Genomic DNA, 55,126 nt, shown 5'->3' with positions numbered 1-55,126 from the left:
TATTACATAATAAATTTAGATAGAGGAGGTACTTAAAATGGCTTTAAAACCATTGGGTGATAGGATAGTTATCAAACAGGTAGAAAAAGAAGAAACCACAAAGAGTGGCATCGTGTTACCCGGTACGGCACAGGAGAAACCTCAGATAGCTGAGGTAATAGCGGTCGGCCCCGGAGGGATAGTCGACGGCAAAGAGGTTAAAATGGAGGTAAAACCTGGCGACAAGGTTATATACTCCAAGTATGCCGGTACCGAAGTGAAGTATGATGGCGAGGAATATATCATAATCAAACAAAGCGATGTATTAGCGGTAATAGAATAATAATGAAAGCAGAGGAGGTATAGCATAATGGCAAAGCAAATTATATACGATGAAGAGGCCCGCAAGGCGTTAGAAAAAGGCGTCAATGCTCTGGCTGATACGGTTAAGATCACATTAGGTCCCAAGGGACGTAATGTTGTGTTGGACAAAAAATTCGGGGCGCCTACGGTAACCAACGATGGCGTGACCATAGCTAAAGAGATAGAATTAGAAGATCCCTTTGAGAACATGGGTGCTCAACTGGTTAAGGAAGTAGCTACCAAGACCAATGATGTGGCCGGCGATGGCACTACTACCGCTACTTTATTGGCGCAAGCCATAGTAAGAGAAGGTTTACGCAATGTGGCGGCCGGTGCAAATCCGATGTTGGTGAAACGCGGCATAGAAAGGGCTGTAGATGTAGCTGTAGAAGAGCTCAAAAAGATAAGCAAACCTGTAGAGAGCAAAGAGGCCATAGCCCAGGTGGCATCGATATCGGCTAATGACGCGACAATAGGCGAGATGGTAGCCGAGGCTATGGATAAGGTGGGCAGAGATGGCGTTATAACAGTCGAAGAGTCCAAGTCCATGCTCACCGAATTGGAAGTAGTAGAAGGCATGCAGTTCGACAGGGGCTACATATCGCCCTATATGGTAACCGATACAGAAAAAATGGAGGCTGTATTGGAAGATCCATATATACTTATTACAGATAAGAAACTGAGCAATGTTCAGGACCTGCTGCCGTTATTGGAGCAGGTAGTACAGCAGGGCAGAAGACTGCTGATAATAGCAGATGACGTCGAGGGCGAGGCCTTGGCGACATTGGTGGTCAATAAATTAAGAGGCACATTTACCTGCGTTGCTGTAAAAGCCCCCGGTTTTGGTGACAGAAGGAAAGAAATGCTGCGCGATATAGCCATTTTGACTGGCGGTGAGGTTATATCCGATGAGCTAGGATTTGATTTGAAAGAGGTTAAACTCAGTCAACTTGGCAGAGCCCGCTTAGTGCGCGTGGATAAAGAGAACACCACTATAGTCGATGGCGCCGGTCATCCGTCTGAGATAAAGGCCCGCGTAGCTTCTATAAAGGCCCAGATAGAGGAAACCACGTCTGACTTTGACAGAGAGAAGTTGCAGGAGAGACTGGCTAAACTGGCCGGTGGCGTGGCTGTAATAAAGGTTGGTGCCGCCACCGAGGTCGAGATGAAAGAGAAAAAGATGAGGATGGAAGACGCGTTGTCCGCCACCAGAGCAGCGGTTGAAGAAGGCATTGTTCCCGGCGGCGGGGTGGCCCTCATCAACGTATTGCCTGCATTGGATAAACTTACAGAAGAAACCTCCGGCGATGAAAGAACCGGTGTAGCTATAGTAAAGAGAGCTTTGGAGGAGCCGGTACGTCAGATAGCCACTAATGCCGGTCTGGAAGGCTCGGTTGTAGTGGAAAAAGTGAAAAACAGCGGTGTCGGCATAGGCTTTAACGTATTGACTGAAGAATATGTTGATATGATAAAGGCCGGCATAGTTGACCCCACCAAGGTTACACGCTCGGCTCTGCAGAATGCTGCCAGTATAGCGGCTATGATACTGACCACCGAAAGTCTGGTAACTGATATACCCGAGAAACAGCCACCGGTGCCTGCGGCTCCCAATCCGGATATGATGTATTAATAGATGATACACAAAAGCCTGTGATTAAACATCACAGGCTTTTGTCATAATATGCGCTTTTATGGAATCATATCTACCATTTGTTTATGTGGAATACTTCATCAAGCGGCAATCTGCTGCGCAATGGCGGCTGCTCGTCAGCATAGCCTATAGGAGTGAATGCTATAACGCGGTATTGATGCGGTATATGAAGAAGCTGCTTTATAGGTTGTTCGTCTATAGCCCCTATCCAGCATGTACCAAGCCCTTGGGCTGTAGCTGCCAGTATCAGGTGCTCCATGGCTATGCCGGCATCCAGCATATAATATTGTTTGCCGTTCATTTCTCCCGAAGCCGATGGATCAGCGCATAGCACTGCTATAGCGCCCGCTTTTTCATAGCAGCTTATGTCCGGGCGATAACTGCGTATTTGGCCCAGTTTCATCATGGTTTCCCGATCCTTTATAAGGATAAAACGCCAGCATTGGCGGTTGGCCCAGGATGGGGCCCGCCTGGTGGCTTCCATAATGCGCTTTAAGGCCTCATCGTTTATAATGCCTTCCTTATAGCGCCTTACGGCACGCCTGTTACTTATAACATCATAGAAGTCCATAAATACTATCTCCTATTATGATGCTGATTCGGTTTCTTGTTCTTTGGCACCTTTAAATGGCATTATATCATATTCGCGTCCTAATTTTTCCAATATATTTAATACTGTATCCAACTGCTCCCTCGTATGAGCAGCCGTCAGGCTTATGCGCACGCGCGAAAGATTGCGCGATACGGCGGGGTACTCCACCGGATTTACATAGACGCCGTATTCGTGAAGCCTTCTGGATATTTCCCTTACTTTCAGATCATCGCCTATTATGATCGGGAAAATAGCGGTTTGCGAGTTGCCTATATTAAAGCCCAGATCCAGAAGGTTCCTTCTAAAATACCTTATATTGTCCCACAGTTTTTCGCGCAACTGGGGCTCATCTACTATAACCTTAAGGGCTTCGCGCAACGAACCGGTCACCTGCGGCGTAGGAGCCGTGGAGAACATATAGGCTCTTGAATAAAAATGCAACATATCCACCAATTCACTGTTGGATGCTATGAAACCGCCTACGCAGCCAAGCGCCTTGCTGAAGGTGCCGGCTACTATATCTATTTGCCCTTCCATATGGTAATATTCGGGTGTGCCGCGGCCGTTGTCGCCTATTACTCCGGTGGCATGGGCCTCATCTATCATCACGTATGCCCCGTATTGCTTGGCCAGGTTTACTATATCGGGCAGCGGGGCTATATCGCCGTCCATGGAATAAACGCCGTCCACTATTATGAGTTTAGTGCGATATTTGTCCTTGACAGTGCTCAGCACCTTTTCAAGGTGCTCCATGTTGTTGTGACGGAAGTAACGGACGTTGGTGTTCTTACAGCCGTCTACGATGCTGGCATGCACATATTGGTCCAGTACGGCTATGTCGTCTTTTTGCAACAGCGCCAGAAGCGTTCCAGCATTAGAGCCGAAACCGGAGGTATAAAGTATAGCGTCCTCGCATCCCTTAAAAGCTGCTACTTCTTTTTCTAAAGCCACATGTATATCAAAGGTGCCGCCCAAAAGCGGGACAGAACCGGCGCCGGTTCCGTATTTTTGCAAGGCCTCCATACCGGCCTGTATGGTCCTCGGATGCCTGGTAAGGTTGAGATAATCGTTTGAGGCCATGTATATCATTTCGCGCAATTCGCCTGTATAAGGATCGATGACCGTCATAATAGGACCCGATCCGCTGACTGAAACGCGTCTGTATTGCATGTGGTGTTTTGCTCGAGCATCGCTTAAATATTCGCTTATGGTATGAGCGCGCTGCATCAAATCCTGATCAGGTATGTAAGCAAAATCCGCTAAACTATATTTTGTTGAATCCATATCACAAACTCCTCTATTCATTCATTGTGCACAAAATTGTGCTCATTAATTATAATGTAATTTTAGTACAATTGTTTGGAAAGTGCAAGTTATTTTTAGCATGGACGCGAATTGCCGGCGTTAGCTTGCTCAAGCGAAACGAATTGTAAGTACGCCAGCAATATTTCATGAGCGGGCGTAGGCTTTATATCATTGCAGGCGCTGAGTTTGCCATAGTACGACTCGCAGTTATTTTTATTTGATGCTTGACAAATGCACGGAGTATGAGTAAAATTCATATCTAGAAACAAATATATTGCCCGGGTTATGATGCAATGACCGGGCAACGGGTGGGAGAAGAGATATATGATAAAGCTTGAAAGACTTACTGACCAGCCCATACTTAGGCCGAGGCAAGAGTATGAATGGGAAAGATCCGCGGTATTTAACGCTGCTGTTATATACCATGAAGGTCTGTTCCACTTGCTTTACCGCACTACCGATAATCCGCCGCATGCCAAGTATGGCACATATATTTCACGTATAGGCTATGCCGTTTCTTCCGATGGCATAAACTTTTACAGAGGGGAGAGGCCTATATTTGAAGGAGAACATGTGCAGGAACAAAGAGGTGTAGAAGATCCTCGCGTGGTCAAGATAGACGATATATTTTATATGACATATACCGGTTTTGGTGGCAGATTTGAAGGCGATTACAGGATAATGATGGCTTATTCCAAAAACCTGGTACAGTGGGAGCGTATGGGCGTCGTTATGGACGAGCCCAACAAAGATGCCGCGTTATTTCCTGAAAAAATCGGTGGCCGTTATGTGATGTTTCATAGAAGGTATCCGAATATATGGGTGGCTTTCTCCGACGACCTTATACATTGGACAGACCATCATGAGGTCATAAAGATACGTCCGGGCACATGGGAAAGCGCCAGAGTAGGCATAGCGGGTCCGCCGGTTTTTAGCTGTGGACAGGCCGAAGTAGGCGATGATATATGGTTGTATTATGGAGGCGCCGATACTGTAATAGGCGTTACCAAAACAAGTAAACAAAAGCTTAAATTCGCTTGATGTCTATAACAAAGCGATCTTAGAGCATAAGGCATCTAAGGTCGCTTATTTTATAAAAATGGAGGTATTGCTGTTGAAATTAGGTATAGTGGGCTTACCAAACGTTGGTAAGAGCACGCTTTTTAACGCCATAACTAAAGCGGGAGCTGAAGTCGCAAACTATCCTTTTTGTACTATTGAGCCAAATATGGGTGTTGTGCCGGTGCCGGATGAACGCTTGGATAAACTGGCCGAAATATTTCATCCGGAAAAAGTTACGCCGGCGGTAGTGGAGTTTTTCGATATAGCCGGCTTGGTAAAAGGGGCCAGCAAAGGCGAAGGATTGGGCAATAAATTTCTATCCCATATACGGGAAGTGGATGCCATAGTACATGTGGTGCGCTGCTTTGAGGACCCCGACGTTGTGCATGTCGAAGGCACGGTAGACCCCATACGCGATATAGAAACTATAAATATAGAGCTGATACTGGCCGATATAGAAGTGCTGGAAAGGCGTATGGAACGGACTCAGAAATCAGCGCGCGGTGGCGATAAACAAGCGCGGTGGGAACTGGATATTCTGGAGAGTATAAAATACGTGCTGGATGAGGGCCAGCCGGCCAAGATGTGCCAATTGGACAGCGGCCAACAGGAATTTGTGCGCCAGCTCCAGCTATTGACATATAAGCCGGTATTATATGTGGCTAATATAGATGAGGATAGTATAATCCGGCCGGAGGCCAACCCTTACGTGAAAAAAGTTATGGATTATGCTAAGGATGAAGGCTCGGAGGTTATACCGTTATGCGCCAAGCTTGAGGAGGAAATCGTACAGTTAGATAATGAAGAAAAGAAACTTTTCATGGAAGAGATGGGTTTGGAGCAATCCGGATTAGAGCGACTGATAAAGGCCGGTTATGAATTACTCGGGCTCATGAGCTTTCTTACGGCGGGACCTAAAGAGGTGCGCGCGTGGACTATAAAGCGCGGTACCAAGGCTCCACAGGCGGCAGGCGTTATACATTCGGATTTTGAAAGAGGATTTATAAGGGCCGAGATAGTTTCGTACGAAGATATGCTGGCGTGCGGTTCGCTGGCAGCAGCCAGAGAAAAGGGGCTTATGCGCTCTGAGGGCAAGGATTATGTAATGCAGGATGGCGATGTGGTATTGTTCAGGTTCAACGTCTAGGCGAACACCTCGCGTATATCATCCCAGGTCAGCTTTTTGATAAGATCGTTATTTTCATCGACGACGTTATCGAAAAGCGCCTTTTTCTTTTCCTGCAGTTTCAGTATTTTTTCTTCTATGGTACCCCGCGTTATCAAGCGGTAAACGTTGACCGGATGAGTCTGTCCCATACGGTAAGCCCTATCCGTGGCTTGCATTTCTACCATGGGATTCCACCATGGGTCGAATATGATGACCGTATCGGCAGCCGTAAGGTTTAAACCAAAACCGCCGGCCTTTATGCTTATAAGGAATACCTTTATATTTTCGTCGTTGTTGAAACGGTCTATCACGGCCTGACGGTTGCGTGTCTGGCCATCCAGATAGCAATATGGTATGCCTTTTTTGTCCAGATGATTGGACAGTATCCCCAGCATTTGTACGAATTGGCTGAATACCAATACTTTATGGTCGCCTTCCAATGCTTCGTCCAATAACTCATCGAATTGATCGAGCTTACCAGATGACAGCTTTTTGGTTATGGCCGGTGTATTTATTGTCAACAAGGCCGGATGGTTGCATATCTGCCTTAAACGCGTTAGGGCCGCAAGTATCTCTATCTGCGAATGTTCAAACCCCTTTTGCTCAACAATAGCGAAGACGTTGCTTTTGACTTGTTCCAACACAGAAGTATACAGCGCCAACTGATCGGGTGTGAGGTGTGCATAGCTTACCTGCTCCATCTTTGGCGGCAGTTCTTTTAGCATCTCCTTCTTGGTCCGGCGCAATACGAATGGGCGTATACGAGCTAACAGCGAATTCAACGCCGATATATCGTTGTTTTTCATTATGGGCGTATCGTAGCGCGCTTTGAACTCGCTGTCACTGCCGAGAAACCCCGGCATAAGGAAATCAAATATGGACCATAGTTCCATAAGATTGTTTTCTATAGGTGTACCGGTAAGTGCCAGGCGATGATTGGCGCGTATAGCCTTTATGCTTTTGGCTGTTTTGGTCTTGTGGTTTTTTATATATTGCGCCTCGTCGATAATGCAGTATTCGAACGTTTTATCAGCAAGATACTCGATATCCTTTTGTATGACAGGGTATGAGGTTATAATAAGGTCATAATGCTTTATATCATTGATTAACTGAATGCGTTCTGTGCTCTGACCTTCTATTATCAGCGTTTTTAATTGCGGCGTAAATTTTTGAACCTCATTATACCAATTATATACAAGGGTTTTGGGGCATATCACAAGCGAAGGTCTGTCGCTGTGGTTTGCAGATATGAGCACCAACGCCTGAAGCGTCTTTCCAAGGCCCATATCATCGGCCAATATGCCGCCAAAGCCGTATTTCTTTAAGAAATACATCCAACTTATACCGTCTTTTTGGTATTGTCTTAAGATATTGTCAAAGGGTTGAGACAAAGGGATATCTTCTATGGGCTTTGCGTTTTTAATCTCATCCTTAAATTGCAAAAACTTGTTATCGCCCTTTGCGTTCCATGCCCTGTTTTTTTCTATCAACCTATCGAGTTCCGGAAAATTGAACAATTTACTGCGAAAACGCTGTTCGTCCTGAGCAGTGAAACGCGAAAGCGTGTCGAAAAGCTCTTTTAGTTCATTTTTATTGGATATCTCGACGAATTTCCCATTTACTTCTATAAAACGCTGGTCTTCCTTTATATATTGTTCCAACTGGTCGCGGGTTATATTAAGGTTTTTGCAATGGAAATCGACATCGAATTCCATAAGATCATAATCGTCATCCATGGAAAAGTCGAAATCCACAGCGACTTTAGCCTTTTCCAATTTAAGATTTTGCAGTCCATCCTCATAATGTATCTTCCATTCCGGGAGTATCGCACTGTCAAAATCTTTTATAAAACGGTAAATGCGTTCTTGATCGCTGAATTCCAGGTGACCGTGTTCAGGATCGATGCCATACCATAAATAGCGCATAAGCCTTTCGTTTACTGTGATCTCAAGCTCATATTGTCTGGGTATCACCAGTACTTTTTCTCCCTCTTTTACTCTATATGGCTCCTGGGCCGTACTTGCACTATAGTAGCTATAATTCAAAAGCCTTTGCGATACATAGCTTTCATACTCCAGAAAGGCTTCTAATATTATGCTGGACACTGCATCCCCACGGCGCAAATATATATGCACCTCGGGCTGTATGGGACGTTGTTCTATTTCCGGTAAAGCGGGGGCGGTGACCGGCAGTTGATGCTTCAAGCGAGGAAATATGTCCTCGACAAACGAAGGGACGTCGCGCTGCGATATGTTTATATACCCTTTGTTTTCATACAACGCTTTGTAAAATGACAGAGGTATATGCGGCCATAGGCGCATTATAGTATCATCCTGTATGGTATAGGCGCTCTTTCTGCCGAAAAATACTGGATTATCGGAACGCACGGTTATTGTCATATTTTCATTTTGCGCCTGCTTTATGTCCAGCATAGGCTTAAAATAATCATTGGAAAATTTTATAGCGGTCTGTCCATCAAAGGCAAATACATTGTCAAAGGATGATAGAAGATCCAATACTTTATCGAGGATGGTGCCGCTCAAACCGAAACTGCCATCGGAATACCTATAGGCTTTAGCCAAGTATGAGATCAGCGTAGCATAGCGCCATGGCAGTAAGGCCGAATCGATTTGCTCCAATTCTTTAGGTATATAAAGCAATAAATGGCTTTTTGCGCTATTTACTATGCGCAATTTTATAGCATATGATTGAGTATCCGAAGGTTGCGGATTATCAGATGATTGTTTAAAATCCTTTATCAGTTTATTGAAGCTTATGCTCGAATCCTGTTCGGCGGTTGTTTCATCTGCTTTAGCCATATGATCCATAAAAGCCAAACCGGTGGCCACTATATGTTTGCATATCCCTCCGTAGTTATAAGGGCAAGTGCATCCGGCGCTTGTTATGGCATCGTTCTTTATATCTATATTCATTGTGACATGATAAGGTTCGCTGCCTTCCACAATGCTCTTGACAGTGTAGACATAAGGCTTTATCTTATGCACTTCTATATCATGAACGGCTTTACCTCTATAGTATGCTATACCTCTTGAATAAGAAACTGAGGTAGAAGCATCTTTTAAAGCCTGTCTTGTAAACATGATTTTTGTATTTTCACTCCTATTATAAGTATTACTTTTCATTATACACTATAATCACCAATATTTAAACATAAAAAATTGTATTTACATGACTGATATCTACTTTTCTTATTTTTAGGCTATTTATTGAGGCCACGTGTCAAGCATTATGCAACCAAGGAAATTTGCTTTTGATAAAAAATCACCTTTGAGGGCAATATAAATATTGCTTAATATTGAAAAGAGGTGATTTTTTTATGACTTTTGGATTAGTAGCGTTGATAGTGGTAGCCATTTTAATAGTGTTCGGCGTGACGCAGAGGGTATTGGATAAACTGCGGTTGAGCGATACGGCGGCTTTGCTATTTGTAGGGGCTATGATAGTGGGCACGTTTTTGCCCGACATACCGTTGGGCTTCGGTATGTCGATAAACATAGGTGGTGGTATAGTACCTGTAATATTGGCAGTATATCTACTGGTAAAAGCTGAAACGTCAACCGAGCGCAATAGAGCTATAATAGCGTCATTTATAGCAGGTGCGGCCGTATTTCTCGTGGGGCGCTTATTTCCTTCCGAGCCGGAGACTATGCCCATAGATCCTATGTATATTTACGGTATAATGGCCGGTCTTATAGCATATCTCTTCGGCCGTTCGCGCCGTTCGGCCTTTATAGCCGGTATTATGGGAATGATTATAGCAGATGGAGCACAGGCATTAACTAATATGGCTTCGGGTATTACGGCGCCGGTCAGCATAGGCGGTGCCGGTATGTTTGATGCCACGGTCATATCGGGCTTATTGGCCGTTTTGTTAGCGGAATTGGTCGGTGAGAGCCGCGAGAAGTTACAGGGAGGTACGGCAAAAAAGGATATGGGCTACGATAAAGGCCACTTCACCAGTATGCTGGGACAAGATCAGGAAAACAGCGATGAATTATCCGCACCGGATATAGGACCTGATAGTTCGTGCAGTGTGGTAGAGGTCTATTCCGACGACGATAATGTCATCATTACGCCTGTTCAGGAGGAAAATGAAGATGAAAATAAATAAGTTGCTTGCATCGGTTCTGATATGTTTGCTGCTGGTAATCGGTAGTGCACGAATGCCTGTAAAAGCGGACGATTGGTATGGCGAAGAGGAAAAATACTTTACGGTATATGATCAAGATGGCAAAGAACTTTTTATGATCGCATGGGAAGTATCCAAAGATGACGAATATCTGAGCGGTGATAACAAGAAATATCGCATAGTATCGGTAGATCAACAAAATCATAGTGCTAAGGCGGAATATATAGAAGATGTGACGTTGCCGGATGTGGATGTATCCATGATAGAGGATGCGGAGGCTGTTATGGCACAACAGGATGGGGATAAGAGAATAGCCATGTACTGCACGCATAGCGACGAGTCCTATATACCAAGTGACGGGACTTCGAGCAAGCCGGAAAAAGGCGGCATATATGATGTGGCCGAGGCTTTTAAGGCCGGATTGGAAAAACGCGGTATTCAAGTGGATTTGGATGAAACGTCACATGTGCCGCATGATGCGGGAGCCTACAGGCGTTCGCGGCGTACGGCGCTTCGGCTTATGCGCGAAACCCAACCGGCCGCTACGTTTGACATACACCGGGATGCCGTACCACAAACACAGTACGTCGCAACTATAGCCGGCGAGAACGCCTCGAAGATCCGCATCGTTATAGGGCGGGGCAATCCCAATAAGGATGCCAACGAGGCGTTGGCCTACAAGATAAAGGCATTGGCCGATAAGGTTTATCCCGGCATGATCAAGGACATATACTACGGCAAAGGCGATTACAATCAGGATCTTTCGCCGCGGTCGCTGCTTTTGGAATTCGGCACATATGATCATACCAAAGAAAGGGCGCAAAATTCGGCAGAAATTTTTGCTAACGTAGTATCGGCCGCGGTATTCGGCGGCAATGTGAAATCGCCGTCGACCGGCGAGACCGCCAAGACTGAACCGGCTCAAAAAAGCGATGAAGGTACGGGGAGCGGTATTATATGGTGGATCGTAGGTATAGCTGTCGTGGGCGGCATATTCCTGTTCGTCAGCTCGGGCGGCAAAGAGATGTTCAGTAAAATAAAGAATAATTGGACCAGCTTTCTTGGGCGCAATAAAAAGTAGGTATGAAGATAGTATATCATAGTTATTCCCCATCGTATGCCGCCGCGGTGGCCGCCGCTATGCATGTCGGAATATTGCCCGGAGAATATATACCGAATAAGAGGCGGATGTTGAGTGTACCGTATTTCGGGGCAAAATACGCATCATATTTTGGTTTGTTTATATATATGGGCATAGATGAAATCTATAATGAGGTATATATATTAGGTACAAAGAATAATGTTTCTGTTATAACGAACGAACTGGCTTCCGTCGATGATATATTGCATATGAACGAAGGGGTATATTGTGTGAATGTAAGCGCTTTTGATACATGTATATCCCTTCCCGCGCAATTTCATTATATGCTGTTAAAAAAGCGATATAACGCGCTTGTTAAAGCAGTACGCCATATAAAGAATCAAATCTCAGTATAAGGATTTTTATGAAACTTATTTATACATGTTATGGCGGCTCTCATTCCTCCGTTACCGCCGCTGCCATACATCTAGGCTATTTGCCGCGGAGAGGGTTGCCGGCATACGAGCAATTTCGCGCCGTTCCGTTTTACGATGAAATGGACGAGGATCAATTGGGCAGATGGGTATTTATGGGGACAGATGAATTCAATAATGATATATACATATGCGGTGTAAAAGGCAATAAGGATTTGGCCATAAATGCTGTATACAGCTATCTTAACATATCGGGTATGGCCGTTGACCGCATAATAATGGTCGATGCACTGATAACGCTTCACCCGTTGACGTCCATAGGCGGATATGTATCGCGGCGCTTAAGATGGGTAAAGCTGGGCCGACCGCTCAGCATAATGGGTATCATGCGTACATATACCCGGTTCGTGGAGCTTGTGGATAAGGTAAAAGAATATGAGAAAAAATTTGGTTCAAACTGATTGTGGATATATTGACTAAAGAAATAATTTGATATATAATAAAAATACACCAGTCGAAACGTTTCGACTATATAAATAAGATTTCACAATATCTTCGCTTATAGGAGGAATATTGGTTTGAAAAATGAAATAACGGCTTATTATTCTGATTTACCTGAGGATATCAAAATGTTTTTTGATCATCAATATTATGATGCTTATGCGTTAATCGATGCTGTACGCAATCCTCATACAGGTTTATATTCAGATGCTTATATGACACTGGCTGATAAGCTAGATCGACGATGCTCTATTGCAGCTACCGGCGTTGGTCTCATTGCTTTATGCATTGCCGATATAGAGGGGTGGGACGATGAAGCTGTAGATAAAGCAATGCTTACGTTACATACAGTAACAGGGCGCACAGCGGAATGTCAGCCTGAGAGAGACAAACAAACAGGGTTTTTCTACCATTTTATAGATGCTATTACAGGTATTAATCTTCATTCTGAAGTTTCGACAATTGATACAGCTTTATTAGTTATCGGTGCGCTTTTTACGGCTAAACACTTTAGAGAACGAGTTCCTGAGCTTGTTGATCTAGCATTGGAATTATTAAAATCTATTGATTGGCGCGTGGTTGTTGCTGATAAAGAAAAAGGTGCCATCAATATGGTTATTGATAAAGGCAAAGGGGAAAAGCCTATATTACCTTATAGCGAATATGTACTAGTTGCATATCTTGCCAGGCTAGCACAGCCTAATGATAATGATATAAAATATTTATGGGAGCATGCGTTTGCAAAAGAAAAGATTGAGTGCTTACCACGAAATGACTTTCATGGATTTGCAGTGCTTAAGAATGCATTACATAATAAGGGTGAGTTTCTCTCTTCATTTGTTCACCAGTTTCCTTTTTATCTTGTTTATGACTATTCCACAAGTGAAGTTTATCGGCATTTTTATAAAAATGCATGTTTAGTCGATCGCTTAAGTTGGGAAATGATAAATTACGTACCTTCTTATGTATGGGGATATGGTGCTGGTTCTAACGATGGTTTATTTGAGGGCTATCATGCGGATGCGATCAATGATAATCCTAAGAATATTGCTTCTGCATATATAGTAGCTGGATTTCTACCGGTTTATCCAGCAGGTATTTATGATCTATATGCGCTGTATTGCCTTCATATTCCATATAACGATTATAAAAATATTAGTGATAAGAAGGAGCAGTGCGAGTTCCGCGCTGCTTATCGTTATGGATTGCACCGCTATTCTTGGCAATATTTGAATTTACCTCATCGTTGGTATCCTCAAAAAGTAACAGTTATCGATTGGAGTTCCATGCTATACGGTTTATGTGCGTTAAAACGCGGTATGGCTTTCTTTACCGAGCGCAATGATGGCCGCCTATAAAACTTAAATTTAAGGGGTGTACTTCATGGTAGAGATTAAACGTAAGCAAATTTTATTAAATGGTCAACCTATGTTGATTATGTCTGGAGAAATACACTATTTTAGGCTTAAAAGAGATGATTGGCAAGATCGTATAGATAAACTTAAAGCAGCCGGATGCAATGCTGTAGCTTCTTATGTCCCTTGGCTTTGTCATGAAACCTTAGAAGGCCGCATAGATCTAGAAGGCCGCATTTACACGCAGCTGGATTTAGGAGGATTTATAGATCTATGTAAGGCGAATGGGCTTTATTTTATCGTAAGGCCGGGACCGTTCATTATGGCCGAAATGAAGAACGAAGGGTTGCCTTATTGGATATATGATAAGCATCCGGAAATCTTACCGATATCATGGGACGGTAAAACCGTGCCCACAAAAACGGTAGATTATATGGCACCATCGTTTTTACGGGAGGTAAAGAAATGGTATTCTGCTGTAATGAGCATAGTAGCGCCGCGTTTATACACAAAAGGTGGGAATATAATAGCTGTCCAGTTAGATAATGAGGTAGGGATGCTGTCATGGGTCAGCAATTCACCGGATTTGACCGATAATGTCATCGTAAATTTTAGAGCGTGGTTGGAAAGACGTTACGATAGGTCAATTATAAGGCAGCGTTATCCTTTTGATATTGGTGACATAAATCTATTTATTAAATCTATTCGCTCGCCTTCTGAACGATATGTTTTAGAGCTTATGCATGATATGGGATACTATATGAGAGATCGCTTTGCACGTTATATAGCTATATTGCGTTCTTATGCTGAAGAATTTGGAGTTAAAGATATACCATTTATAATTAACATTCATGGTACCGGCAGGGGACGAGGTTTAACATTCCCCATAGGCATAAGCCAACTTTATAAAACCTATACGCAAAGCGCTGGATATTTGGCTGCATCAGATCACTATTTGGGTGAACTAACCATGAAAAACTTTCAGGATCTGTATCTTATGAATGCGTTTATGGATGCCATGAACAGGGAAGAACAACCGCTCACGTCCATGGAATTTGAGTGCGGCAATGGTGATTATGATTGCACATATAATGGAAGATATAGTCCGGCGGCGGCTGATTTAAAAACGCGCATATGTATAGCTCAGGGCAATAGGATGCTTAATTATTATCTTTTTGCGGGAGGAACAAATTACCGTTTAGAGCCGGAACCCGATGATGGTAATGGTCGGATAGCCTTTACAGGTGAACGCCATGGTTTTGCTGCACCTGTTGGTCCAGAGGGGCAAATTGATTATACATATTCGCGTTTAGCTAATATTGTAAAGATGATGACCGCCATGTCATATAAATTTTCTAGTATGATTGAAGAGCATGATAGGATTTCATTTGCTTTTATTCCAGATTATTATATGACGGAATATCATTATCCGTCTAGTACCAAAGCTCGGAAGATGGTTGAGAATCTAGAGGCGCATCGTGCGGGTAAAGCATGGGAAGTTATGGCTCGTGCTATGTTGCTTAGCGGTTATCGATTTGGCGCCATTGATATACAAAATAAGTTTATAGATCCACGGACAACACCTGCTTTGGCGTTACCGTCGGCTCTTTATATGGATGCTGCTGTTCAATATAAATTAGTTGAATATATGAGAAATGGAGGGAACATTTTGCTTTATGGTCAAGTACCATTATTTGATATGGAGGGGCAAAACTGCACACGACTTGCCGATGCACTTGGTATAATTTCAGAAGAAATACGGTCAGCTCATGGACATTATTATTTGTCGGTTTATGCAGATGGATGGGCTCGCTCTCGTCCGGAAGTAAGGGTATCATTTGCGCAAATATTCAAATCGAAAGCAGTAAAACCAATATTACGTGTGTATGGTACTGATGATATATGTGGCTTTGAAGCAACGGTGGGGCGTGGTAAAGCTATTGTCATAGCCACCGATTATGTTTGCGATATATCTTTCTTTAAAACAGCATTAAAAAGATTGGGAATTGCACCAGCATTGACACATGATTACCCATATGGTGGCATTTTTATGACAACTACTATTACTCCTGACAACGAGCGTTTTTTGCACATAATCAACCTAGATGAATTTGATAAGGAATTTTGTATATATGAGAATGGCTTACCTCTGTTTGGAGGTTCTAAAGTGAGTATTGCATCAAAAGATGGTTTAATATTGCCTATTGGTGTTATTGTGAAAGATACGGAGGTGGTATATTCTACTGCTGAGATTGAAGGTATTGGCGAAGGTTTTATGGATTTTAGATTAACCAATGATAAAGCTATTATAGCATTGCGTACCGATCGCTATATTATTCCACACGACAGCTATAAAATAGATTTTAACGATGAAATGGCCTTTGTAACGCCTTCTAATTTCAATATATATGGCAAGCGTTTAAGAATATATTTAAAGCAATAGGACTTTTATACAAAGCCTACAGAAATTTCAATATGACATTATCATAAAATCATAATAAAACAGTAATATACATCTTGACTAAGGATGAGAGGTGATATATAATATAAATAATAAGGGGGTTTTGGCATGATCATCGAAACGTTTCGAACAGCTTGCTTATTAGTTAAAAATTTTTAGCATGATGCCAATGCGAGAATATATAGAAACGTTTCGTATAAACCCTGAATGTTTGATAGTGTAGATTCTATGGACAATATAATTATTACGTATATAACAGCCTTAATTAAAGAAATCGGCTGTTATAAATAATAAATTTTTTGTAAGGAGGAGTTTAAAATGATGCGATTTAAAAGGTTATTAGTCTTGTTGCTGGTAGTTGTTATGGTCATTTCAGTTGTTGCATGTACGACTGAGCAGACTGAGATGGGTCAGGGTACTGAGGAAGGTGGAGCTGTTACAAATGAAGATACTAACAATGATGGCACAGTCTCCCAAAGCATAACGCTCAAATATGCTAATTGGAATTTAGGTACTGAGGAAGAGAACAATATAGAACGCCAAATGATAAAAGCTTTTATGGATAAAAATCCGAATATAAAGATAGAGATAGACAGTTCGATAGACCCCTCAAAATGGGATGAATCGTTAGCATCAGCCGCTGCTGCTGGTACGTTGCCAGATGTATTTATGATAAACAATGTTCCGTCATATTTAGCCAACGAATGGTTATATGATATTACGGAGTTTACTGAAAGTGATAGCAAGTGGGCTAATATACCCAAGACGATAAGTGATAGTATAGTATATAATGGTAAAACGGCTGCTGTGCCACTTCAAATGTTGTTTCTAGGCTATTTCATAAATGTAGATCTATTTAATCAGGAAAATGTTACGCCGTTGGAGTATGGCTGTAGCTTAGAAGATTTTAGAAATGCTGCACAAAAGCTAACCCAAATAAACAAAAATATTGTTGGTTTATCGTCTGTGGATGCAATACCAGATTGGTACCCTTCATCAGTATCTGAAAACTATGGTTACTATACATGGGACGGTAATAAATATAACCTCAATTCAAAAGAATTTATAGATGGTATTAATTTTGCTAACTCGTTATGGACCAACGGTTATGTATTTGGCGCTCTCAAAGATGATGTTAAGGCTAAGATTGGTAAAGATGATTTCGATGCATGGACACTTGGTCATACGGCTATAAAATGGGATGGAACATGGGCTGTTCCTGGTTTTACCAATGATATGAATTTTAAGGTTAGCTTTATTGGTGTACCTGGGGGTAGAATACCAATAGTTTTGGATTTTTTGGGTATTGCCAAATCTAGTGCTCATGCAAAAGAAGCATATGAATTTGCTAAATGGATGTCTTTTTCTAAAGAGGGTTATCTTAAACGTGTTGAATTGGCTCAGGCTTCAGGTCAAGCGTTAACTGGTTTACCAATACAAGATGATCCTGAGTTAGTGGATAAGTATTTTTCTATTGTTAGTATGGACGGCGTGAAGGAAGCTTATGATAATGTAAGCAAAGGTATAGTAGAAGGCTTTAAGGTAATCCCTGGTTATGTTGATTCTCGTTGGAATGCTGTTACTGGTATAGAAATTGCCGACAAAGATAATGCGACTATAGGTGATGTCATAAGCGCTGCGATACAAGGTAAAGTTAAAATAGAGGATTATGCTCAACAGCTAAATGATTTAGCCAATCAAAAATATCAAGAAGCAGCTTCAGCATTAAAATAATTACTTAATGGAGGTCGGGGCTACTCTTTCCTTGTAGGGAAAAGTAGTCCCGAGAAATGATGCAGAGGAGGGATAGCCTGATTATGTTGGCAAGGTCAGCTTTAAAAAATATTTTTTCTCTTGTTATAATATTAATGTTTATAATTATGACATTTAATAATAGTGATGCTTTAGCCGATCCACTTGTAAAAGATAACAGTGGTCAAAGCGCGATAAGCGATGTACAAAAACAGAGTATAACTGAAAAAAGTTATTCAGAAGCTTTGAGCGATTGGGTTAAAGAAGGCATTTTATATAATGGAAGCTTTGAGACAACTGTTCAGGCATATTCTTTTATATCTGGAAACGCTGCGCTTAAATCCGAACAAGAAAGCCAAGGGCATGATGGAAAAACACTATACTTTGACGATGGTAATAGTGCTACTTTCGAGATACTTGTGGATAAAGACGGTTTGTATGAATTGGGTTTCGAATATTATCCGATGGATGATTCCATATTGGATATAGAAAATGAAATAATGGTGAACGGGCAATACCAATATCAGGAGTGCAGAAAGATCGTTTTTCCAGTAGAATGGAAATATATAAAAGAATCATTTGAATTAGATAGACATGGTAATCAGATACTGCCCAGGCAAATTAAAATTAAAAAATGGTATTATACAAAAGCGAAGGATCTATCGGGTTTACGCGATGAACCATTAAAATTTTATTTAAAAGAGGGCTATAATACTATAACTTTGGTTAATACTAATGGCCAATTTCTACTGGGCAAACTCTATATTCGGCCTTCAGATGTAATACCGACTTATAGAGAATATAGAAGCATGCATAATGTTACAGAACTATTGATTAAAGAGCAAAATATTGTTTCCTATGAAGCTGAAAAGATAGCTTCTAAAAGCAGTCCATCAGTAAGAGCCTTAGCACTTAGGGATGTAAATGTTGTACCTTATAACTTGCAAAAAGATATGATAAATATAATAGATGGTCAATCATGGCTAACTCATGGTGATACCATTAATTGGACAGTAGATGTTGAAGAGTATGGCTATTATAAACTGGCATTTAAAGTAAGACAAAATTATAAAGCAAATGTGGCAGTATTTAGGAATCTATATATAGATGGAGAAATACCTTTTGCCGAAGTAAGACATTATAAATTTAAGTATGACGAAAATTGGTATAACGAGATCCTCTCGGCTCAAGAGGGTCAACCTTATGAGTTTTTCCTGACCGAAGGCAAACATATTATAAGCCTTGAAGTTGATGCTTCTCTATATTCTAATACCATGGAAAATATAAACCGAATAATGAATGAAATAAACGATCTGGCATTGGAAATAAAAAAGTTAACCGGTAATAAGTATGACCCCAATAGAGATTGGTCTATAACGGACTATATACCTGATCTGGTGGCGCGCATGGACAAGTGGCAATCTGAACTAGATGCCAATTATAAATACATTCAGCAATTTGAATTAGAAGGAAGATCTTCTGAGGCAGGTACAACTATAAAACTAGCTATCGACCAGTTAGAGAGATTGAAGGCGGAGCCGGATGAATTACCTAACAGATTAGAAGCCTTATCTGATGGTTCTGCCTCTGTAGCGCAGTATTTGGGCAATTTATTTACATTGCTTCAAGAGCAACCTCTTGACGTAGATAGATTTTATTTATTTCAAGGCAACGAATTGCTTCCATCTGCCAATGTGGGTTTGGGCAAACAAGTTGATAATTGGGCTAAGAGGTTTTTATCTTCATTTGGAGATGTAGCTTATTATAGTACTGAAACTGCTCCTGACGAATTAGAAGTATGGGTTAACCGTCCAGTAACATATGTAGAATTACTTCAAAAGATGACAGATAGTGAGTTTACCCCTGACTCAGGTATTAAGGTAAAGTTTTCGGTTATGCCTGATGAACAGAAGTTGGTACTAGCTAGCGCTGCTGGAGAGCAGCCAGATATAGCATTAGGTATAAATTATTGGCGAATTTATGATTTAGCAGTAAGAGGAGCAGCATTAGATCTCAACCAATTCACAGATTTTAATGACATTATAAAAGATTATGCCCCTGGCGCCATGCTGCCATTGATTATTGATGATAAGGCATATGGATTACCGGAAACACAAGATTTTTGGGTATTATTTTACAGAAAGGACATAATGAGTAAACTAACTCTCGAGATACCTGATACAATGGATGATGTCTTAAAGTTGTTGCCAGAGTTGCAGAGATATGGCATGAATTTTTATGTACCGTTGGCAGGTCAAGGAGGGCTTAAGCCATTTCCGGTTACTGTACCATTTATATATCAATTCGGAGGTGAATTATATGCTTCTGATGGAATGAGTGCGGCTATAGATCAAGAAAATGCATTAAAAGGAATAAAATTTATGTCAGATATATTTACTGTTTATAGTATGCCTATGCAAGTACCTAATTTTTACAATAGTTTTAGATATGGTATATTGCCAATCGGAATATCAAATTTTGGCACATATATACAATTGCTTACAGCAGCCCCAGAATTGCGCGGTTTGTGGGATATAGCACCTTATCCTGGCATTAAGAGTGATAATGGCACAGTTGAGCGATGGGCGCCTGGTTTAGATAGAGCTAGCATGATATTCGCTCGAACCGATGAAAGCGCGGATGCGTGGCGCTTTATTAAATGGTGGTCATCTGCAGACGTGCAAGTAGAATATGCTGTTAATTTGCAGGCCACGTATGGTAAAGAGTATATGTGGAATACGGCTAACTTAAAAGCTTTTAGTGAGTTGCCTTGGAATCCGGATCATAAAAATGTTATATTAGAGCAGTGGCAATGGCTCAAAGAAGCTCCAAGAATTCCCGGATTTTATATGATGGAGAGGGAATTGGGTAATATATGGAATAGGATAGTTTTTGAAGGCGAAAATTTCCGCAATGCGGTTGATGATTCAGTTATAGATATAAATAGGGAAATAAGAAAGCAAATGGAGAATTTAGGCTATCTAAGGAATGGGCAGATAGTTAAAGAGTATAAGATACCTTCTATAGATTTGGTAAAAAGTTGGATGGAGGAGGGAAAATGAAACATAGGAATCCGTATTTATTTTTATCCCCTTATTTTATGCTCTTTGGTATATTTATCGTGATACCTGTAGTGGCTGCTACAGTACTTTCATTTACTTATTTCGATGCTGTACGACCACCGCGCTTTGTAGGGTTCAAAAATTATGTAGATTTACTGACCGACGATGAAGTATTTATGCAATATGTGATACCTAATACCATAAAATATGCGATATTTGTTGGGCCGCTCGGATACATGCTTTCATTTTTACTTGCTTGGATGTTAGCGCAGATCCCGAAAGTGCCCAGAACGGTATTGGCATTAATAATATATTCGCCATCAATGACATCGGGTGTAGCTATGGCTGTAGTTTGGAGTATTATATTTAGCGGTGATCAAACAGGCTATTTAAATAGTTTGCTTATGAATTTGGGGATTATAAATTATCCTATACAATGGCTGCAATCTCCTGATTTCTTGATGCCAGTTATGATCATAGTTACTTTATGGGGTAGTATGGGAGTGGGTTTTTTAGCCATGTTAGCAGGTATATTGAATATAGATCCATCGCTATATGAAGCTGCCTATATTGATGGTATTGGTAATAGGCTTCAAGAAATAATGTATATAACTATACCATCCATGAAACCGCAAATGTTATTCGGAGCAGTTATGGCGGTAGTAAATACATTTCAATCAGGCGCAATCGGTGTACAATTGAGCGGAGCCAATCCAACTCCCCAATATGCAGGTCAACTGATTGTGAACCATATAGAGGATTATGGTTTTTTACGATATGACATGGGTTATGCTGCGGCAGTTTCGGTAGTGTTATTGCTTACAGTATATTTGTTATCGCGGTTAGCATGGGTATTATTTGGAGAAAATGACTAGGGAGGGATACAGGGATGTCATATAGAGGTACTAAGATAAATCCGTATGTTTTTGATAAAAGTCAAATAAAATTTTTTGCAATATTGATACCGTTGGCGATATTTATGGCTTTACCTATTGTTTTTATATTTTCTAATGCATTTAAGCCATTTGACGAATTATTTGCATTTCCACCGAGATTTTTCGTACAAAAACCGACATGGGAGAACTTTAGAGATCTTTTTAGCGTTACAGGGCAAGCTGGCATACCGGTATCGCGGTATCTTTTTAATAGTATTATTGTAACAGCAACAGTAGTCGCTTTAAGCGTTCTTCTAAGCGCTTTGGCTGCCTTTGCGTTGTCTAAAATGGATTTTAAATTGAAAAATGTAATATTTCAGATAAATACCCTGGCCTTAATGTTTGTAAGCGTTGCAGTTACGATACCACGGTATCTTGTGATGGAACAACTGCGAGTGATAGATACTATATTTGCTCATATATTACCGCTTGTAGCTATGCCGATAGGATTGTTTCTAATAAAACAGTTCTTAGATCAGATACCAGATGAACTGATAGAGGCTGCTCAGATAGATGGGGCATCGGATCTCTATATATTTAGGCGAGTAGTATTACCGTTAATAAAGCCGGCTATAGCCACAGTGGCTATATTAGCATTCCAGCTGGCCTGGAATAATATAGAAACATCTTCGCTTTATATAAACGATGAAAGATTAAAAACATTCGCTTTTTATATGAGCACTCTTTCATCTACTTCAAGCAACATTGTTGCAGGACAAGGTATGGCCGCTGCAGCTACGTTAATAATGTTTATACCTAATTTAATAATATTTATATTTCTTCAAAGTCAGGTTATGAACACAATGGCCCATTCAGGTATTAAATAGAAGGCGGGAATTGTATGAGAATGATAAGACGATGTGTACTATATCTTGTTATAATGTTGCTTATAACATTTTTTGCTATACCCCAAGTAGTTTTTGCGGATACTCCGTATAAGGCATGGACGCCAAATTATAAAAATAAATTGGTTCCAACAGTTGTGCCTTATGAACCTGTAGGGGTAATTGAAGGAGGATTTCAGAGCCCTGAGGATCTATATATAGCACAAAACGGAGATATTTATATAGCTGATAGCGGTAATGCAAGAATCGTTGCTTTTGATAAAGATGGTAATTTAATAAAGGAAATAGGGGAAGGAGTGCTTAATAGGCCTACGGGAGTATTTGTAGATGATAATAAATTTGTATATGTGGCTGATTATGGCAATGAAAAAGTATATATTTTCGATGATGTTGGCAGGCTTATCAATGCGTTTGGCAGACCTAATTCGCCGCTATACGGGAAACGATCGCAATTTAAGCCACGTAAGTTAGTTGTTGATAAAAGGTATAATATATATATTGTGAGTGAAGGCTCCACCGAGGGGTTAGTGCAGTTAAATGTTGCAGGGGAGTTTGTCGGTTTTTATGGTGTCAATGAAAGCGAGGCAAGTCTCAAACGAATATTACAAGGGCTGTTGTATACGGAAGCCCAACTTAATCAGCTTTTTAAAATCTTGCCGCCATCTCCCAATAATATAGATATAGATGACGATGCTATAATATATACGGTTACTAGAGGAGCGGATAAAGATAATTTAAAAAAATTAAATATAGCTGGGCAAAACATGCTAAAAACTGTCGAAATAGACTCAGATATGAGCCTTGCATCCAATGCTGTGGATGTGACTGTTAGCAAATATGGGAATATATATGTAGTTAATGAAGATGGCTATATTATGGAGTATGATAGTTATGGTAATTTAATGTTTGTATTTGGCGGTAAAAGTAATAATGAAGATAGCGCCCAACGCTTTGGCTTTTTGTCTGATCCGAAGGCCATAGAGATTGATAACAACGATATGTTATATCTTTTGGATGGCACGAATAATATTGTATTACTGTATCGTCCTACCGAATTTGCGCAAAATGTTCATCAAGCGCTCTATATGTATAGGCAGGGATTATATGTAGAAAGCCAACAATTATGGCACAATGTGCTTAAATGGAATAGCAATTTTACAATAGCTCATGACTCTATAGCCAAAGCTTATTATAAGGAGCAGAAGTATAAGGAAGCCATGGCTGAATTTCGTTTGGCTAATAATAAAAGCGGTTATTCAGAAGCATTTTGGGAGGTAAGACAAGATTTCTTGAGCAATTGGCTTTCGCTTATATTGGGAGTATTATTGTCGGTGACCGTGCTTATCGCTATTTTGAAGAGAATAAATATGGTTAACGATGCTGCTCGATCTTTTTCAAAACGCGTTATGGAACGAATAAATAAAAGCAAACTTTTAAGCGACCTATTATTTGCTTTTAATTTTGTTAGTCATCCAATAGATGCTTACTACTCTCTTAGATGGGAAAATAAGGGTTCGATTTTATCAGGCGCTATATTGTATATAGTATTTTTTGTCGAGTATGTATTGAGCATATTTCTAACAGGGTACTTGTTTAATAATAATGATTTGCTAAATATCTCGTTGACATCGGTGTTAGTGACGGTTTTTGTGCCAATAATACTATGGTTTAATTCTAATTATTTGGTTAGTGCCATAAATGAGGGAGAAGGAAGGTACAGGGATATCTATATAGGTACGGCATATGCTTTAGCGCCTTATATAATATTTACAATACCGCTTATATTGTTGTCTAATGTTTTGACATATAATGAGGCCTTTGTATATGATTTATGTTTTTATTTAATGATATTATGGTGCGCTATACTCTTCTTTATTATGGTAAGCGTAGTGCATGACTATTCGTTTGGTCAAACTATAGGCAATATATTACTTACTATATTTGCTATGCTGATTATTATATTTATTGTATTCGTATTATACCTTATATTTAATCAGCTTTATCAATTTATATATTCAATTATTCAGGAGGTGATGGTCCGTGTTTAGAAAGATTACGATGTTAGTACTTGTATTTGTATTTTTGGCTATAATAGCTACCTCAGCATCAGCTGACCCTTATATAAGCTTTAGTTTGAATAGGTATACACAGAAAGAAGATAATGGTCATACGAATTATCCATTTAATGCCAACATACCGGCAAGCTATACAAAGGTAGCTGAAAATACTAATGTAACTTTATATGTTGATTTCAAAACATTGGCGCTGAAGATACAGAACAATAAGACGGGTTATGTATGGAGCACTGTATTGGATAATGCTCAGAATAGTGATTTTAATGAAGAATGGTTAAAGAGAGTTCTATCGCCTGTGGGGGTTTATATGTTTGATGAAACTGGCAAAACAAAGATCCATACATTATTGGATGATGATGTTAAAATGGCTATTTCTAACATAAATAATGGGGTCAAAGCAAATATCGAGTTTAAGGATGAGGAAGTTGCTTTTTCTATATATGTGCGGTTAACACAAAGCGGTGTGAATGTAGAAATACCAGATAGTACTATAGTAGATAGGAAGAATATTTTAGCTTCTATACAGATGTTCCCGTTTATGGGTGCTGTTAGACAAAATGAGATCCTCGGTTATATTTTTATTCCTGATGGTCCTGGCGCTTTGATACGATTTGGTGGGAGTGATTTCCAAGCACAACAGCCATATTTAGCAAAAGTATATGGCAATGATCCAGCTATTAATTATGTATCTGTAGACACCGAATACTATAATCCGCCGAAATCTATATATTTGCCTGTGTATGGGATGGTGCATGGGACTAAACAAAACGCATATTTTGTCAACATACAAAATGGGGCAGAGTATGCTACGATTTTTGCTTATCCAGCAGGTTTAACTACAAATTATTATTGGGTTGGCGCTGAGTTCGACTACAGAGAGAATTATTTTCAACCTACTAGTAAAGAGGGCGATGTAGTCATGACCTATCCGAAAGAAAGAAACAAATTCGATATAAAGATGGATATATCGATATTAGGCGGACAAGATGCTGATTATGTGGGGATGGCTAAAGCATATAGATCTTATCTAGAGAGCAACGGAATTTTAGGAAAGAAGGACGACGGTAAATCGAATATTCCGTTGAGGATAGAACTCTTAGGAGCAGAGAGCAAAAGAGTGCTCTTTTGGAGGAGCACAGTTAATATGACTACTGTAAGTGAAGCGTCAGCTATTATAAATGATATGCTGAGGAATGGCTTGGATAATATGTTGATAATTTATAAAGGGATAACGGCTGGAGGTTATACTGGTACGCAACCTATGATCTTTCCTTTTAATAAAAGCCTAGGTGCGAAAAATGAATTTATTCAGTTTTTTGAAAAATATAGTAATGCAAATTTGAACGTAAGTATATATGCTGATTACCTTAAAGCTTATAAAGGAGCTGATGGTTATACTCCTAGGACAGATACTATAACCAGGATAACTGGTGAACTTTTGAAGTTCGATGATAAAAAAGAGAATAAGGAGTTTTATTATCTTTTACCATCTGTGACATTGAATAGATCAGAAGAGGATTTAACAGAATTAAAGGAGTATAATATCAAAGGATTGGCAGTAGATGGTATAGGCTATATTTTGTCATCCGCTTACGGGGAAGAGAAAATTTCCAGAATTGCCTCTGCTCAAGTATATGCCGATATGCTTAATAAAATGAGTGGTGAAATGGATAATATATCATTGTATACTCCCAATAGTTATTTATTGAAGTATGTGGATAATTATTTAGATATACCGCTTTATTCATCTGAATATGTATATGAAACCGATACAGTGCCATTTATGCAAATAGTACTTAAAGGATATGTAAACTATTTTTCACCGTTTCTAAATTTCTCTTCTAATTTAGAAGAGGACGTGCTGAGAAATATAGAATATGGCAGTTATCCGTCTTTTATATTAACGTATCAACCGTCTTATAAATTGATGGATACGGCATCTGAGGATATATTTACCTCAGAATATGGCAATTGGAGTGATACTATAAAAGAAATATATGATGAAATAAACGGCGCTCTAAAATATGTAAAGGGAGAGACTATTGAAGATAGAGAGGTATTAGAAAATCAGATTGTGAAAGTGACATATTCTAATGGCGTAGCTATTATTGTGAATTATAGTGATACAGCATATACTTATGGCGACCAAAGTGTTCCAGCTAAAGGATATTTGATAAGGGAGGTGGAATAACAGATGGGAAAGCTTAAATATTCTACTAAGAGGAAAATAAATGGATATTTATTCATAATGCCATGGCTAGTGGGTTTTGTTTTGCTTACAGCTTATCCCCTTTTTTATTCGCTATATTTAAGCTTTCACAAGGTAAAGATCACGGCTGATGCAGGTATTGTAGCAGATTATATAAAGTTTGCTAATTATAAAGATGCATTTTTTACCGATGTCCAGTTTGTTGATACGTTATTATCATATGCTTTGGAGATAACGATATCGGTGCCGATAATCCTTGTGTTTGCTTTAATAATAAGTATACTACTTAATTCTAATATAAAATTCAAAGGATTGTTTAGAGGGTTATTCTTCTTGCCGGTTATAATAACTAGCGGTCCAGTATTAAATGAACTTATGAACCAAGGTGCTACTACTATGCCTGGATTTAATGATATGTTTTCGACGTCTATAGAGGCAATGCTCAATAATTTACCATTATTTATTGCTAATCCGCTTAATTATGTCATAACGAATATAATTATGATCCTTTGGTTTTCGGGAATACAAATATTAATCTTTTTAGCGGCCTTGCAAAAAATAGATCCAAGTGTGTATGAAGCAGCTAAAGTGGAAGGCGCCACTATGTGGGAAATATTCTGGAAAATCATGTTGCCGGAACTTAGACCTATGATCGTTATAAATGCGATATATACTATAGTGGCTATGTCTACTTTTTCGGTAAATGAAGTTGCTGCTCTTATGGCCGAGTATATGTTTAAGGCGAATATGGGTTTCGGTTATACTTCGGCTTTGGCATGGATATATTTGATAGTTATAGCATTAGTACTAGGCCTCTATGTTTTGATACTTATGCCTAGAGAAAAAAAGTATGAGTGAGGTTGAGACCATGAATAATTATACAATACAAGGGCTTAAAAAGATATTTATAGGCTCTAATGAAGATCAGGGTTTGATATTTAAAATTATTGTATATTCCCTTCTTATAGGGATAGGGTTTATTTACTTGTATCCGATTTTATATATGATTTCTACAAGTTTTAAGGATCTAAGCGATTTACTTAATCCTTTGGTGAATTGGATACCTACAAAGTTATATATAGATAATTTTATTAAAGCCGTTAAAGTATTAGATTACGGTCGCGCGTTATTAGATAGCATATATGTAGTAACTGTTTCGGCTGTTATGCAAACTGTATCTTCAGCGCTTATTGGATATGGATTTTCCAGGTACGAGTTTCCTGGTAAAAAAATATTGTTTGCTGTTATGCTGTTGATATTCCTTATACCATCGCAAGTTTTGACTATACCGAGATTTATAATGTATCAGAGATTAAACCTACTAGGTAGTGCATTGGCTTTTGTCATACCAGCTTCATTGGGGCAAGGGTTATTTGCATCGTTGTTTATATTGATATTTTATCAATTTTTCAATATGATGCCTAAATCATTGGAGGAGGCCGCTGCCATAGATGGAGCAGATGATTGGAATATATTTATGAGAGTGGCAGTGCCTAGCGCTGGTCCTGCTTTTTTAGTATCAATTATATTCTCTTTTGTATGGTATTGGAATGATACTAACTCAGCCTCTATGTATTTTGGTAATGCAGTAGAAATGCTCCCGTTGCAATTACAAAGGTTCGAGGCAACATATACAAAAATATATCCATTGGCTGATAATTCAGCTAATTATATAAATGAAGCGATAAAAATGGCTGGGACAGTGCTCACTATACTGCCGTTGCTTATAATGTATCTTATACTCCAAAGATGGTTTATACAATCGGTAGACCGTACAGGGATAACCGGCGAATAAGTATAGCAAATAGTTAAGGGGGTGATAATATGGTTACTATAAAAGATGTGGCAAAAAAAGCGGGTGTTTCTATATCGACGGCATCATATGCATTGAATAACAGCGGTCCGGTAAGCGCCGAGACAAAAGAGAGGGTCATTAGAGCGGCGGAAGAGCTTAAATACCGCCCGAACGGTAATGCAAGGGATTTAAAATCGAGTAAAACCAACACAATAGGACTTATAGTTTCTGACCTTGCAGGTCCTTTCTTTTCAGAGCTTATAAGGGGCGTACAGGAGGCGACGCTGGCCGGTGGATACGACCTTATGGCGCTTAGCGCTATAGGGGGGTTTGACAGCACCGCAGCTAAATTCCTGAAAGAAAAACGAACCGATGCTATGGTCATATTTGCCCATAATCTGGATGATAGTCTTATAAAATCGGCCGCACGGCAAGATATGCCCATAGCTTTGCTGGATCGCCGATCAAGCGGCAAATATATTATAAATATCGAGGTGGATAACTTCAATGGTGCTTATAAGGCCGTTGAGTACCTTATATCTTTGGGATACAGCAAGATAGCATATATAAGCGGCAGCGACGATTCATACGATAATATAAAACGCTTTGACGGTTATAAAGCGGCTTTGAAGGCTTATGGGATAGAGTATACTCCTAAATTATACTATAATGGGAACTTCGTGGAATCAGGCGGTTATCAAGCCGCTAAGCTGATGCTATTTCAGAACGATTTGCCTCAGGCGATTTTTGCCGCTAACGACGAGATGGCTATAGGTGCAATGGAAGCATTTGATGAAGCCGGTTTAAAAGTGGGCAGGGATATAGCCATCATAGGGTTTGACGATATAAGACTGGCTCAATATGTCAACCCCCCATTGACGACGATAAAGCAACCGGTGTATGAAATGGGCTGTCTGGCAGTACGCCTTTTGATGCAGGCTTTGCAGGGCGATTTCCCGAATGAAGAGATTATACTCCCTGCCGAACTCATAATCCGCAAATCATGCGGTGAAGCATAAAATTAGAAGGAATGAAAATTATGGGACTATTTGAGAATAAATATGGATATTTTTCTGATGATGGCAGCGAATATATAATAAAAACGCCGTTCACACCAAGGCCTTGGGTGAATGCTGTAAGCAACGGTGAGTATTCATTCATCGTTTCTCAAACAGGAGGGGGTTATTCGTGGCGCTTCAGTGCAGGTGAAAATAGACTTACCAGAAGTTTTCAGGATATAATAGAGGATAGATGGGGAAAGTACATTTATATTAGGGATAACGATACGGGCCAATGTTGGTCGCTCAGTTATAAACCGATGCGTTGCGAAGCTGAACGCTACGAAGTCCATCACGGCATAGGTTATACTACTTTTATACAGGAATATCGTGGCGTAGAAAGCCGATGGACGCTTTTTGTCGTGCCAGGACAACCGCTGGAAATATGGCAAGTGGAACTAATCAATAAAAGCAACCAGAAGCGGTCGCTGGATTTATTCACATATATGGAATGGGCTCTCGGTGCCGCACCGGATGAGCATAGGGAATTTCATAAGCTGTTCATAGATACGCGGTATAGTGATGATATAAATGGTTTTCTAGTAAAAAAATACATGTCCGATCTGGCCAACGGTAAGGGACAACATAACAACCGAAACTGGGACTATGTGGCTTTTCACACATCGAGCTTGAAACCCATGTCATATGATGGCGACAAAGAGTCGTTTGTTGGTATGTATCGTGATGAGAATGATCCAAAAGCATTGCATGACAAAATCCTCGCCCGCAATGTAGGCCGGTTTGGTGACGCGATAGCCTCCCTTCAGGTCAGCATAAGCCTTGATCCGTATCAGCATGAGAGCCTTTGCTTTACTGTCGGTTGTGCTGATAATGATGACCAAGCCATGACATTGGCTAAAAGGTATAACGATACGCGCGAATGCGAGAAGGCTTTCGAGAGCGTGAAGGAGTTCTGGAAGCCTTTATTGCAGAATGAAATTATCCGAACGCCGGACAAAGCCATGGATTTTATGACAAATACATGGCTTAAATATCAGGCTATTTCCTGCCGTATATGGGGAAGAGCCGGTTATTATCAGGTCAGCGGGGGTTATGGATATAGGGATCAACTGCAGGATTCGCTTATATTCCTGGAAAGCGCACCTGAGTATACCAAAGAGAGGATACTTATACATGCGGGCAAACAGCGCAGCGATGGTACCGTGCTGCACTGGTGGATGCCGCTGAGCAATTGGGGTATTACAACCACTTGCTCCGACGATCTGCTTTGGTTGCCTTATATAACCGAAAATTATATCAGAGAAACCGATGATTATTCCATATTGGATGAGGTTATACCATATTATGATGGTGGGGAAGATACATTGTATCATCATTGCGTTAAAGCCATTGAAAGAAGCTTTATGCGTTTCAGCCCGCGAGGTATCCCGCTCATTGGTGAGAACGACTGGAACGACGGATTGAATGGCATAGGCCTTGATATGAAAGGTGAGAGTTTCTGGGTCGGCGAGTTTTTATATGCGATATTGACCGATTTTATACCTATTATGCGCTTGAAAGGCGATGATACCCTTGCTGATAAGTGCGCCGATGTACAGGCTGTATTAAAAGAGAATACAAATAAATTTGGTTGGGATGGGCAATGGTATCTTCAAGCCACCACTGATCAAGGCGACAAGATAGGTTCCAAGGATAATAAAGAAGGCAGTATTTACTTGAATCCGCAAACTTGGGCTGTAATAAGCGGTATAGCGGATGAGGAACGGCAAAAGCAGTGCATGGACGCGGTGACCGACTACCTGTTCAAAGATTACGGTACATTGCTTTTATATCCGGCATATGGCGAGCCGTCGGAAACCCTTGGATATATATCGCGGTATGCACCGGGCTTGAGAGAAAACGGCGGCGTATATACTCATGCGGCTGCATGGGCGGTAGTGGCATATATTATGGTAGGCCAGCCCGATAAAGCGTATGAGCTGTACCAAAGGATATGTCCTCCTAACCGCTCGCATGATATTGATTCATACAAGGTAGAACCTTATGTTACGCCTGGCAATACCGATGGCCCACAGTCGCCGAATTTCGGGAGAGGTGGTTGGACGTGGTACAGTGGTTCGGCCCAATGGTTGCACAGGGTAGCGGTTCAATGGATACTCGGCATACGGCCGGAGAAAGACGGTTTGCTTATAGCGCCGGCTATACCATCGGCATGGGATGGATTTGAATATACGCGCTTGTTCCGCGGAACGATCTATGATATATCAGTAAATAATAATGCGCATGTCAATAGCGGGATTAAAGAGATAAGGCTGGACGGCAAAAAGATTGACGGCCATAAACTGCCGGATTTGCGGGATGGCAAGCGCCATAAAGCCGAAGTTATCATGGGATAGGTTGTTTATTTATATAACTATGCTGCAGCACGAATTGTCTTTATGAAGGATTTGAAGGGGCGCTATTATGCGCCCCTGTTGTCTCTATCATTTTTGCACGGTATTATTGCGGGAATACGGATTTTAATCCCTTTGCCCGTTGCTTTAAGAGCTCTATCTCTTCATCGGTTATTTTCTCAAAAGGTTTTTCGCCTATGCTTAAAGCGAGCTTAAATAAATTTGGATCTCCGGGTGGTATAGCCGCCGTTACACCGGGTTGGGATAATGTAAAGCGCAAGGCCAGTGCCGCCAGCTCAGGATCATCCACCGGCTTATACCAGCAATTTGGATAAGCACGCGCCTCATTTTCAGCCAATGGGGTCATGGCCATGGCCTTTATAGCCAGATACCCCATACCCTTTTGAGCGGCTTTCTCTACCACTTGCGGGCCGAAATTGGCATTGAAGAAATTGACCCAATTGGTAGGGAACAATATGGTATCGAAGTCGAAAGCGTCTATGAGCTTTAAGGCTATCTCCACCGAATGAGCCGAAAATCCTATATAACGCGTCAGACCTTTACGTTTGGCTTCCACAAGGGCTTCCACAGCTCCATTAGGCCCTATGGCCGTATCAAAATCCTCCTGTGTGGTCATGGAATGCATCTGATACAGATCAAAATGGTCGGTACGCAGATTTTTCAATGATTGCTCGAGCTGTTTCATCACGCCATCTTTAGTACGTTCTTCGGCCTTGCAAGCCAGAAACACGTTATTGCGTTTACCTTCCAGAGCATATCCGAGTTTTACCTCCGCATCGCCATATGTAGGTGCCACGTCAAAATAATTGACGCCTTTATCTATGGCGTCAGCTACCACGTTATTGGCGTTGGACTGTTCCATACCTGATACCACTATTCCGCCGAAACCAACTATGGAGAGCTTTTCTCCTGTTTTTCCGAGCACACGTTTCTCCATTTTATATAACCTCCTGTAACTCAAATAATTAAGGCAGAATCTTTGATTCTGCCTTAATTATATCACTTATTTGTCTTCTTTCAATACATGCTTTATCAAAGGGATCAGCGTCAATCTGTGATTGCGCTGGTAATAACGTATCAATTCCTTCAAGTACGGTATGAAGTAATAATCCAGTCCGAATGCTCGTCCTGCACCGCCCAGCATGGCAATGGACAATACCAAAATCCAGAGATTACCCGGATTCAGCAATGACGGTGTTACAGCAGCCCCTGCGCTGGCGCTTGCCGATAACATGAAGTTTATGCTCATGAAGGCTGATATAACGCCTCCTATGAATGTTAGGAAACCGAATATGAACATAAGGCCCAATGCCAACTCGGTAAGCACTATGAGCGACTGGAAGAATATCGCATTAGGGTATATTATATGTTCAGCTATCCATGCGTACCAACCTGGCGTAGACGGACCGACAAGCTGCAGACTGGCACCGGAGCCGACGTCGCCTATCTTGGCGTAACCTGAAAGCCAGCCGTCCTGTACCTTGGTTATGCCCTCGGTTATCCACAAAAGGCCTAGGAAGAAACGTATGAGCGATAACCAGAAGGTTTGGGATTTTACCGTCATATGTTTTATGATCATAGGACGGCCTCTGTTGCTCTGGAAGAAATGGTATTTTATATATTTTACTATCGATTCTATGCCGCCTACCCCGAATAAGAAATTCAGGTTTACAAGATGCTTCATCAGGAGAGCAAATACGCCCGACATTTTCATGTTCATGACATTGGCTACGGCATAAGTACTTCCTATGGATACCATGACGCCGCGCAGCTCCAGCTTAAATTCTTTCTTGGGTTGGCCGTGTATATCGGCGGCTATATTATAGCACGCGCACTCGGCGCTTTCCATGGCTGATTCCACTAAAGCTGGCATCTCACCGTGTTCGGTAACGAAGTATGCGTCATCGCCTATGACATATATATTAGGATCATCTACCGATTGCATATATTTATTTACTTCTATCCTGCCGCGTTTACCGGTCTTAAGGCCGATGTTTTTTACAAAATCCTTAGCCTCCACGCCGCCGGTCCATATGAATGTGCCCGCTTTTATAGCTTCTCCGGATTTCAGATGTATTACGCCGGGTTCCACCTCGGTTATAGGCGAATCGGTCATGATCTTTATGCCTTTTTTAGTCATGTAATTTTTGGCCTTTTCGATCAGTGAATCAGGCAGATTGGGCAGTATCTTAGGCAATGCCTCAACGATAATGAGGGTGCGCTCTTCCTTTGGTATACCGTATTGTTTGCACAACGTTTCGGTCCATTGACGCAACTCTCCCATCATTTCCACGCCTGTAAATCCGCCGCCACCCACCACGAAGGTTAGCAATTCCTTGCGCTTGGCAGGGTCTTTTTCTTTAGCGGCCTGTTCAAATACATCCAGCACATGTTGATGTATTTTTTTAGCATCATCGAGCGACCACAGCGTTAAGGCATTTTCTTTCATGCCCGGGATGCCGAAATACGTAGGTTGGCTGCCGCAAGCTACTATGAGATAATCGAAGGGATATTCCGCTTGGTCCGATATGAGCTTATGGTTATCCACATCTACCTTTTTTATAGTATCCTGTGCGAACCGTACCTTGGTATGCTCGAGCACGTGTTCTATCGGTACCAGTATGCCTTCTTCCGACACCCTGCTTCCGGCTACCTCATGCAGCTCGGTAAGATATACGTGATAAGGGCTTTGGTTTACCATTAAAATATCGACGTCTTGATCGTTTTTGAGATATTTGTGTATGGCTTTGGCTGCGGTAAGACCGCCAAAACCGGCGCCGAGTATCACTATGCGTTTCTGTGCCAAATAACATCTCCCCTTTGCGTTAAAATATTAACCATGATTGTTAAATAATCAATCCAATAACTAATCCAATAATTATACTATACTTTTAATATTGTATCATATATAATATTTTTTTCAAGCAATATTTTGCTGAAGAATGTTATTATATTGGCTTAATGCAACAAACAATGGAATCATTATATCCCACAATATAACAGATGAAATATCGATGAATATTTGATATAATATTAACCAATAAGCTATTGTCGATTTTTGTACAATACTATGCTATACTATTGATTAGTTTAATTGTTAGAGGAGCAAAAGGATTGAAGTATAAAAGGCTTGTATTATTATGTTTGATTATGATAAGCCTGCTGCCTATAATATCAGCATGCGGCAAGGAGCCCGAAAAAACAGTAGAAACCGAATTCCTTATGGATACATTGATGGAACTCACCGCTTACGGCCCGAATGGCGAAAAAGCCATAGACGCCGCTATGGGGCGTATAAAAAAGATAGATGATCTGATGAGCGTAAGCTCCGAAACAGGAGATGTGTATAAAGTAAACAAATCCGCGGGACAAAATCCTGTAAAGGTCAGCGATGAAACCATGTATGTTGTGCAGACCGCTCAACATTACAGCCAATTGTCGGATGGGGCCTTTGATATAACGGTAGGGCCATTGGTAAATCTATGGGGCATAGGCAAGAAAGAGGAGGTACCGTCTCAGACAGCTATAGATGGCGCGAAAGCCCTTATAGATTACAGAAAGCTACAGATAGACGTGTCGTCGGGCACTATAGGATTGCCGGAAAGAAACATGTCCATAGACCTCGGGGCTATAGCAAAGGGATATGCAGGCGATGAGGCGGCAAGGATATTTAAGGAATATGGTGTCAAAAGCGGCATAATAAGCTTGGGAGGCAATGTTGTAGTGGTGGGTGCCAGGCCGGACGGCAATCCATGGCGCGTTGGTATACAGAACCCTTTTAAGCCCACCGGCAATTATGTAGCGGTGGTCGAAGAAACAGATAAGACCGTCGTGACGTCGGGAACATATGAACGCTACTTTATAAAAGATGGCAAGCGGTACCATCATATTTTGGATCCGTCCACCGGTTATCCGGCGGATAACGGGTTGGCCAGCGTCAGCATTATATCGGATAAATCCATAGATGCCGATGCCCTTTCAACTACCGTATTTTTATTAGGCCCCGAAAAAGGTATGGAACTTGTCGAGGAGCTGTCTGATGTGGAATGTATCATGATAACAAACGACAAAAAAATTACTGTGTCCAGCGGCCTCAAGGATAACATCAATATAACCGACGAGGAGTTTATATATGAAGAAGGGCGATAGAATACTGCTGCTCGTTATAGCTGTCGCCGTAATGGTCGGCTATGGGGTATTGTACTATCGAGATAATATATCTGACGTAAAGGCTGCAGGGGCCGTCATAAAAATAGGTGATGAGATCTACAGAGAAATACCGGCGTCGCGTATGCAGGAGGATGATATTTTTACTGTAGAGATAGCCGGCGGAGGATATAATACGATAGAAGTGAGCGCCGGTCGTATCAGAGTAAAAGATGCGGATTGTACTGATAGGATATGCGTCAATACGGGATGGATAGATAAGCCTGGCGAGATTATAGTATGCCTGCCGCATAAGCTGACTGTGCAGATTATGGGCCAGCCCGCCGGTGTGGATAGCGTGGCTTATTGATGACTGGAGATTCTATGCGTATAACTAATAAGATGGTATTGCTGGGTGTAATGGTGTCCATAGCCCTTATGTTGCATATATTTGAGAGCTTTATACCGCTTTCGGGTATTATGCCGCCCGGAGCAAAACTGGGATTAGCCAATATCGTTACTTTAATAGTTATAATGGTTTTTGGCTTTAAAGAGGCTATTATAGTGGTCATACTGCGAACGTTTTTGGGCTCGCTATTCGGCGGCGGGTTTGTGGTGTTTTTCTACAGCTTGGCCGGAGGTCTGCTCAGCACCGTAGTGATGAGCATTATGTACAAAAGGTTTTATAAATATTTTAGTCTGGCCGGTATAAGCATTGCGGGGGGTGTGTTTCATAATATAGGTCAGCTTCTGGTATTTAGTATAGTTGCCAACACGGCCGGAATATTCGCTTATTTGCCGGCGTTATTGATAACCGGAGTGATCGCCGGCTATTTTATAGGGTTAGTGGCATCATTTTTGGAACGATATATAAAAAGCCATATGAGGTGGCTTATAAAATAAGGAGATATAGCTATGTCTGCGTTTGAATTTTATACCGATGATATTAAGCAAGATATGGGTGCTGTCGATAATTATATAAAGCGAGCGCTTAAGACGCATCAACGTTTGCTCTCTGATGTTATCAATCAATTGGCCGGATCGGGAGGCAAACGATTAAGGCCACTTATGGTGATATTATCGTCGCGCTTTGGCGATTATAAACGCGATGAGATAATTAATCTGGCCGCAGCGATAGAAATCCTTCACATGGCCACGCTGGTACATGACGACATAATAGATGATGCGTCTATACGGCGCGGCGAGCCGACGGTGCAATCGCGTTGGGGCAAGAATGTGGCCGTTTTTACCGGTGACTTTTTATTCAGCACAGTCTTTTCATTGCTCAGCAAAGAGGTGTCATTTGACGACCTTTATGAGGTATCAAGGGTTGTAAAGCGGATCTGCGAAGGAGAAGTCGATCAATACCAACAGCGCTACAATACGACGGTATCGGTACGCTCCTACCTAAGGCGCATAAGGCATAAAACCGCCGATCTGTTTGCTCTGAGCTGTGTCATAGGCGCAAAAAGGGCAAATTGCTCAAAAACCGTATATAATGCCTTGAAAAATTTCGGTACGGATTTCGGCATGGTGTTTCAAATCATAGATGATATATTGGATTTTGAAGGCCGGCAGGAGGAATTGGGCAAGCCTGCAGGCGCTGATTTCGAAGATGGCGTATATACCCTGCCGTTGATATATGCGCTGGATACCGATTATCGTATGCCTTTGCTGAACGTGCTGAGCAAAGGCGGGTATGATACTCACGATGTGGAAACGGTTAAGGCTATGGTCAAAGCATCAGGAGGGATAGAGAGGGCTCGTGCGACCGCTCAAAATTTTGCCGATAAAGCGGCAGAAGATTTAAGACCGCTACCGGATAATGAGTACAAGCGCATAATGTTGGCTATACTGGATGAATCGGTGGAGCGTAGATATTAACTTGCATAAATTAGCCGTAAGGGGTAAAATATAGTCAGTGTGGTATGATGAAGGGGTCAATAACCCACCGCCTATGGAGGCGGGGGCTTGAAAGAGCCCTGATTGACCAGCCTAAGTGCCGCGAGCACTACGTTGGTAGGAGAGTTAAAGAACGTACGTTAGGATGCTTCTCCAGTCCTAACCACTACAACCGCATGGTTAAAAGCCCGATGGGTAAGGGCGGTGCCATGCGGGTGTACTGACTGCCAACATTGGCGAGGAGAGACCCGGCATGCCGGGCGTCACAAGCCCCTTACGGGGCGAAAGGGGCGCAACAGCGCCCCTAAAAATACGAAAGGAGGCAAAGGCGCATTCCTCTCCACCATGCGGAGGATGGAGTCTCCTGCGCCAATTTTTGATGACGCTGAAACGATGGATAGGATGGCTTATAACGATAATAATAGCCGTTATTATAGTATTGCTGGCTTTGACGGGATTTTTTGTGGACTACCAATGGCTCGACAGCATAGGTTACCTTTCGGTATTCATGACCCGCTTTATAACGCAGGCACAAATAGCTATTCCCGTTTTTATAGCAGTATTTGCTGTATTGTATGCATATAGCAATATGATTAAGCGCGATTACGCACGTTATATGGCGGCCGATTTAACCAAACGGCAATCTCATTTGTTGAATACTGTTATAATCATAGCTTTATTGTTCATATCTATTACAGTGGCTTTATCCGAATCCTCGGGTATATGGTCCCAATGGCTCACGTTTATCAATTCATCCGATTTTGGCATAAAAGATCCGATTTTTGGGCATGACCTAAGCCTTTATATGTTCCGTTTACCTTTTTTACATAGCCTTTATAGCTTTATATTGAATTTTACTGTTATATTGGCGATAGTTACAATACTGGCATACGCTCTTATGTATATGTCGGATAAAATGCGCTTTTATCGTTTGTTCGAGAAGGATAACGTTATTAGGGTTGTTTCAAACAAGGATATAGTACGTGCGGCTATAGAGCGTATAGCATGGCTCGGTTTCATATTCTTTCTTACGCTGGCTTTCGGTTATTACTTAAAAACCTTTGACCTTCTGTATTCTACGCGCGGCAAGGTTGTAGGAGCGGGATATACCGATATTCACGTTACCCTGCTGTTTTACAGAATACTTATGATTGTATCGGTTGCGGGAGCGTTTGTTTTTATTATAGGAGCTATAAGGCAAAAGATATGGTGGGCTGCATCGGCTCCTCTGGCTATATTGGCGCTTCTTGTAACTTCGGCTGTTGTCGGAGGCGTGGTTCAAGGTCTGATTGTATCGGCCAATGAATTTAAGAAAGAACAGCCTTATATAGAGAACAACATAAAGTATACAAAGATGGCTTATGGTTTGGATAAAATAGAAGAAAAGGATTTTAGTGCGGATCAGACTCTGACGGTTCAGGATCTAAACGAAAACAGGGATACTATAGATAATATACGGATTAACGATTATAGACCGGCATTGGAGGTATATAATCAATTGCAGGGTATAAGGCTGTATTATCAATTCAACGATATAGATATAGATCGTTATATGCTGGATAACCGTTATACCGAGGTATTTTTATCACCTAGGGAGCTAAATATCGATAAGCTTCCGGATAATGCTAAGACGTGGATAAATCAGCATCTTAGATATACACACGGTTATGGCGTTGTTATGTCGCCTGTGAATGCCGTAACGCCTAGTGGACAACCGCAGTTGGTTATAAAGGATATACCGCCTAAGAACGCTGATGGCGTCGACATAAAGAGGCCGGAAATATACTTCGGCGAATCTACCGATCAATATGTTATAGTAAAGACGAAGCAAAAGGAATTCGATTATCCCATGGGAGAACAAAATAAGGAAACAATCTATCAGGAAGAAAGCGGCATAGCTATGTCATTTGCAAATCGGCTGCTGTTTACGCTGTATACAGGGGATTTCAGATTGCTTTTGTCATCGGATATAAACGCTGAGAGCAGGATACTGATAAATCGCGATATAGCTGATAGAGTGAGGATGATAGCGCCGTTTTTGCGCTACGACGATGACCCGTATATCATTATAGGCGACGATGGCAGGCTATATTGGATAATAGATGCTTATACTACAAGCGACAGATATCCGTATGCAGAGCCGGATAATATGAATTTGGGCGTGAATTATATGCGCAATTCGGTTAAAGTAATTATAAACGCATATAATGGCAAAACCGATTTCTATATCGTGGATGAGACCGATCCCATAGCCGATGTGTATAAAGGAATATTCCCGAAGTTGTTTAAAGATGCCGATGATATGCCGGCCGGTCTTAAGGATAATCTGCGTTATCCGCAACTTCTATTCGATGTACAGGCTGAAATATATAGGCGTTATCATATGACTGATCCACAGGTGTTTTACAGCGGCGAAGATGCATGGGATATAGCTAATGAAAAATATGGCAATGAAATACAGGAGATTGAATCGCAATATATAATAATGAAATTGCCGGGAGAGGATAAAGCGGAATTTGTGCTAATGGTGCCGTTTACGCCGGTAAAGAAGGATAACATGACGGCGTGGATGGCTGCGCGCATGGACGGCGACGATTACGGTAAGCTTATCGTATACAGATTCCCAAAAGACAAGCTGGTATATGGGCCTATGCAGGTCGAATATACCATTGATCAGGATACCAACATATCGAAGGAGTTAACGCTGTGGAATCAGCAGGGCTCATCAGTGGTGCGAGGCAATACGCTGGTCATACCGATAGAGAATTCGCTGCTTTATGTGGAGCCGCTTTATATACGCTCGGCCACCGAGAACAGTCTGCCCGAGGTCAAGAAGGTTATAATGTTCTATGAAAATAAGCTGGTTATGGAGGATAACCTTGAAGCCGCTTTAAACCGCATATTTGGTATAGAAGAAGAACAACAAGCGCAGCCTGCGGCGCCTGCGGCTCCCGGTACACCACAGCAGCAGGATCTCATAAGGCAGGCTAATGATCTGCTGCAGCAGGCTAAGGATGCATCGCAACGCGGAGACTGGGCCGCCTACGGTGAATATTTGAAACAGCTCGAGGATGTGCTCAAGCAGGCGACAGGCCAGAAATGATATATCACGGCACCTGCGATTCGTAATATGGCGAACTCAGCGCATGCAAAGATATAAATCCTATGCCCACTCATGAAATATTGCCGGCGTTAGCTTGCTCAAGCGAAACGAATTGTAAGTACGCAATAATTACGTGATATAAGGCTTGACATATATGCTGAGCGGGCTTTTGAAGCGTGGGACCACAGCAATCTTTGATTGCGTAGTGGTCCAGCTTCACAGCCGTAGCGAGGTATATATTGTCAAACCTATAGCAGGAGTTTTATTGTTGTAAGCCTATGAGGGAATATGGTATAATATACCCGTTATAATTTTGAACAGAGGAGTTGAGTTGAGATGAGCGATACTAAGATATTGCTTGATGAAAACGAGATACCCACCCATTGGTACAATATCCAGGCCGACTTGCTAAATGCGGTAAAACCGCCGCTTAATCCAAAAACCGGCCAACCGGCCGGACCGGAGGATCTCTCGGTGATCTTTCCTATGGAGCTTTTAAAGCAGGAGATGAGCGTCGAGCGTTGGATAGAGATCCCTGAGGAAGTGCGTGAGCTGTATCGGTTGTGGAGACCGTCGCCGTTGTATAGGGCGCGTCGATTAGAAAAGGCTTTGGATACACCGGCCAGAATATACTATAAACACGAGGGCGCTAGTCCGGCCGGCAGCCATAAACTCAATACCGCCATACCGCAGGCTTATTATAATAAGAAGGCCGGCATAAAGAGATTGGCCACCGAAACCGGAGCGGGTCAATGGGGCAGCGCTCTGGCTATGGCGTGTAATTTCTTCGGGATGGAATGTACGGTTTATATGGTGAAGGTAAGCTACCAGCAGAAACCATATAGGCGTTCAATGATGCAGCTGTTTGGAGCTTCTGTCATACCGAGCCCAAGCGATAAGACTCAGGCCGGCAGGGATGTATTGGCTAAAGACCCAAATTCTATGGGTAGCCTGGGTGTAGCTATAAGCGAGGCTGTTGAGGATGCCATTAACCATAGCGACACCAATTATGCCCTGGGCAGCGTGCTCAATCACGTAGTATTACATCAAACAGTTATAGGCTTGGAAGCCAAAAAGCAGATGGAAAAGGCCGGCTGTTATCCTGATGTGATAATAGCGTGCTCGGGTGGCGGCAGCAATTTCGGCGGGATAGCCATGCCTTTTGTTTACGATAAGATAAAAGAGGGTAAAAAGACCCGTATAATGGCTGTGGAGCCCACGGCTTGCCCAAGCCTGACAAAGGGCAGGTTTGCCTATGATTACGGTGATGTTGCTAAGTTGACTCCTATGATGATGATGTATACGGTAGGTCATGATTTTATGCCGCCGGGCATACATGCGGGCGGGTTGCGTTATCATGGCGCCTCACCTTTAGAGAGCCAACTGCTGCACGATGGCTTAATAGAGGCTAAAGCCTATGATCAGCGCGAGATATTTGACGCCGCCAAACTCTTTGCACAGAATGAGGCTATAGTACCGGCGCCTGAATCATCGCATGCCATAAAAGCGGCCATAGATGAGGCTTTGGCAGCAAAAGAAGCAGGGGAGGCAAGAACTATATTGTTTAATCTGAGCGGCCATGGCTATTTCGATATGGGCGCTTATGATGCCTATCTATCCGGTCAGCTGCAGGATTCGTCTTTGCTGGAGGACGAATTGATACGGGCATTGGAGGCATTGCCTCAAGTATAGAAGTATAGTATAGGATAGTTATAGACCCGACGACTAAAGGAATCGCCGCGCCACATTCCCGTGTTTTCAAACATGGGTCTGGGCGCGGCTTTATTTTCACTGGTATTGACTTCATTGCAGAGAGGTGTATAATATAATTAACATATGAGCAATTGAGCATATATTTATACGACTGGAGTGATGTTTATGCCAGAGCAGCGAGAGGAATTTGTACTGGACGGCTTGAACTGTGCTAGTTGTGCTGCTAAAATGGAGAACGGGATAAAGCGGATAGACGGCGTATGCGATGCGTCGATAAATTTGGCCACGCAGCGTCTTTCCATCGAAATGGAGGAAGAGCATGACAAAGAGCATATTATAAAGAGGGTGCAGAATGTTGTGAACGATATAGAGCCCCAGGTTAATATGCGTTATTTGAACGATATCGAAGAGGACAGCGATGAAGAGGACGAAGAAGATATCTCTCCGCGCCGTCTTATTATAGCCGGAATTGTATATGCAGCGGCATTTTTAATCCCTGATATCGCATGGCTGAAGTTTGTATTGTTCGGAGCCGCTTATATAATATCAGGCGGCGATGTTTTGTTCAGAGCTGCGACAAATATCTTAAAGGGTATGGTTTTCGATGAGAGCCTGCTCATGTCTATAGCCACATTGGGCGCTTTTGCCATAGGACAATTTGCCGAAGGCGTAGCGGTCATGCTGTTTTATCAAATAGGCATGTATTTTGAGAATAAGGCTGTGGACCGTTCAAGGCGCTCTATAAAACAGCTTGTAGATGTAAGGCCGGATTATGCCAACTTAAAGCATAACGGTGTTATAGAAAGGGTAGATGCCCGTAGCGTCAATATAGGCGATACCATAGTGGTGAAAGTGGGAGAGAGGATACCGTTGGATGGTAAGGTAAGCCAAGGTCAGTCCATGGTGGATACCTCCGCACTGACAGGCGAATCGGTGCCTAGGACGGTCAATACCGGCGACGATGTGCTGGCCGGTTTTATAAACACATATGGACTGATAGAGGTAGAAACAAATAAGCCTTTTGACCAGTCGACATTGTCAAGGGTGCTGAAGATGGTGGAAGAGGCCGGCAGCCGAAAGGCTCCCACCGAAAAATTCATCACGCGTTTTGCGCGCTATTATACGCCGATAGTGGTGTTTGCGGCATTGGCCATAGCCGTCATCCCGCCGCTGGTTATCCCGCAGGCTATATTTGCCGATTGGGTATATAGGGCACTGGTGTTTTTGGTTGTATCCTGCCCATGCGCGCTGGTTTTGTCCATACCGCTGGGTTTCTTTGCCGGAATAGGCGCTGCCTCGCGGCATGGCATATTGATCAAAGGCGGCAACTACCTCGAGGCATTGAATCAGGTGGGCGCCGTCGTATTCGACAAAACGGGGACGCTGACCAAAGGCACCTTCAAGGTGACGAAGATCGAACCGGCTGATGGTATGGACAGGGATGAGCTGCTGATGATAGCGGCGGCAGCTGAGAGCCGTTCCAATCATCCCATAGCCAAATCCATAATAGAAGCATATGGCCAATCGCCGGAAGGCCTGGATATAAAGGTCTATGAAGAAATAGCCGGTCAAGGCGTCAGGGCTGTATTAGGTGATCGCGAAATATTGACCGGTAATGCTGGGCTTATGGATAAATACGATATAAAATATCCTGATATAAATGAAATGGGCACCATAGTGTATGTTGCCGTAAATGGCACATATGCCGGCTATTTGGTAATAGCTGACGAGATAAAGGAGGATGCTGCCAAGACCGTAAGGCAACTTCAGAATATGGGAATAAGAACTGTGATGTTGACCGGCGACCGAGAGCCTATCGCCAGAGCGGTCGCGCAACGATTGGGACTGGACGGATACTTTGCCGAATTGCTGCCGGATCAAAAGGTAGAAAAATTAGAACAGCTGCAAAAAGATAAAGATGTTACTGCCGGACAGAAACTCGCATTTGTGGGCGACGGCATAAACGATGCCCCGGTACTGGCCAGAGCCGATATAGGCGTTGCTATGGGGGATCTTGGCTCTGACGCCGCTATAGAGGCGGCCGATGTGGTATTGATGAATGATGAGGTATCGCGTATACCGGAGGCTATCGATATAGCTCGTCATACCCAACACATAGTACAGCAAAATATAGTATTGGCTTTAGGCATAAAAGCAGTAGTACTGGTATTGGCCGCTGCGGGCATGGCTTCGATGTGGGCCGCGGTGTTTGCCGATGTGGGCGTAGCTGTTATAGCGGTGCTCAATTCCATGCGGGCAGCAAGATAGGGGTTATAATTTTGCTATAACCCCTTTTTTATATTGATATGGCGATGTTCCTTTTATCTTTTTAAATATCTTTGAGAAGTTCAAGGGGTCATCGTAACCCACCGACCTGGCTATATCGCTTATAGACAGATCCGCGTTGCGCATAAGTTCGCAAGCCTTATCCATGCGAAAGCGCACGATAAACTCTTGGGGCGGCATATGGACGTATTGCTTAAATAGAGCGCTGAAATAACTCCTGTTAAGCCCTATATGGGCAGCCAGTTCATTTATGCTCATATGCTGCGAATAATTTGTCTGTATATAGTGCATGGCCTTACTTATGTACAAATCCGTATGGCTTTTGCTGTTTGCCACTTTAGGCTCGCCGTATTCTATTAATTCCGATAGAAATATATAAAGCAGCCCTTGAAGGCGTATGGCATCACCGCGCTTTAACCGGCGCGCATCCATCATTTGAGAGAAACATTTGGCGATATAATCGCCTTTATCATAGGTAAATATCGGATCAAAGCGATCCAGACCGGCATATTTCAGATATTGTTCGGCTTTTACGCCGTTGAACCCCACCCATGTATAAGTCCATGGGTTTTGGCTGTCGGCCTCGTAATACGTCACTATGTTGGGGCATATAAGGAACCCCTGATTTTTCTGCAAGCGGTATTCTTTGCCATCGACCGAGAAACTTCCGCAGCCATCCAGTATATAATGTATCAAGAAATGGTCCCTTACAGCCGGACCATATGAGTGCCCCGGTTGACATTGCTCTATACCACAGTGGTATACGCTCAGATCTATGCCTTCTTTGGTATCCGGAAAATACGAATCATTCATATTAAATTTCACTCCTTTTATATCTAACATTATACCATATTTTCATAGCATTGTATCATTTCATTTATGCATATACAAGTTATAATTGAATTATGAAAATCAGAGAGGGGAGCTTGATATGGCCAAAATAACATTTATGGGTGCCGGCAGTACTGTATTCGCCAAAAATGTACTGGGCGACTGTATACTAACTCCGGCATTACAGGATTCCGAGCTGGCTTTATATGACATCGATCTTCAGCGGCTCGGCGATTCCGAAAAGATGCTCAATAATATCAACCAAAACAATGGCGGACACGCCAGGATCGTGGCTTACACCGATCGCAAAGCGGCGCTGAAAGGCGCGAATTATGTGGTCAACGCTATACAGGTCGGCGGGTATGAACCGTGTACGGTAACCGACTTTGAAATACCGAAAAAATACGGTTTGCGTCAGACCATAGGCGATACGTTAGGTATAGGGGGTATTTTCCGAGCGCTCAGGACCATACCGGTTATGTTGGACTTTGCCAGAGATATGGAAGAGGTGTGTCCGGATGCATGGTTTTTGAATTATACCAATCCGATGGCTATGTTGACGGGGGCTATGCTCAAGGCTACCGGTGTAAAGACGGTGGGATTATGTCATAGCGTGCAGGGGTGTGTACCCGGCCTATTGAAACCTTTGGGCATGGATCCTGAAGGCGTGCAATGGAGAATAGCCGGCATAAATCATCAGGCATGGTTGTTAGAGATAACAAAAGATGGCAAGGATCTATATCCGGAAATCAAGGAAAAAGCCTTCGCGCGCCCGACGCCTCATAATGATATGGTACGCTATGAGATAATGAAGCAATTTGGCTATTATGTAACCGAATCCAGTGAACATAACGCCGAGTATCTGCCTTATTTTATAAAAAACCGGAATCCTGAGCTCATAGAGCGTTTCAACATACCGCTGGATGAATATCCGCGCCGGTGCGTGGAACAGATAAAACGCTGGGAGAGCATGCGCGAGGATCTTGTGGAAAATAAAAATATAGAACACAGCCGTACGCGCGAGTATGCTTCTTATATTATGGAAGCTATAGAAACCGATAAACCGTTCCGTATTCACGGCAATGTCATGAATACCGGCCTTATAACCAATCTGCCGCAGGATGCCGTGGTGGAGGTGCCGTGCTTAGTGGACAGAAATGGCGTTAATCCGTGCTATGTGGGAGAATTGCCGCAGCAACTGGCCGCTATAAATCGCACCAATATCAATGCGCAGCTTGTGACCATAGAAGCAGCTCTTACCCAAAAACGCGATTATATCTATATGGCCGCCATGTTGGATCCGCATACTGCCGCGGAACTTACTATAGACGAAATAAAGGCTATGTGCGATGATCTGATAGAAGCGCATGGAGATTGGCTGCCGAAGTATAAATAGAAATTCCTACTTGCAATAAGCCTAGCTCATATGTTATGATATGTGCGAATTGAGGTCATGGAGGCAGTTTGGATGTGACTTTCCAAGCTGCCTTTTCGTTATCATTTGAGGAGGGGAGACACATATATGCATATACCTGATGGCTTTTTGGATACCAAAACGATGATCGTTTCTGCGACGGTTAGTGTGGCGGTTATAGCCCTTAATAACAAGAATATAAAACGCGCATTTGATGAACAGCCCATTGCTTCGATGGGCATGATGGCTGCGTTCGTATTTGTTGCGCAAATGCTCAATTTTCCCATAGCTCCCGGAGTATCGGGGCATCTTTTGGGTTCGGCTTTGGTTACGGCATTGTTTGGTCCGGCCGCTGGGATGACTATTATGACTGCAGTGGTGGCGTTGCAGGCACTGTTATTTCATGATGGCGGGGTTATGGCATTGGGGGCCAACGTGCTCAATATGGCCGTTCTGGGATGTTGGGGGGCTTATGCTGTACAGCGTATTCCATTCGGCGGGAGAATCAGACCTGTCTTATTGTTTGTCAGCGGTTGGTTATCAATTGTGTTGGCGGCCTTTGCGGCATCCGTAGAACTCGGCGTATCGGCCACAGTGCCATTTAATGTTGTCGTGTGGCCTATGCTGTTGTGGCATGCTATCATAGGCGTGGTAGAAGGTGTTATTACGGCAGTGACCGTGCCGTTCCTAGCAAAAGTAACGGTATTAAAACCATGGGGAAAGCGGGAGATTGAGGAATCATGAACAAATTAAAGAAACTATGGCCATGGCTGTTGGCAGCCATGCTGTTAGCTTTAACACCGTTTGCCTCATCGTTTCCGGATGGCCTGGAAAGGGTGGCCGAGGATCTCGGTTTTACATCGCTTGAAAGGAACGCAGGCATATCGCTTATGCCGGATTATACAATACCTATCGCGGGGAATGGAGCGGCATCTACCATTATAGCCGGCGTTGTAGGAGCCGCCGTATTGGTGATAATATTTTGGGCGGTAGATCGAGCTGTGCGCATTCACAAGCGGAATATGAGATGATGTAAAGAATATTAACCGTTTATGGTATAGAATAGCTCGTTTGCTATATCGGCGAATTCCTGTAGCGACAGAGTTTCAGCTCGGCGATTACCGTCTATGCCTACCTGTTCAAGAACGCGCTTTAGCCCGTCTTTACCCAATGGATATCCAAGACCTCCGACCAGCGCGTTAAACAGGGTCTTGCGCCTTTTACCGAAGGCGGCCTTTACAAGAGAAAAAAACATGCGCTCATCTTGGACAGCTACAGCCGGCTTATCCCGCCTGTCGAGCCTGACCACAGCGGAATCTACGTCGGGAGATGGCAGGAAGTCAGACCGCGGTACCTCAAGCAATATTTGCGGCTCCATATAATATTGAACCGATATCGACAATACCCCATAGTCTTTTACTGATCCGCTTAATCGGCTGCCGGGCTGAGCTACAACCCTGTATGCAACCTCTTTCTGCATCATAAGCACAGCCCTTTTGATCATGATATAGTCTTCTATAATACCCATAAGCGCCGGCGTAGTGATATAATAGGGCAGATTAGCCACTGCTACAGCGGATTTCCCTGCCAGACATTCTTTTATTTTTTTAGCTACCATCGGATTTAAAAAATCACCTTCTATTATGCTTACATTGTCTATATCCTGTAGCGTTTGTTTTAGTAATGGTATGATACGCTTGTCCACTTCCACCGCAGTAACATGAGCCGCCTGCTCTGAGAGTTTGATAGTCAGAGTCCCTAATCCAGGTCCTGTTAGGCTTGAAATTATGCTGGTCTATAAATCTTTGCACATCAGACCGCGACGAAAGATCCTTTGTTTTATTCACAGGCTGGTTCCCCTCTTTTAATGTTATTATGCATTATTAAGCGTCGGTACAAAATTAAGGGAGTACATCATGTACTCCCTGTGTAGATGCGACGGCTTATTTGAGTATATACACTTTTACCGTTCTTCGGCCGAAAGCTCTGGCTTGGGATAACGTTTCCATATATAGATCAATTTTGTTTCCTTTTATAGCTCCGCCTACATCCGCTGCTACTGCGAAACCATAACCCTCCACATACAGCTTGGTACCCAAAGGTATTACTCTAGGATCAACTGCCGCTATTCCTCGCCGTACGCTTTGTCCGGTGCTTGTTGTGTTGTTTACCCCATCATATCCGGCGGTATACGCCGAAGCGTTCATGGTCAGCACTTTGCTGTAACGTATAGCGCCTCGTGAGGTCGCAAGGCTTTGTACAGTACCGCGTTCTACTATTTTATTTTTAGGTTGTGCTACCACAGTTTCAGATGCTACTTTGCGCGAAACCTCCTTGCCATCCTCGTATACAACTAGGATTTTTCGTTGTATGCGACCGTTTTGGCCTTCTTGTACCACCTTTTGTACGCCTTTGGCCATGTCATGATTGTCGCGAATTATAGTCCGGTAAGGTATAGGTTCTTCGACGGTTTCATAAGTCTCGTTTACTCGGACTATTTCTATCGTGATACCGCTTTTTACTGCGGTATCCAATCCGGGACTTACTTTATCTTTTTGCGCAAGTTTTATGCCGGCATCGGCCAATACCTGGCTTACAGATGTACGTGTGGTATATATTTTTTTAGCCTGAGCGTCGGCCAATATGGTAACAGGCACAGCTCTAGTTATATTTACACATAAACCAGGATATATGCTTTGATCTGCTGCAGGTTCTATATTGTCCTCTTGTTTCACCGAAATACCGGCTTCTTTAAGCATATCGTTTACTGAAGAAGCTGTGGTATAGATCGTTTTGATATGCCCGTTATCGTTGACCTTTACCAATGTGGCACGAATAACGCTTATGTCCATGCCGTCTTTTAATGTAGTATCCGGTGCAGGCACTACTTTATCAGCCGGCCCCAATGTTATGTCATATGCTTTCAGCAGTTGTTCTACTGTATCTTCCTTTGTTGCAATTGAGGCTTTGCGACCGTCTACCATAACCGTCACATCTTTAGCCAGCACCTCATGTATGGAGCTGGATGCGGCGATTACTGCCACTATTAGCAGTATATATATCATCCACGGCCGCAAAGGCCGTCGATGAAAACTGCTATTTGATTCCATCGATTTATATCCTCCTTCTTAATGAATCGCGGATTATGGATATTTTACACTCAAATATACAAGTTGTCAAATTTATTACCACTATATGGATAATGATTCGGATAAAATATCACTCTTTTATACTATGCGCCGGAGCAACAAAACTTATACAAAAATCTTGCTATTTTTGAGCATTGACAAATTGGATATTTAGTACTATCATCTTATATAGTAATTAATTCTTAATTAGAAGGTGATGTTGTGACTAAAGAGGAAGCTGTAAATATATTGCATGAGCATGGTTTTAAGCTTACCCCTCAGCGCGATATTATATTGGATACACTGCTGTCTATAGATGGTTATGCGACAGTGAAGGACATATACAGTGATATAAAAGAAGAACAGCCTTGTATAAGTCCCGATACCGTGTACAGGAACCTTGAGCTTTTATCATCTATAGGTATTTTAGATGAAACTAGTATGGGGCACAGTAGGGTATATGAGATGCATAGAAATGCGCATACTCATGTTATGAAATGCTTAATGTGCGGTAAAATAGAAAGTCTGGATATATGTCCTTTGGATTATTGCTTAAACCGCATAAAAAATTTTCAAGTGGTGGAGCATCACATAGAAATTTTAGGGTACTGCGATAAATGCGCTAATAGAAAGGGAAATAGTAAATGAAACGTCTTATAATATTGATATTGCTTGTAATATTGACATTCTCAGCTATGGGATGCGGGCGTCAGCCGGCAGCGGATACAGATAAAACAATCGTGTATACTACTATATATCCTCTATATTTTATGGCTAAAGAAATAGGCGGGGATAGAATCGATGTCACCAACATAATACCGGCCGGCGTAAGCGTGCATGAATGGGAACCCGGTACACGCGATATAGCCAACTTATCCAAGGCTGATTTGATAATATATTTAGGCATGGATTTGGATTCATGGATACTTAAAACCCAGAGCAGCAGTTCGCAAGCTGTCTATTATGAGGCTTCTAAAAATATAAAACCTATAGAAGAGGGCAATACCGTTAACCCGCATATATGGTTATCGCCTAAAAATGCTTTGATAATGGCGGACAATATAAAAGAAGCTCTGATTAGTGTGGATGAGAGTAATGGTGAGTATTTTGAGCAAAATTATAAAATGTTAGCGCAGCGTTTATCGGAATTAGATAAACGATACAGCGAAACGCTGAGCAATGTTTCTAAAAAATCATTTGTTGTATATCACAAGGCTTTCAGCTATCTAGCGCGGGATTATGGGCTGGAAGAGATAAGCGTCATAGGCCTGAATGATGAGCAAGAGCCAAGCCTTGCGCAGATAAGCCGAGTTATAGATTACTGTAAGGCCAACGATATCAAGTATATATTTACCGAACCGTTGGTTACGCCTAAGCCGATGCAAACCATAGCAGACGAAACCGGCGCGCAGATATTGACGTTAAATCCTCTGGGCGGACTAACTGAAGAGGAAGAAAAAAACGGGGAGGATTACATCTCCATAATGCAAGAGAACTTAAAGAATTTACAGAAAGCGTTGGAATGAGTATATGGAAAATGCAATTGAAGTCAGCGGCGTAACCTTTGCCTATGGGGAAAAGACGATATTGGACAATATCTCGTTGACGATAGGGCAAGGGGAATTCGTAGCTATAATAGGCCCGAACGGCTCGGGCAAGAGCACCTTGATCAACATAATGGTAGGCATTTTAAAACCGAATAGCGGCAGCGTGCGCATAGCGTGGAATAATATAGGTTATTTGCCGCAACGCTCCTTCGCGTTTAATCAGGCATTTCCGGCTGATGTCAAAGAAGTGGTGTCCATGGGCTTGTATGCGAAGGTGGGTTTGTTCCGACGCTTAAAAAAATCGGATTGGGAAAAAGTATACGATACATTGAAGCTGGTGGATATGCTGGATTACAAGGACGAGCTGATAGGACACTTATCGGGAGGGCAGCAGCAGCGCGTGTTCATCGCCAAAGCATTGGTTTCCGATCCGCAGATACTTTTTTTGGATGAGCCTACCGTAGGGGTGGATGCCAAATCTCAGCAAGCTCTGTTGGATCTATTGGAGAAACTTAATAAAGAACGAGGTATAACGGTAGTGATGGTTACCCACGACGTATGGGCTATTACGGATAAGGTGAGCCGCATTATATGCATGGGTAACGGGCATATATATCCGGAATGTTCTTTGGATAACATGGATACCCGTATGCTGAGCGAGCTCTATGGATATCCCGTAAAGCTTGAATCCCATGTGCATAGGAGCTAATAAAATGGAAATATTCACATATGATTTTATGATAAGGGCATTTGTGGCCGGCGCCATTATTTCTATTATAAGCCCGCTGATCGGCAACTTTCTCGTATTAAGGAGATTGTCTCAAATAGGCGATACTTTATCTCATCTGGCATTAGCTGGTGTGGCAGGCAGCACCTTGATAGGAATAGATCCTACCATAGGCACGGTGGTTTTTGTTTTGGCATCATCTTTAGGCATAGAACGTTTGCGCCGAGCATATGCACGTTATTCTGAAATATCTATGGCTGTTGCTACCTTCGGCGGTATGGCGTTGGCCGCCATACTGTTCAGCCTTTCCCAGGGCAGCGCTATAAATATCATGGGATTTCTTTTTGGCAGCCTCGTATCGGTTACACTAAACGATATAATCATAATCTCAGCGCTCGGTATTATAGTAGTCGCTCTGATATTCCTGCTATTCAAAGAGCTTTTATTTATAACATTCGATGAAGATGCCGCAGCTATATCAGGTATACCCATCAATGCCATAAATACCATGTTTACCGCCATGGTGGCCGTAACGATAGCATTGTCCATGCGTATTGTGGGAGCATTGCTGGTATCAGCTCTTATGGTGATACCGGCTGCTACCGCGTTGCGCATAGCTAAAAACTTTAAGCAAACTGTGGCATATTCTGTAATGTTCTCCGTCGTATCGGTTTTCTCGGGCATATTTTTATCTTATTATTTGGATTTATCGCCCGGCGGCACTATTATAGCCATCTCGATTATAATCATGCTTGCCGTCAATATCATAAAAAGACGTTAACGGTTCTGTTGCAACCAGTTGCCAATTTCCGCCTTGTATAGTATAATATAACCCATAAAGTTCAATAAAAGGGGTGTCATAGCATGCTAAATAAAACCATAGATATATGGGAATCTTATAAATATGCCGGCGAGGGGCCGGATGGCTTCCGCCCTACAATGACTACATATATATTGGCGGGACAGCGCAAGCGAGGGGCAGTGTTAATATGTCCCGGCGGTGGTTATGCTTTTACATCCGACAGAGAAGCCGAACCAATAGCTGTGCAATTCAATGCCGCAGGCTTTCACGCCTTTGTATTGTATTACAGCGTGGCCCCGAGAAGGCACCCTCAACCGCTGCTGGACCTATCGCGTGCCATGTGCATTATAAGGGATAACGCAGAAAAATGGAATATAGATGCCGATAAAATCGCGGTTTGCGGTTTTTCTGCCGGCGGGCATTTGGCTGCCAGCCTCGGAGTGCATTGGTCTAAACCGTATTTGGCTAATGTGGATGGCATAAAAGAGGGCATGAACAGGCCGGATGCGCTGATACTGAATTATCCGGTTATAACGTCCGGACAATTCGCACATAAAGGTTCTATAGAAAATCTCATTGGCAGTAATGCCGATAAAAGTTTACTTGAAGAAGTGTCCTTGGAGCTACAGGTAAATGACAGAACACCGCCTGCGTTTATATGGCATACTTACGCGGATGAGGCTGTGCCTGTGGAAAACAGTATATTATTTGCGCAGGCTATGCGTAAGAGCAATGTGCCTTTTGAACTCCATATCTTTCCCGATGGTCCTCACGGATTATCATTGGCGATTGAAGAGACCGCTGCCGAAAATATGGGTGTGTATCCGCATGTTGCTTCATGGATGAAGTTGTGCAAGGAATGGCTGACCGAAATTTTTAAAAAATAAACTTTTTTTGACATGTAATTTTTCTGCTGTTGACAGCGTATGGCTGCGGATAGTATAATAGATAACGTAAACACAGAGTTGCAAAAGCGGAGGGAGGGAAACAAATGGCCTCAGAAATAGTGGTAGGCGAAAATGAGAGCTTGGACAGCGCATTAAGGCGTTTTAAGAAAGAGTGTGCCAAGGCCGGTGTACTGTCGGAGATAAGAAAAAGAGAACATTATGATAAGCCGAGCGTAAAGAGAAAGAAAAAATCCGAAGCGGCTAGAAAGAGAAAATATTAATGGAAGGGGATATGTGAATGTCCCTTAAAGAACAGTTGCTTAAAGATATGCAATCTGCTATGAAAAGCAGGGATAACCTCCGCAAGACCACCATAAGCATGGCTAGAGCGGCCATATTACAGGTAGAAAAAGATAAGCAGATTCAATTGGA

At 42.3% G+C, this 55,126-nt stretch carries 45 protein-coding genes; 37 read left to right on the top strand and 8 right to left on the bottom strand.

Going from position 1 to position 55,126, the window contains the following annotated elements; genetic code table 11:
- Nucleotides 1–37 precede the first annotated feature (37 nt).
- Together groES and groL are read left to right on the top strand one after the other, a co-directional pair.
- Nucleotides 38–322 carry a co-chaperone GroES gene (groES, locus tag JG770_RS02850; RefSeq protein WP_291954935.1) on the top strand — a complete coding sequence of 95 codons (285 nt, stop codon included), beginning with the start codon at nt 38–40 and terminating at the stop codon, nt 320–322.
- Between the two features lie 27 nt (nt 323–349).
- Complete coding sequence (groL, locus tag JG770_RS02845) at nt 350–1,972, top strand: chaperonin GroEL (protein WP_291954932.1); 1,623 nt, start codon at nt 350–352, stop codon at nt 1,970–1,972.
- Nucleotides 1,973–2,045: 73 nt separating this feature from the next.
- Here groL and JG770_RS02840 read toward each other — a convergent pair whose 3' ends face one another.
- Nucleotides 2,046–2,564, bottom strand: coding sequence for a nitroreductase family protein (locus JG770_RS02840; RefSeq protein WP_291954930.1), 519 nt, complete (start codon nt 2,562–2,564; stop codon nt 2,046–2,048).
- A gap of 15 nt (nt 2,565–2,579) precedes the next feature.
- Entirely contained in the window at nt 2,580–3,869 is a 1,290-nt protein-coding gene (locus JG770_RS02835; RefSeq protein ID WP_291954927.1) for an aminotransferase class I/II-fold pyridoxal phosphate-dependent enzyme, read from the bottom strand.
- Between the two features lie 345 nt (nt 3,870–4,214).
- Between JG770_RS02835 and JG770_RS02830 the strand changes: the two genes are divergently transcribed.
- The gene (locus tag JG770_RS02830) at nt 4,215–4,931 is read left to right on the top strand and encodes a glycosidase (RefSeq protein WP_291954924.1); all 717 of its coding nucleotides are present in this window, start codon (nt 4,215–4,217) and stop codon (nt 4,929–4,931) included.
- A 73-nt stretch (nt 4,932–5,004) separates the two neighbouring features.
- Nucleotides 5,005–6,099 (top strand): redox-regulated ATPase YchF, encoded by a 1,095-nt coding sequence (gene ychF / locus JG770_RS02825; RefSeq protein ID WP_363320892.1) that lies wholly within the window; start codon nt 5,005–5,007, stop codon nt 6,097–6,099.
- Here the strand turns inward: ychF and JG770_RS02820 are convergent.
- Nucleotides 6,096–9,221 carry a DEAD/DEAH box helicase gene (locus JG770_RS02820; RefSeq protein WP_291954918.1) on the bottom strand — a complete coding sequence of 1,042 codons (3,126 nt, stop codon included), beginning with the start codon at nt 9,219–9,221 and terminating at the stop codon, nt 6,096–6,098. The genes ychF and JG770_RS02820 overlap by 4 nt on opposite strands.
- A gap of 236 nt (nt 9,222–9,457) precedes the next feature.
- Here JG770_RS02820 and JG770_RS02815 point away from each other — a divergent pair, with 236 nt between their 5' ends.
- From JG770_RS02815 to JG770_RS02740, 16 genes are all read left to right on the top strand, one after another.
- Nucleotides 9,458–10,252 carry a DUF1614 domain-containing protein gene (locus tag JG770_RS02815; protein WP_291954917.1) on the top strand — a complete coding sequence of 265 codons (795 nt, stop codon included), beginning with the start codon at nt 9,458–9,460 and terminating at the stop codon, nt 10,250–10,252.
- Nucleotides 10,239–11,351 (top strand): stage II sporulation protein P, encoded by a 1,113-nt coding sequence (gene spoIIP / locus JG770_RS02810; protein WP_291954914.1) that lies wholly within the window; start codon nt 10,239–10,241, stop codon nt 11,349–11,351. Before JG770_RS02815 ends, spoIIP begins: the two co-directional genes overlap by 14 nt.
- Nucleotides 11,352–11,353: 2 nt before the next feature.
- Nucleotides 11,354–11,767 carry a DUF3189 family protein gene (locus JG770_RS02805; protein ID WP_291954910.1) on the top strand — a complete coding sequence of 138 codons (414 nt, stop codon included), beginning with the start codon at nt 11,354–11,356 and terminating at the stop codon, nt 11,765–11,767.
- A gap of 8 nt (nt 11,768–11,775) precedes the next feature.
- Nucleotides 11,776–12,246: a DUF3189 family protein gene (locus JG770_RS02800; RefSeq protein ID WP_291954906.1), complete on the top strand. Its 471-nt coding sequence runs from the start codon at nt 11,776–11,778 to the stop codon at nt 12,244–12,246.
- A gap of 117 nt (nt 12,247–12,363) precedes the next feature.
- A complete protein-coding gene (locus JG770_RS02795; protein WP_291954904.1) occupies nt 12,364–13,644 on the top strand; it encodes a hypothetical protein in 1,281 nt (426 codons plus the stop codon).
- A 25-nt stretch (nt 13,645–13,669) separates the two neighbouring features.
- Nucleotides 13,670–16,084 (top strand): beta-galactosidase, encoded by a 2,415-nt coding sequence (locus tag JG770_RS02790; protein WP_291954900.1) that lies wholly within the window; start codon nt 13,670–13,672, stop codon nt 16,082–16,084.
- A gap of 336 nt (nt 16,085–16,420) precedes the next feature.
- Nucleotides 16,421–17,836, top strand: coding sequence for an extracellular solute-binding protein (locus JG770_RS02785; RefSeq protein WP_291954898.1), 1,416 nt, complete (start codon nt 16,421–16,423; stop codon nt 17,834–17,836).
- An 83-nt stretch (nt 17,837–17,919) separates the two neighbouring features.
- Nucleotides 17,920–20,916, top strand: coding sequence for an extracellular solute-binding protein (locus JG770_RS02780; protein ID WP_291954897.1), 2,997 nt, complete (start codon nt 17,920–17,922; stop codon nt 20,914–20,916).
- Nucleotides 20,913–21,791 (top strand): sugar ABC transporter permease, encoded by an 879-nt coding sequence (locus tag JG770_RS02775; RefSeq protein ID WP_291954893.1) that lies wholly within the window; start codon nt 20,913–20,915, stop codon nt 21,789–21,791. The genes JG770_RS02780 and JG770_RS02775 overlap by 4 nt, the downstream gene beginning before the upstream one ends.
- A gap of 14 nt (nt 21,792–21,805) precedes the next feature.
- Nucleotides 21,806–22,678: a carbohydrate ABC transporter permease gene (locus JG770_RS02770; RefSeq protein ID WP_291954890.1), complete on the top strand. Its 873-nt coding sequence runs from the start codon at nt 21,806–21,808 to the stop codon at nt 22,676–22,678.
- A gap of 14 nt (nt 22,679–22,692) precedes the next feature.
- Nucleotides 22,693–24,744, top strand: a complete 2,052-nt coding sequence (locus tag JG770_RS02765; protein ID WP_291954887.1) for a YIP1 family protein — start codon at nt 22,693–22,695, stop codon at nt 24,742–24,744.
- The gene (locus tag JG770_RS02760; protein ID WP_291954885.1) at nt 24,737–26,962 is read left to right on the top strand and encodes a DUF5696 domain-containing protein; all 2,226 of its coding nucleotides are present in this window, start codon (nt 24,737–24,739) and stop codon (nt 26,960–26,962) included. Before JG770_RS02765 ends, JG770_RS02760 begins: the two co-directional genes overlap by 8 nt.
- A 3-nt stretch (nt 26,963–26,965) precedes the next feature.
- Nucleotides 26,966–27,838, top strand: coding sequence for a sugar ABC transporter permease (locus JG770_RS02755; protein ID WP_291954882.1), 873 nt, complete (start codon nt 26,966–26,968; stop codon nt 27,836–27,838).
- A gap of 10 nt (nt 27,839–27,848) precedes the next feature.
- Entirely contained in the window at nt 27,849–28,775 is a 927-nt protein-coding gene (locus JG770_RS02750; protein ID WP_291954879.1) for a carbohydrate ABC transporter permease, read from the top strand.
- Nucleotides 28,776–28,804: 29 nt separating this feature from the next.
- Nucleotides 28,805–29,794 (top strand): LacI family DNA-binding transcriptional regulator, encoded by a 990-nt coding sequence (locus tag JG770_RS02745; RefSeq protein WP_291954876.1) that lies wholly within the window; start codon nt 28,805–28,807, stop codon nt 29,792–29,794.
- Nucleotides 29,795–29,814: 20 nt separating this feature from the next.
- Nucleotides 29,815–32,190: a glycosyl transferase family 36 gene (locus JG770_RS02740; protein WP_291954872.1), complete on the top strand. Its 2,376-nt coding sequence runs from the start codon at nt 29,815–29,817 to the stop codon at nt 32,188–32,190.
- A 103-nt stretch (nt 32,191–32,293) separates the two neighbouring features.
- Here JG770_RS02740 and JG770_RS02735 read toward each other — a convergent pair whose 3' ends face one another.
- Together JG770_RS02735 and JG770_RS02730 are read right to left on the bottom strand one after the other, a co-directional pair.
- The gene (locus JG770_RS02735; RefSeq protein ID WP_291954869.1) at nt 32,294–33,145 is read right to left on the bottom strand and encodes an aldo/keto reductase; all 852 of its coding nucleotides are present in this window, start codon (nt 33,143–33,145) and stop codon (nt 32,294–32,296) included.
- A 66-nt stretch (nt 33,146–33,211) separates the two neighbouring features.
- Nucleotides 33,212–35,014: an NAD(P)/FAD-dependent oxidoreductase gene (locus JG770_RS02730; RefSeq protein ID WP_291954867.1), complete on the bottom strand. Its 1,803-nt coding sequence runs from the start codon at nt 35,012–35,014 to the stop codon at nt 33,212–33,214.
- 308 nt (nt 35,015–35,322) lie between these two features.
- Between JG770_RS02730 and JG770_RS02725 the strand changes: the two genes are divergently transcribed.
- From JG770_RS02725 to JG770_RS02695, 7 genes are all read left to right on the top strand, one after another.
- On the top strand, nt 35,323–36,357 hold the full coding sequence (locus tag JG770_RS02725) for an FAD:protein FMN transferase (RefSeq protein ID WP_291954865.1): 1,035 nt from the start codon (nt 35,323–35,325) through the stop codon (nt 36,355–36,357).
- The gene (locus JG770_RS02720; RefSeq protein WP_291954862.1) at nt 36,341–36,724 is read left to right on the top strand and encodes a NusG domain II-containing protein; all 384 of its coding nucleotides are present in this window, start codon (nt 36,341–36,343) and stop codon (nt 36,722–36,724) included. Before JG770_RS02725 ends, JG770_RS02720 begins: the two co-directional genes overlap by 17 nt.
- A 14-nt stretch (nt 36,725–36,738) precedes the next feature.
- Nucleotides 36,739–37,257 carry a Gx transporter family protein gene (locus tag JG770_RS02715; RefSeq protein ID WP_291954858.1) on the top strand — a complete coding sequence of 173 codons (519 nt, stop codon included), beginning with the start codon at nt 36,739–36,741 and terminating at the stop codon, nt 37,255–37,257.
- Between the two features lie 12 nt (nt 37,258–37,269).
- The gene (locus tag JG770_RS02710) at nt 37,270–38,238 is read left to right on the top strand and encodes a polyprenyl synthetase family protein (RefSeq protein ID WP_291954855.1); all 969 of its coding nucleotides are present in this window, start codon (nt 37,270–37,272) and stop codon (nt 38,236–38,238) included.
- Between the two features lie 271 nt (nt 38,239–38,509).
- Nucleotides 38,510–41,359, top strand: coding sequence for a UPF0182 family protein (locus JG770_RS02705; RefSeq protein WP_363320887.1), 2,850 nt, complete (start codon nt 38,510–38,512; stop codon nt 41,357–41,359).
- 336 nt (nt 41,360–41,695) lie between these two features.
- Nucleotides 41,696–43,051, top strand: a complete 1,356-nt coding sequence (locus JG770_RS02700; RefSeq protein ID WP_291954852.1) for a TrpB-like pyridoxal phosphate-dependent enzyme — start codon at nt 41,696–41,698, stop codon at nt 43,049–43,051.
- 186 nt (nt 43,052–43,237) lie between these two features.
- Nucleotides 43,238–45,340, top strand: coding sequence for a heavy metal translocating P-type ATPase (locus JG770_RS02695; RefSeq protein WP_291954850.1), 2,103 nt, complete (start codon nt 43,238–43,240; stop codon nt 45,338–45,340).
- Nucleotides 45,341–45,343: 3 nt separating this feature from the next.
- On the opposite strand, the gene JG770_RS02690 is transcribed toward JG770_RS02695, so the two are convergent.
- Nucleotides 45,344–46,171, bottom strand: coding sequence for an AraC family transcriptional regulator (locus JG770_RS02690; protein ID WP_291954848.1), 828 nt, complete (start codon nt 46,169–46,171; stop codon nt 45,344–45,346).
- Nucleotides 46,172–46,289: 118 nt separating this feature from the next.
- On the opposite strand from JG770_RS02690, the gene JG770_RS02685 reads away from it, so the two are divergent.
- The 3 genes from JG770_RS02685 (at nt 46,290) to JG770_RS02675 (ending at nt 48,634) form a co-directional block, all read left to right on the top strand.
- A complete protein-coding gene (locus tag JG770_RS02685) occupies nt 46,290–47,585 on the top strand; it encodes an alpha-glucosidase/alpha-galactosidase (protein ID WP_291954846.1) in 1,296 nt (431 codons plus the stop codon).
- Between the two features lie 126 nt (nt 47,586–47,711).
- On the top strand, nt 47,712–48,347 hold the full coding sequence (locus JG770_RS02680) for an energy-coupling factor ABC transporter permease (protein ID WP_291954843.1): 636 nt from the start codon (nt 47,712–47,714) through the stop codon (nt 48,345–48,347).
- Nucleotides 48,344–48,634 (top strand): PDGLE domain-containing protein, encoded by a 291-nt coding sequence (locus JG770_RS02675; protein ID WP_291954840.1) that lies wholly within the window; start codon nt 48,344–48,346, stop codon nt 48,632–48,634. Before JG770_RS02680 ends, JG770_RS02675 begins: the two co-directional genes overlap by 4 nt.
- Before the next feature lie 11 nt (nt 48,635–48,645).
- Here the strand turns inward: JG770_RS02675 and rsmA are convergent, their stop codons facing one another.
- Both rsmA and JG770_RS02665 read right to left on the bottom strand, forming a co-directional pair.
- The gene (gene rsmA / locus JG770_RS02670) at nt 48,646–49,389 is read right to left on the bottom strand and encodes a 16S rRNA (adenine(1518)-N(6)/adenine(1519)-N(6))-dimethyltransferase RsmA (protein ID WP_291954939.1); all 744 of its coding nucleotides are present in this window, start codon (nt 49,387–49,389) and stop codon (nt 48,646–48,648) included.
- Nucleotides 49,390–49,546: 157 nt separating this feature from the next.
- Entirely contained in the window at nt 49,547–50,713 is a 1,167-nt protein-coding gene (locus JG770_RS02665; protein ID WP_291954837.1) for a ubiquitin-like domain-containing protein, read from the bottom strand.
- 240 nt (nt 50,714–50,953) lie between these two features.
- Here JG770_RS02665 and JG770_RS02660 point away from each other — a divergent pair, with 240 nt between their 5' ends.
- The 7 genes from JG770_RS02660 to JG770_RS02630 form a co-directional block, all read left to right on the top strand.
- On the top strand, nt 50,954–51,379 hold the full coding sequence (locus JG770_RS02660; protein ID WP_291954835.1) for a Fur family transcriptional regulator: 426 nt from the start codon (nt 50,954–50,956) through the stop codon (nt 51,377–51,379).
- The gene (locus JG770_RS02655; RefSeq protein WP_291954833.1) at nt 51,376–52,257 is read left to right on the top strand and encodes a metal ABC transporter substrate-binding protein; all 882 of its coding nucleotides are present in this window, start codon (nt 51,376–51,378) and stop codon (nt 52,255–52,257) included. Before JG770_RS02660 ends, JG770_RS02655 begins: the two co-directional genes overlap by 4 nt.
- A gap of 4 nt (nt 52,258–52,261) precedes the next feature.
- Complete coding sequence (locus JG770_RS02650) at nt 52,262–52,987, top strand: ABC transporter ATP-binding protein (protein WP_291954829.1); 726 nt, start codon at nt 52,262–52,264, stop codon at nt 52,985–52,987.
- Between the two features lie 4 nt (nt 52,988–52,991).
- Nucleotides 52,992–53,786, top strand: coding sequence for a metal ABC transporter permease (locus JG770_RS02645; protein ID WP_291954827.1), 795 nt, complete (start codon nt 52,992–52,994; stop codon nt 53,784–53,786).
- A gap of 83 nt (nt 53,787–53,869) precedes the next feature.
- Nucleotides 53,870–54,694 carry an alpha/beta hydrolase gene (locus JG770_RS02640; protein WP_291954825.1) on the top strand — a complete coding sequence of 275 codons (825 nt, stop codon included), beginning with the start codon at nt 53,870–53,872 and terminating at the stop codon, nt 54,692–54,694.
- A 104-nt stretch (nt 54,695–54,798) separates the two neighbouring features.
- Nucleotides 54,799–54,975 carry a 30S ribosomal protein S21 gene (rpsU, locus tag JG770_RS02635; protein ID WP_013781537.1) on the top strand — a complete coding sequence of 59 codons (177 nt, stop codon included), beginning with the start codon at nt 54,799–54,801 and terminating at the stop codon, nt 54,973–54,975.
- A gap of 17 nt (nt 54,976–54,992) precedes the next feature.
- Nucleotides 54,993–55,126, top strand: a 134-nt coding sequence (locus JG770_RS02630; protein ID WP_291954937.1) for a GatB/YqeY domain-containing protein, incomplete at its 3' end; no start/stop codon positions are given.

Source organism: Mahella sp. (assembly GCF_020054945.1).
Lineage (GTDB): Bacteria > Bacillota > Clostridia > Mahellales > Mahellaceae > Mahella.
This window is presented reverse-complemented; position numbering and strand designations above follow the sequence as displayed.

Excerpts from the sequence above, each read along its gene's own strand:
- groES (WP_291954935.1), top strand. The coding sequence starts at position 38 with ATGGCTTTAAAACCATTGGGTGATAGGATAGTTATCAAACAGGTAGAA.
- groL (WP_291954932.1), top strand. The coding sequence starts at position 350 with ATGGCAAAGCAAATTATATACGATGAAGAGGCCCGCAAGGCGTTAGAA.
- JG770_RS02840 (WP_291954930.1), bottom strand. The coding sequence starts at position 2,564 with ATGGACTTCTATGATGTTATAAGTAACAGGCGTGCCGTAAGGCGCTAT.
- JG770_RS02835 (WP_291954927.1), bottom strand. The coding sequence starts at position 3,869 with ATGGATTCAACAAAATATAGTTTAGCGGATTTTGCTTACATACCTGAT.
- JG770_RS02830 (WP_291954924.1), top strand. The coding sequence starts at position 4,215 with ATGATAAAGCTTGAAAGACTTACTGACCAGCCCATACTTAGGCCGAGG.
- JG770_RS02820 (WP_291954918.1), bottom strand. The coding sequence starts at position 9,221 with ATGTTTACAAGACAGGCTTTAAAAGATGCTTCTACCTCAGTTTCTTAT.
- JG770_RS02815 (WP_291954917.1), top strand. The coding sequence starts at position 9,458 with ATGACTTTTGGATTAGTAGCGTTGATAGTGGTAGCCATTTTAATAGTG.
- spoIIP (WP_291954914.1), top strand. The coding sequence starts at position 10,239 with ATGAAAATAAATAAGTTGCTTGCATCGGTTCTGATATGTTTGCTGCTG.
- JG770_RS02805 (WP_291954910.1), top strand. The coding sequence starts at position 11,354 with ATGAAGATAGTATATCATAGTTATTCCCCATCGTATGCCGCCGCGGTG.
- JG770_RS02800 (WP_291954906.1), top strand. The coding sequence starts at position 11,776 with ATGAAACTTATTTATACATGTTATGGCGGCTCTCATTCCTCCGTTACC.
- JG770_RS02790 (WP_291954900.1), top strand. The coding sequence starts at position 13,670 with ATGGTAGAGATTAAACGTAAGCAAATTTTATTAAATGGTCAACCTATG.
- JG770_RS02785 (WP_291954898.1), top strand. The coding sequence starts at position 16,421 with ATGATGCGATTTAAAAGGTTATTAGTCTTGTTGCTGGTAGTTGTTATG.
- JG770_RS02780 (WP_291954897.1), top strand. The coding sequence starts at position 17,920 with ATGTTGGCAAGGTCAGCTTTAAAAAATATTTTTTCTCTTGTTATAATA.
- JG770_RS02775 (WP_291954893.1), top strand. The coding sequence starts at position 20,913 with ATGAAACATAGGAATCCGTATTTATTTTTATCCCCTTATTTTATGCTC.
- JG770_RS02770 (WP_291954890.1), top strand. The coding sequence starts at position 21,806 with ATGTCATATAGAGGTACTAAGATAAATCCGTATGTTTTTGATAAAAGT.
- JG770_RS02765 (WP_291954887.1), top strand. The coding sequence starts at position 22,693 with ATGAGAATGATAAGACGATGTGTACTATATCTTGTTATAATGTTGCTT.
- JG770_RS02755 (WP_291954882.1), top strand. The coding sequence starts at position 26,966 with ATGGGAAAGCTTAAATATTCTACTAAGAGGAAAATAAATGGATATTTA.
- JG770_RS02750 (WP_291954879.1), top strand. The coding sequence starts at position 27,849 with ATGAATAATTATACAATACAAGGGCTTAAAAAGATATTTATAGGCTCT.
- JG770_RS02745 (WP_291954876.1), top strand. The coding sequence starts at position 28,805 with ATGGTTACTATAAAAGATGTGGCAAAAAAAGCGGGTGTTTCTATATCG.
- JG770_RS02740 (WP_291954872.1), top strand. The coding sequence starts at position 29,815 with ATGGGACTATTTGAGAATAAATATGGATATTTTTCTGATGATGGCAGC.
- JG770_RS02735 (WP_291954869.1), bottom strand. The coding sequence starts at position 33,145 with ATGGAGAAACGTGTGCTCGGAAAAACAGGAGAAAAGCTCTCCATAGTT.
- JG770_RS02720 (WP_291954862.1), top strand. The coding sequence starts at position 36,341 with ATGAAGAAGGGCGATAGAATACTGCTGCTCGTTATAGCTGTCGCCGTA.
- JG770_RS02715 (WP_291954858.1), top strand. The coding sequence starts at position 36,739 with ATGCGTATAACTAATAAGATGGTATTGCTGGGTGTAATGGTGTCCATA.
- JG770_RS02710 (WP_291954855.1), top strand. The coding sequence starts at position 37,270 with ATGTCTGCGTTTGAATTTTATACCGATGATATTAAGCAAGATATGGGT.
- JG770_RS02705 (WP_363320887.1), top strand. The coding sequence starts at position 38,510 with ATGCCGGGCGTCACAAGCCCCTTACGGGGCGAAAGGGGCGCAACAGCG.
- JG770_RS02700 (WP_291954852.1), top strand. The coding sequence starts at position 41,696 with ATGAGCGATACTAAGATATTGCTTGATGAAAACGAGATACCCACCCAT.
- JG770_RS02695 (WP_291954850.1), top strand. The coding sequence starts at position 43,238 with ATGCCAGAGCAGCGAGAGGAATTTGTACTGGACGGCTTGAACTGTGCT.
- JG770_RS02690 (WP_291954848.1), bottom strand. The coding sequence starts at position 46,171 with ATGAATGATTCGTATTTTCCGGATACCAAAGAAGGCATAGATCTGAGC.
- JG770_RS02685 (WP_291954846.1), top strand. The coding sequence starts at position 46,290 with ATGGCCAAAATAACATTTATGGGTGCCGGCAGTACTGTATTCGCCAAA.
- JG770_RS02680 (WP_291954843.1), top strand. The coding sequence starts at position 47,712 with ATGCATATACCTGATGGCTTTTTGGATACCAAAACGATGATCGTTTCT.
- JG770_RS02675 (WP_291954840.1), top strand. The coding sequence starts at position 48,344 with ATGAACAAATTAAAGAAACTATGGCCATGGCTGTTGGCAGCCATGCTG.
- JG770_RS02665 (WP_291954837.1), bottom strand. The coding sequence starts at position 50,713 with ATGGAATCAAATAGCAGTTTTCATCGACGGCCTTTGCGGCCGTGGATG.
- JG770_RS02655 (WP_291954833.1), top strand. The coding sequence starts at position 51,376 with ATGAAACGTCTTATAATATTGATATTGCTTGTAATATTGACATTCTCA.
- JG770_RS02650 (WP_291954829.1), top strand. The coding sequence starts at position 52,262 with ATGGAAAATGCAATTGAAGTCAGCGGCGTAACCTTTGCCTATGGGGAA.
- JG770_RS02645 (WP_291954827.1), top strand. The coding sequence starts at position 52,992 with ATGGAAATATTCACATATGATTTTATGATAAGGGCATTTGTGGCCGGC.
- JG770_RS02640 (WP_291954825.1), top strand. The coding sequence starts at position 53,870 with ATGCTAAATAAAACCATAGATATATGGGAATCTTATAAATATGCCGGC.
- rpsU (WP_013781537.1), top strand. The coding sequence starts at position 54,799 with ATGGCCTCAGAAATAGTGGTAGGCGAAAATGAGAGCTTGGACAGCGCA.